This window comes from Saccharospirillum salsuginis (assembly GCF_014651855.1).
Lineage (GTDB): Bacteria > Pseudomonadota > Gammaproteobacteria > Pseudomonadales > Natronospirillaceae > Saccharospirillum > Saccharospirillum salsuginis.
Genome location: NZ_BMXR01000006.1, coordinates 115,344 through 173,014 on the forward strand (window position 1 = coordinate 115,344; position 57,671 = coordinate 173,014).

The following is a 57,671-nucleotide window of genomic DNA, read 5'->3' on the forward strand; positions in this document are numbered from 1 at the left end:
TCGACCCGCACCTGGTCCAGCCCGATGTCGAGTTCCTCGGCGATCAAGGCGGCCTGAACCGAATAGGCACCTTGCCCGAGGTCAGTGCGCGGGGTGATCAAGGTGACCCCCTCCGCGTCGATTTTGACGTAGGGGGTGAGGGCGGCTTCGCCCTCGGCCAGGTCGTCCAGCAACGGGTTCTCGTGCGGACGGCGGTACATGTAATAGCCGAAGGCCACGCCCCCGGCGATGGTGGCGGAGCCGATCAGAAAGGTGCGGCGGGTGATTTTACCGAGGCGACTCATGACGCATCCCCCCGCAGCTTGGCCGAGGCGGTTTTCACCGCCTGGCGTATGCGCGGGTAGGTACCGCAGCGGCACAGATTGGCGGACAGCGCCTGGTCGATCGCCTCGTCACTCGGGTTCGGGTTGGTCATTAAAAACGACGCCGCGCTCATGATCTGGCCCGACTGGCAATACCCGCATTGCGCGACCTGGTGTTCGATCCAGGCCTCCTGAACCGCGTGCAGCGACTCCGGCGTGCCGAGCCCCTCGATGGTGGTCACCGGCCCAGTCACGTCGCCCACCGGCAGGGAACAGGAGCGCACGGCCAAGCCGTTCACATGCACCGTACAGGCCCCACACATGGAAATGCCGCAACCATAGCGCGGCCCGGTAATGCCCAATTCATCCCGCAACACCCATAACAAGGGCATTTCGGGTTCGACGTCCACGGTGTGGACCTGTCCGTTTACCGTGATGTTCATGGCTTCCCCCCACTGTCGCATCGTCACCGAGACTGTACCGATCCGGGCGGTGCAAATAAATGACCGATGGTCATTTGTTATCTGGATGACGTCACCGACTCAAGAAATCTGTTCCGGAACCGACACAAACAGTCTCATTGGTCGAATATTGTCCAGGTCATTGACTATAGTCAGTGAGACAAGAAGTGACTTTCGAAAACAACTCAACGGCTCTGAGACCCTGTTTCTGGAGAGCCGGACAGACATGAGACCCCGGAGATCCAGACATGACACGACTACTGACGATCAAGGGTCTCATCTATTCCCTCTTTGGTTTGCTGATTTTCTGGCTGGTGCTGATTGGTGGCTACGCCCTGTTCAGTGTCAATCAACTCAGCGGCAGTTTGATCCGCCTGATGTCGGAAACCGACACCGTCTCCAGTAACCTGCAGCAATCCCTGTCCGCGTTGGACGATCTGGAATCCCAACTGGCGGTGTTGTCCGAAGCGCAAGGGTCGATGAATCGTCTGCGGCAACTGGAACAACAATTGGCGCAGACGGGGGAAGCGGCGGTCGAAATCGACAACGGCTTGCAGGCGGTGCAGCAGGTGGTCAGCGCCCAGAATGACAGCCTGCAGAACATCAGCGACCGCTCGAATCGCATTGCCGAAGATCTGGCGCTGGTGTCCGGCCCGTTGCTGACCATGATCACGACGTCACAGTCCATCAACGGGGACGCCCAGCGCGTCCTGCTCGGCTTGTACCAGGCCGCCGCCGAACCCGGCACGGCCGAACTCGACATTCGCGACGACGTCACCGGTATCGCGCGCGGGCTTTCCACCATGACCCGGGCCATGTTCAATGTAGACCAAAGCGACGATACCCGTCAGGAACTGGTTGAGCTCCGGCGCGAATTGCGCGCCTTTCGCAGCGATATTCGGACTTACAATGGCAGCGACAGCGAACAGGAACGCAACGCCATGCTGCCGGAACTCATCACAGCTGCGACGACCGTGGTCGAGCGCACCGGCCGCATTCAGGAAGGCAGCCTGGCCCTGGCCAACGCCACGGCGGCGCAGGTGAACGAACTGGCCGAAGCGACCCAGGTGGCGTTGGCCGAACAGCAGGAAGCCAACCAAGCGACCCAGACGACCCTGGCCGATACGCTGACGATCGTCGGAAACAACACCCAGGCCACGCGCGCTCTGACCGATGATTTGTCCAACGCCGCTCAGGAACTGGGGTCATCGCTGCAGGTCATTCCCAGTGTCCGGTCCGAATTCGAACGCTTTATCCAATCCATGCAAGACATCGTCTCGACCGATCAGGCCGAGCGCCTGGACGACGTGCAGGCCCAGGCCACCACGCGTCAGGAGCAGGCCGAGTGGTTACCGGTGATCCTGCTGTCGGTGTGCGCGGTGGCCGTGCTGTTCAGTCTGGTGGCTCTGTTCGGATTGCAGCGCCTGATCGTCCAGCCCATGTCGCGCTTTGTCGCGGGCGTGAACCGGGTGACGCGCAACGATCTGCGAGAGGAAATCGACACCCGGGGCGCGGTGGGTGAATTGAAAACCGTGATCGGCCAGGTCAACAGCCTGATTCAATCCCTGCGCCAGAACGTCACCGACATGATCGACGCCGGAAACGCGATTGCCGCGAGTGTCGAAACCATGCACCGCACCTCGATGACCACCCAGTCGGCCGTGGAAGCCCAGCAACAAGGCGAGGCCGAAATAGAAACCGCAACGCAACAGCTGGGCGACATGGTGCACTCGGTCGCCGACATCGGCGAGCAGGTCCAGCGGGATGCGAAACAGGTGGACGATTCGATTCAAGCCAGCCAGAAAGGCGTTGAACAAGCCAAGAGCGAAATGGATGCCCTGTCCAACCGCATCTCAGCGGTCAACGACGCCATGGGTCGATTGAAAGCCGACAGCGACAACATCGGTAAGACCCTGACCGTCATCCGCGAGATCTCGGAGCAAACCAACCTGCTGGCGTTGAACGCGGCCATCGAGGCAGCGCGCGCCGGCGAGTCGGGTCGGGGGTTCGCGGTGGTCGCCGATGAAGTGCGGCAACTGGCCCAGCGTACCGGCGATGCCACGGTCGAGATCGAGACCCTGACCCAGTCCCTGAAAGCCGGGGCCGACCACGGCAACGATGCCATCACCGTCAGCCTGGAACAGCTTGAGCGCAATGTGCACGCCACGGACGAGGTGGCGCAGGCCCTGAGCGCCGTCATACAGCAGGTCGGTGGCATCAATTCCCAAAACCTGGAAATCGGTCAGCTCACGCAACGCCAGCGCGAGCAGTTGGCCATCATCAACCAGGGCATCGAGAATGTCCGTCACCAGACCGACGACGCCCAGAAAACGGCGGAAGCCAACATCGAAGCCACCGATGGTCTGCAGCAGACATCCGACCAGTTGAAAACACTGGTTCAGCGATTCCAGCTGTAATTGCAACACCTCTTCCCGACCCACCCCTCCATTCCGATGCGTGTTCGGTCGTTTCGACTGCGTTCCTACTGTCAGAAGTGTCGCAACCGGGCAACTTTAGCGCGGGCGTCCCTTTAGAGTATCCCCTGAGCACAGTGTATTTCGGGTTCGGCCGTTCCAACACATCACAACAAAGGAACCAGCAATGACCAGTCAAGCATCCAACCGTGGGGTGGTCTACCAGGGCCCCGGCCAGGTTTCCGTCGAATCCATCGCCTTTCCTGAACTCGCGCTCGGCAACCGCCGGTGCGATCACGGTGTTATTCTGAAAGTCCTCACCACCAACATCTGCGGTTCCGACCAGCATATGGTCCGTGGGCGCACCACCGCCCCCCAGGGTCTGGTGCTCGGCCATGAGATCACCGGGCAGATCATCGAAGTCGGCCGCGACGTCGAATTCCTCAAAGCCGGCGATATCGTCTCCGTGCCGTTCAACATCGCCTGCGGCCGCTGCCGCAACTGCAAGGAAGGCCGCACCGGCATCTGCCTGAACGTGAACCCCGCCCGTCCCGGCGCCGCCTACGGCTACGTCGACATGGGTGGCTGGGTTGGCGGCCAGACCGAATACGTCATGGTGCCCTACGCCGACTTTAACCTGCTCAAGTTCCCGGATCCGGAGCAGGCCATGGAGAAAATTCAAGACCTGACACTGCTCTCCGACATCTTCCCCACCGGCTTCCACGGCTGTGTCACCGCTGGCGTCGGCCCCGGTTCCACCGTCTACATCGCCGGTGCCGGACCGGTCGGTCTGGCGGCGGCACAGTCCGCCCGCCTGCTCGGTGCCGCCTGCGTCATCGTCGGCGACATGATCGACGAACGCCTCGACCAGGCGCGCAGCTTTGGCTGTGAAACCGTCGACCTGAAACAGGACGCCGAACTGCCCGACATGCTGGAGCAGATTCTTGGCGAACCGGAAGTCGATTGCTTCGTCGACTGCGTCGGTTTCGAAGCGCACGCCTGCGGTCACCATCACCACCACGAACAACCGGCGACGGTACTGAACTCGGCCATGCAGGTAACGCGTGCCGGTGGTGAAATCGGCATTCCCGGCCTGTACGTGACCGAAGACCCGGGTGCCGCCGAAGAAGCCGCCCAGCAAGGATCATTGAGCATGCGGTTCGGTTTGGGTTGGGCGAAATCCCACTCTTTCCACACCGGTCAGTGCCCGGTGATGAAATACCACCGGCAGCTTATGCAGGCCATCCTGTTCGACCGGGTAAACATTGCCCAGGCGGTCAACGTGCAGATGATCAGCCTCGACCAGGCGCCGAAAGGCTACGCCGATTTCGACGGCGGCGCGGCGAAGAAATTCGTCATCGACCCGCACGGATCCGTCGCGGCCTGAACTTCCCCTTCTCAACGCTGTTGAGTCACACACCCGGCCCGCTCCCGAAACGGAGCGGGCCGGGTTCGTTTGGGCGCATATTTAACGGAAAAAAGGCCCGAAAAATAGCTGAAAAATTTCGTACCGATGTTGCTTAAGAGCGACCCGTTTTGACCCCTTTCCGACGCTAGTCCAAACGGACTAAAGAGCGCTCAAATCAAGCCCGAATAGGCGGGTTTCGGATCATCTTTTAGACCTTTTTATCAAGCCATGTCTCATATGATTCTCCTGCTCACACGACATGAGCGAGGCGCACGTTCACCCCTATGGACAAGGTCCATCGGCAGGAGGAAAAACAATGGGTACGCAAACACAACAACAAGAATTCGGCTTCGGAACTCAGATTCGTAAATCACCGTATTTCGATGCCACCGTACGCTGGGGCGCCCGGGGTTTCTCAGTGTACAACCACATGTATATTCCCCGTGACTTCGGCGACCCCGAGCGCAACTTCTGGAACCTGGTGAATCACGCCATCCTGTGTGATGTGGCGGTCGAGCGTCAGGTCGAGATTACCGGTCCGGACGCCGCACGGTTTGTCCAGATGCTGACCCCGCGCAATCTCTCCACCTGTGCCGTGGGCCAGTGCAAGTATGTGTTTCTCACCAACGCCGACGGCGGCATCCTGAACGACCCGATTCTGCTTCGCCTGGAGGAGAACCGCTTCTGGCTCTCGTTGGCGGACAGCGACATTCTGTTGTGGGCGCAGGGCGTGGCCGTTCACTCGGGGCTGGACGTGTCGATTCACGAACCGGATGTGTCACCGCTTCAACTGCAAGGGCCCCAGTCCGGACACATCATGCAGGCCCTGTTCGGCGACAGCATTACCGACCTGCGGTACTTCTGGCTGCGCGAATATGACCTGGACGGCATTCCCCTGATCGTCTCCCGGACCGGTTGGTCCAGCGAACTGGGCTATGAACTGTATTTACTGGACGGCCGTCACGGTGATCGGCTGTGGGAAAAGATCATGGCCGCCGGTGAGCCCTACGGCCTCCAGCCCGGACACACATCGACCATTCGTCGCATTGAAGGCGGCATGCTGTCGTACCACGCCGATATGGATATCCACACCAATCCCTACGAGGTGGGTATGGATCGGTTGGTCGACCTGGACATGGACGCGGACTTCATCGGCAAGGCGGCGCTCAAACGCATCCGCGAACAGGGCGTGTCGCGCAAGCAAGTCGGCCTCGAGATCGAAGGCCCCGCGCTGACCGGACCGAATGCCCGGTTCTGGGCTTTGACCACAGGCGGCGACACCGTCGGTCGGGTGACCTCGGCCGTGTATTCCCCGCGCCTCGGCAAGAACATCTCCCTGGCCATGGTCGGAGTTGAGTACGCCGCATTGGGCACCTGGTTGGAGGTCGAAACCCCGCACGGCACCGTCACAGCAACCGTCGTCGACAAACCCTTTTTCGATCCCAGAAAGGAAATCGCCGCCACCGGCTCGCGTCAGCACGCGACCCCGACCGTGAACGACCCGGCATTGCACGACACCTCGCTCGCCGCCGCGTTGAGCCAGGCCCTGTAGCCCGAGATCCCGAGGTCAACCACAGCGTTTACGCACGAACAGTAGAAGGGGGTTTTTATGGGGTTGTTGTCGTTTCGTAACCGATCCAGCGTGTCCAGCAGCGAAAAGCGGACCGACCGGTTATTGGCATCGTTTCTGCGCGACTTTTCGATCGAGGTGATTCCGCGTACGGCCGACAAGGTCGATTCGTTTCGGGATCTGCTGCCGACGGGGACCCGGGTCTACATCGCCCACCTCGACGGCACACCGATTGACGACATGGTGAGCACTGCACGGCGATTGTCCGACGAGGGCTTTGCGGTGATGCCGCATTTCCCCGCACGCCTCATCAAAAACCGAGGCGAGTTGGCCGAGTGGATCGCCCGTTACCAGGGCGACGCGGGCGTGTCTCAGGGCTTGCTGATTGGCGGTGGCGCATCCGCCCCGGTCGGCGAATTTGGCGACACCCTGCAGATGTTGGAGACCGGTCTGTTCGACGGGTTCGAGCATCTGCACATCGCCGGGCACCCCGAAGGCAACCGCGACATCGACCCCGATGGCTCCGACGAGATGCTGATGCAGGCCCTGAGATGGAAGCAGGCCTTTCTCGACCGCACCGACGCCCGGGTGGCGATCACGACCCAGTTTTGTTTCGAAGCGGAGCCGGTCATTGCCTGGGCCGATCGGCTGGCGGAAGAGGGCATCGGCCTGCCGATTCACATCGGCCTGGCCGGGCCGGCTCAACTCCACACACTGATAAAATACGCCCTGGCGTGTGGCGTCGGCCCCAGCCTGCGCGTCCTGCAACGGCGGGCCAGGGACGTCACCAAACTGCTGGTGCCCTATGAACCCACCGAGCTGTTGATGGAACTGGCGGCCCACAAACAACGCCACCCGGATTTCGGCATCGAACGGGTGCATTTCTTCCCGCTGGGCGGCATCCACGCCAACGCCGAATGGGTGGCCGAACACAGCGGGGGCGCAGACCGCCCCGCCACGCTGAAGCACGACCGGACTGAGGTGACCTCATGACTGCGCAGCTCATCGACGGCAAGGCGTTCGCCGCCACACTTCGCGAGAAAGTAGCCGACCACGTCGCCCACCTGAAACGGACGCATGGCGTGACCCCAGGTCTCGCCGTGGTGCTGGTGGGTGACGACCCGGCGTCCCAGGTCTATGTGCGTTCAAAGCAAACGCAAACCCTGGTGGCGGGCATGCACTCCTACGAATACACCCTGCCCTCGGAGACCTCCGAAACCGATCTGTTGGGCCTGATCCGCGAACTCAATGCCGACCCGGACGTTCACGGCATCCTGGTTCAACTGCCGTTATCGGATCACATCGATGAAGCGTCGGTGATCGAGTCGATCGACCCGGCCAAGGACGTGGATGGTTTTCACCCGGTCAATGTCGGTCGGCTCGCGACCGGGCAGACCACCCTGGTGCCGTGTACGCCCATGGGCTGCCTCATGATGCTGCGCGAGTACGGCGGTCGGTTGACCGGTCAGCACGCGGTTGTGATCGGTCGCTCCAACATCGTCGGCAAACCCATGGCCCAGTTGCTGTTGCGAGAGAACTGCACCGTCACCGTCGCTCATTCGAAAACCGTCGACCTGGCCTCGTTGGTGAACCGTGCGGACATCGTCGTCGCGACGGTGGGGCGGCCTCACTTTGTGCAGGGCGAATGGCTGAAAACGGGGGCGACCGTGATCGACGTCGGGATCAACCGCATCGATCAGGGCGATGACACAACGCGACTGGTCGGCGATGTCGATTTCGACACCGCCAAAGACATCGCGTGCGCCATCACGCCGGTGCCGGGTGGCGTAGGGCCGATGACGATCGCCTGTTTGCTCGCGAACACAGTGACCGCCTGCTGTCGGCAACTAACTCTACCCGAACCGGTTGGCCTGACGGTGTAGTTAGTTACTCAAGTTTCGGAGTTCACTAATGGCTAGCGCAGGCTGCCGGGTCGACCCATTCGGGGATGTGTGAGGCATGGATGCCGAGGTCAAGCCCCCATGGATGGGTTTACGGCGACCCCGAATGGGTCGACCCGGCAGCCTGTGCGGGTTTTGGCACCAAAGCGAACTCCGAAACTTGAGTTAATTAAACCCTCCACCTTCCAAGGTGGGTGCCTCGAGAACCATCCGTTTCGGTGACCGAAACGATCACAGGGGTAATACCATGACCACAAGTACAACAACCTACACGTTGACCGGCAGCTGCCCGACCCGCTTGGGCGTGCTCGACCTGATCATCGGCACCCTGTACCGGAACCAATGCTATGCCTACGAAATGCACTCGTTCGATGACACCGACATCGGCCGGTTCTTCTTTCGGGTGGAGTTCTACCACGTCGGCGACGGCGAGTTTTCCGAGGAGGAACTGCGGCTTCAGTTTGCCGATCGGGCCGAGCCGTTCGAGATGAATTGGGAACTGTCCGACACGTCGACGCCGGAAAAAGTCGTGATCCTGGTCTCCAAATTCGACCACTGCCTACAGGACCTATTGCACCGCTACAGCACCGGCGCACTGAACATCGAAATACCGGCCATCATCTCCAACCATCCGGATCTGCAACGGATGGCGGACTGGTACGAGATTCCCTATTACCGCCTGCCCGTGACGGAAGACACCAAGCCACAGCAGGAAGCTCGCATGCTGGAGATCATCCGCGAGGTCGAAGCCGACCTGGTCGTGCTGGCGCGGTACATGCAAATCCTGTCCGAGGACCTGTGCAAGCAACTGCACGGCAAAGCCATCAACATTCATCACTCGCTGTTGCCGGGGTTCAAAGGGGCCAAGCCCTATCACCAGGCGTATGAAAAAGGCGTCAAACTGGTGGGCGCCACCGCGCACTACGTGAGTGAAGATCTGGACGAAGGTCCAATCATCTTCCAGAACGTGGAGCACGTGGACCACACCTACACCCCCGAGCGTCTGGTGGCCAAGGGGCGGGACACCGAGCGCCTCGTGCTGGCCCGAGCGATCAAGTTACACACCGAGAAACGTTGCTTCCTGAACGGGAACAAAACCGTTGTCTTTCCGGGACATTAACTGCAACCGTCTAACATGGCTCACGCCCGAGTGTGAGCCACAGGAGAACACGCTATGTCTGAGCATCAATCCGCCATTCGCTGGCAGCGCAATACACACGAAACCGAGACGAACACCTACTCGCGTAACCACCAGGTGATGTTGAACGGGGGGCAGCAGGTCGACGTGTCCGCGTCGGTCGATTTCAAAGGCGACCCCGGCTGTGCCGACCCGGAGCAAATGCTGGTCAGCGCGGTATCGAGCTGCCACATGCTGTTCTTTCTGGCGATTGCGGAATTTCAGGGGTACGAAGTCGACACCTACGAAGACAACCCCGTCGGCTACCTGGAGCGCGGTGAGAAAAAAAGCATGGAAGTGACGCGCATTGTGCTGTCACCCCAGGTCCGTTTCGCCGGTGAATCCGTGCCGGACGAGAGTGCGCTCGCCCGACTGCACGCCAGCGCGCATAAAAACTGTTTTATACGGAATTCGATCACCGCCGAGGTGACGATAGACCAACCCTAATCAGCCGATTCAGGCGGGAGAGCGTTATGACCACGATGACATCCAGCAACACAGCAGTGAACGACACCATCCTTCAACGGGAAGACAAAGACGGCGCCGTGTATCTGACCTTAAATCGACCGGATAAATTCAACACCCTGTCCGAAGCCATGATGACGGCGTTGCAATGTGAGCTGGACGACATCGCCGCCGACCCCACGGTGCGCTGTGTGGTGATCGCGGCCAACGGACGCGGATTTTGTGCCGGTCATGACCTGAAAGAAATGCGGGCCACGCCGGACCAGTCCTACTACCAATCCCTGTTTCGTCAGTGCAGCCGCATGATGCGCAGCATTGTCGATCTGCCGGTACCGGTGATCGCCAAAGTGCAGGGCATGGCCACGGCGGCGGGCTGTCAGTTGGTGGCCAGTTGCGACCTGGCCATCGCGGGCCGTTCGGCCAGTTTTGCGGTCTCGGGGATTAACCTGGGCCTGTTCTGTTCCACCCCCGCCGTCGCCCTGTCGCGCAGCATCGCCCCCAAGCGGGCCTTCGACATGCTGGTGACCGGTGAATTCGTCGATGCGGACACCGCCGCACAGTGGGGCCTGTTGAGCGGCGTCGTTGACGATGCCGACCTCGACGCGGCCGTGGAGGCGAAAGTGGCCACGATTTTGAGCAAGAGCCCGGCGGCGGTGCGCTATGGCAAGGCCATGTTTCACCCGCAACGGCAAATGGCGTTGGAAGAGGCGTATGACTACGCCGGCGACGTGATGGCGGACAACATGATGAACCCGGATGCGGGCGAGGGCATCGACGCCTTCCTGGGCAAGCGTAAGCCGGTCTGGGCACAGCCGGGTCACTGATCCGGTTCAACCGTACCGAACGAGCCAACAAGGCAACACAGGCCAGGGACGGACCGACATGCTCGTCTCTTGACCATCATCGGGGGTAAGCCATGACTGAACTCTGCCACCTCAATGAGGCGCTCGACAAAAACGCGGCGAACTATGTGTCGCTGTCGCCGTTGAGCTTCATCAAACGGGCCGCCGCCGTCTATCCCGACAAGGCCGCGCTGATCTACAACGACACGCGGTACAGCTGGCGCCAGACCTACGCCCGCTGTTGCCGTCTGGCTTCGATGCTGCGTCAGTTCGGCATCGGCCGGGGGGATACCGTAGCCGTGTTGCTGCCGAACGTGCCGGCCATGTACGAAGCCCATTTCGGCGTGCCCATGGCGGGGGCGGTGTTGAACGCGATCAACATTCGTCTCGACCCGGAGGCGGTGGCGTTCATTCTCGATCACAGCCGCGCCCGTGTGCTGTTGGCCGACCCCGAATACGCCGACGTTATCGAGAGTGCCCTGGCGCGGCTGGACGGGCCAGCCCCCATCGTGATCAATGTCTCCGACCCGAGCCAGGGTGACGAACGCTGGCTGGGCGAACTGGAATACGAGGCCCTGCTGGCCGAACAGCCGGACCAGGAAGACTGGACACTCCCGGCCGACGAGTGGGACGCCATCGCACTGGGCTACACCTCGGGTACGACGGGCAACCCCAAGGGCGTGGTCTCCCACCATCGCGGGGCCTATCTGAACGCGGTCAGTAACGTTCTTTCCTGGTCGTTGCTCCGGGACGTCGTCTACCTGTGGACCTTACCGATGTTTCACTGCAACGGCTGGTGCTTCCCGTGGACACTGGCGGCGATTGGCGGCACCAGCGTCTGTCTGCGACGGGTCGACCCGGAACGCATTCTGGAGCTGATCCGACAGCACACCGTCAGCCACTATTGCGGCGCACCCATCGTTCACCGGATGATCGCGGACGCGGCCCAGGCCTCGGCCGAGCCCTTCGACCACCCCGTTTCGGGGCTGATCGCCGGGGCGGCCCCGCCGGCGAGCGTACTGGAACAGATGGAGACCCTCGGCATCGACCTCACCCATGTTTACGGCCTCACCGAAACCTATGGCCCCGCCACGGTGTGTGCGAAACAGACCGACTGGGACGAGTACCCCTCGTCGGAACGGGTTCGGCTCAATGGCCGCCAGGGGGTGGCCTACCCCCTGGAAGAAGGCGTCGCCGTGATGGACGCGATCACCATGACGCCCGTCCCGGCCGATGGCGAGACGGTCGGCGAGATCATGTTCCGGGGGAACATCGTCATGAAAGGCTACCTGCGCAACGAGACCGCCACGCGTGAGGCCTTCGCTGGAGGCTGGTTTCATTCCGGTGACCTGGCCGTGGTGGAGCCGGATGGCTACATTAAGATTCGTGATCGGCTCAAAGATGTGATCATCTCGGGCGGGGAAAACATCTCCTCACTGGAGGTCGAAGAGGTCATCCAGCGTCACAGCGATGTCGAACTCGCCGCCGTCGTGGCCATGGCGGATGACACCTGGGGCGAGGTACCGGCCGCCTTTGTGCAGTTGCGCCCGGGCAGCCAATTGAGCGAAACCGGCCTGATCGCCTTCTGCCGCGACAACATCAGCCGCTTCAAGGCGCCGAAAAAGGTGATCTTCGGGCCCTTGCCGACCACCTCGACCGGCAAGATCCAGAAGTATGTACTGCGCCAATACCTTCAGACCCGGGCCTCGGCCTGACGCGGAGGGCATGGCGCGAAACCACCCACCGAAACCGGCCGATCGGGGGGACGGCACCGGAACGGGGGTAGCGTGAGGCGAGTTTGGGCTCAGATATGACGCCCCGGAGCATGTTTGCGGATAGGCACTGCAGAGGGGAGGCACTACACTGAGCGAAGGACGGCGGAGCATTCCGCTCAGGACAACGCGCCCAGGGGACCTGAGCGCGTGACCGGAATGCGGCCTTCCGGCCCGTTGATAACGACAGGCGACTGTCTATGCAGACCGGACTCACGATAAGATGAAAAAGATCGCATTGGATGGCATTGATGTCCGTATCCTGAGCGCCGTGCAGCGACACGGGCAAGTCAGCAAAGCCCGGCTGTCCGAGTTGGTCAACCTCTCGCCGACCCCCTGCTGGCAACGGCTGACCCGACTGAAAAACGCCGGTTACATCACCGGCTATCGCGGTGAAATCGCCGTCGATAAAATGCTCGACCTGTCCAAAGTAATCGTCGTGGTGGCCCTGAAAGCGCACAGCCGGGCCACCTTTGAGCGGTTTGAACAATGCATCCAGGGCATCGACGAGATCGTGGAATGCAGCGCCACCGGCGGCGGCGCCGACTACGTGATGAAGGTGGTGACCAACAGCCTGCACGACTTTCAGGATTTCATCGACGACATGCTCGATAAAGACCTGGGCATCGAGCGCTACTACATCTACGTGGTGACGCGTGAAATTAAATCCGCCCCGGTGAACCTGCCGAAATTGCTCGATCGCAAACGGCAATCGGGGTACTAGCCCGACCGGCCATTCATTCCATCTGTCCCCCAACACCTGCTCCTGCGGTCGATCTCGTGGATTAGGCCAGAAAACCATTCCGCATGGCGATACTTCCGCGCCACCTACCTAAGCACCACCTCTTGTTCTAAAGAGGTACTTCATTTGATAAGAGTCAATATCTTTGGTCAGCTACATGGACCTCAGGGATAACGAACTTTAGCATCAGCCTCCTAAGAAGGTGGCAGCTCCACTAGTCATTACTCGCAGACTTCTTGCGCACCTTTTAAGGATACATGGAACAATCTTAAAGGAAAAAGCATATGAGCTTCAGTTTGGATCAAGAACTACAGCAAACCGAGCAGGGATCAAGAGAAATCTTTTCTATGGAGACCCCTACTTTTCCAGATAATGCTATGGGGGTTTTTACATGCATTGAAGACCGCTGGGAATCTGGTTCCCAGGGTTTGATGCGACTGATGGAGTTCTCGGTAGAGTTGTTAAAACGTGCAGTTTTGCATGGACAAATCGGAGACCTTGGATCATCAGCTAAATATATCAATCGGTCCTCGGATTTTGTGATTACCGGTTCAAAGCTAATGATCACATTTGGGGACATAAATTCCTCAGATTATGATAAGTTCCGAGAAACTCGAGATATAAGAGGTAATCCAACTGACAGAAGACTCGTGGAACTTCACGTAAAACAAAAACAACTTACTGAAGATCTATTGGCTATTCTTTCGAAAGTTCTAGAGGATGGCGATATCGATTCAGAAGATGAGAAAGAGATAGCTGACCATGTGACCGAAAATACCCACGCACTAAACTTTACCAAGGCTTTGATAGGTGCCAACGATGCTCATAAAGCTGTATTTGGGGCGCACAAGTCAGTCTGTAGTCGTGCTGTAAAGAAAGGTAAACCTTCCATTCGAGGAAATCATATCGAAGATTTTAGAAATGTCGACTTTTCTCCCCTATTGCCTAAGCTGAAGCATCTTTTGAAGGATCGCATCTAATGAAGAATAAAGAAGGAATGTTGATCCTCGTAGACCCATTCACGGGAGGAGATGAGTTTATAACGTCTGCGCTATCCTTGGGACTTTCTGTTGTAGCTATATCCTGCTTATATGATTTGGATAACTTGAAAGAAAAGTTCAAAGGCAGTGCCGTTGAATTCGTGGTGGTGAAGAATAAGAATGTGTCCGATTGGATGCAGGACCTGCCGCCGAAAGGTCGTGTCTTGGGAATCCTACCTGGTGGCGATTTAAGCATGGTGCGGGCTGCTGAGCTATCAAACCTATATGGCCTTCCCTTCTTTGTTACACCGGAGGTTGGCCAACAATGTGTGTACAAGGACTTGATGAGGTACGCGGTAGAGTCCGCGGGGGTTGAACAGCCAGCCTTTGCTGTTTTTGATCTTAACGGCGTTGAGAGTTTGAGTGGTAAGCTCGATGATGTGGCGATCAAATTTCCCTGCATTGTGAAACCGACAGATCTGGGCGGAAGCCTGAATGTGAAACGTGTAGGCGATATGGAAGATTTAAAGGAGGCGCTGAATACGATCAAAAAATTCAATTTGTTTGATCATATTAAGTCTAACTCTTACAACAGCTTTGACCGTAGATCAACAGCTATGATTGAAGAGGAGGCGATTGGACCAGAGTTTAGTGTTGACGGTATTCTGGATGAAGGAAAGTTCCTGTTTTCGGTTGTAACTGAAAAAGCCACCACTGGTGCCCCTCATTTCATAGAAACAGGCCATATAGTTCCTACGATTAACTTCGTAGAGCACGAAACTGAACTTGTAAGCTATGCCAAAACCATAAGCAAGGCCTTGGGTATTGAAAAAGGACCTATTCATTGTGAAGTTAAGCTCACAGATAAAGGCCCCCGCTTAATTGAGTGTGCGGCTCGACTCGGTGGTGACAAGATACCCTACTTGATAAAGAAATCCACAGGAGTAGACCTTTATCAGTCTACGATTGAATTGGCGATTGGGATAAAACCCAAGATAGATCGAAAGTATAGCAAATATTCTGGTATTCACTTTATCATGGGCCAGTCCTACACCGAGAAATTGGCCAAACAATACCATGACTTAATGCGAGAATTCCCGCAAATTCAAGATCTCTATTTTAAGGAGGAAGGTAATGGCTCACTTACACCGAGGTCTAATGTATTCGACCGAATAGGGCATGTTCTTTTCATGTCCGAGTCTGAGAATGAGTTGATCGCAGTGTTAAAAGGCTGTGAGCGACAGAAACGCTTGGTGCCTAATGAATCATAATAGAAACGTATTTTCTATATATACATCTGAGCTTGCATCTTCATTTGGCTCCGGTATGGCTTTTATTGGTGTTAACTGGTATTTGTTTGAAAAAACGAGTTCCAGCGCCGTGGTCGGTTACTACATGATGACATTCGTTTTTAGTGCGCTAATTGCATTACCTTTTAGTGGGACCATGGCAGACCGTCACAATAAGAAAATCATTCTATTGTGGTGCCACTTTATAAGAGCTTTTAGCTTTCTTTTATTTTTTGCAGTCAATGTATTTTATGACAACTCGCTATATGCCGTTTTTGTGATTGCGATTGCCAGTGGTGCGGGTTGGGCTTTTTACATGCCTGCTTCAAGGGCATTAATTAAGGAGTGCCTGTCACCGGAAAAATATACCCAGTCCAATTCCATATTGGAGATAGCACTTCAGTGTGGCAATTTTTTTAGCGCCGCCGTTTGTGGCTATCTGTTGGCGCATTATGGTTTTCAGCTAATATCGATTTTAAATATATTGGTGTTCGTGCTGAGTTTTATAGCCATTCTTCCTGTTGAACCCCAGACATCATCGATATCTGAAAAAACAGAAAATACTTGGGCTCAAATCAGGGAAGGATTGGCTTTCCAGTTTTCTAACAGAAGATTGTTCCTTCTAGGTTTGGCTTTGTTTATTCCGTTTTCTGTCACTATCGCATCCAATGCTGTCCTTCCTGAGTATATTAGCGACCACCTATCGCTTGGATCGATCGAATTTGGTTTTGCGGAGATGCTATATGGAATAGGGGCGCTGCTTTCTGGATTCATTATCGCCGCCTTTGCTAAGCTAGCCTTGAAAGAAAGCGTGTTAACAAACGGCTTTTTCATGTGCAGTGTCTCGGTGTTGTCTGTGTTGGCATTAACGAGAAGTGTAGGTTTACTTTGGCTTTGTTATGCGTTGTTTGGTATTTCAAGTTCGGCCATCAGAATTGTTATATCAAGCCAATCAATGAAAGTCATTCCATCGGTCGTGTATGGACGAGTTTTTTCGACTTGGATGATGGCCTCGATGGTGATACAGATCGCTTTGATCTGGTTGGTTACCAATCTAGTGGAAATGTATGGTAGCCCCACCGGGTATTTGCTTCTAAGCTTCACAACATTCGTTGCTTTTGTTGTATATGGCGTTTATCTCATTACCCAGGAAAAGCTATCGGATTCCGCAAAACCATCTTATTGAGAGAAAGGCGTTAAAAAAATGAAAGAAGAAGACCTTGGAATACTGATGGCGGAAATTATCGACGTCAAAAAAGTTGAAAAAACCGATCGGTTGTTTCATGTAACCTTGAAAAGCAGCGACAGGGATTACCACATAGCCACAAGCTTGGCGAGTTTTTACAAAGTGGAGGAACTCATCGGAAAGCAGGTTCCTATAAAAGTGAATGTGGAAATTAAAACGATGTTCGGAATCACCAGTAATGCCCGGTTTATAGCAATACTGAATAATAAGGAACCCGTACTGCTTGTGCCCGAAGCGCGGGTGAAGAATGGTGCGCCTGTAATTTAATAGGTCGCTGATTGACAGACCCTGGGGGGGGGGATGTCTAATTGAAAAAGTGCCTGGGTATGATGGCGATTTGATGGCTCCGGGCTTGAAAGGAGCCACTCAAAACACTGATTTATCAATCTAATCGCAGCTACCCACACAACTCTTTCGTTTTGCCACGCTGAGTTTTCTTATTCATACGCTTGGATTGCTTCTTGGGTGATTGCTTTGTCGGCCACCATGCTTTTTCGCGGTTATCGCACCAAGAATAAACTGCCGAGTTCGCTCAAACGCATCCGCGTGGTTCTTTTCTTGGGTACGAAACTGATGCGCCTTGGTGACGATGACGGCGTCTTTATTTTGAACCGATTTGTCAGCGCTAGCAGTCGTTCTTTGTAGAACTCAGGCAAGGAAGAAGCGTGAGTATCGAATCGCAGATGTACGGCGTCGACATCCCGTTAACGTTTTGACCAATGGCTAACCATCAGCCGCCAACAACTTCTCCAACGTAACAATCTCCCCGCACTGATCCGGCGCATACCCCGGCAACTCGTTGATGGCGTCGATAAAATCCGGCGCTGCCATCAGGTCCAGCAACTGAGTCATGGTCGCCTGTCGCAGCCGTTCCTCATGCCCGATCAGTAAATAGTGCTCACTCGCCAGTTCAATAAAATCCAGATCGAACTGGCGCGCCGCCGCTTCCACACCAAAACCAACATCCGCCATACCGGACGCCACATAAGCCGCAACGGCCGTGTGGGTGTATTCCTCCTGGTCGGCGTTGTGCAGGTCGGCCGATGTCATGTCCGCTTCGTTCAACAGCATGGAAAACAGCCGGTGGGTGCCGGAATCCCGGTCCCGGTTGATGAACAGCAGCTTTTGATTCGAGAAGGGCCGAGCCAGGTCCTTCAACCCCTCAATGCCTTTCGGATTACCCCGAGGGACGATCAGCCCCTGCTTGCGGGTCACGAAGCGGATCACCTTCAGGTCCGCCGCCTGCAGGTCATCGTGGTAGTAATTCAGCGTCTGTTCGGCGAGGGCCGAGTCGGTGGGCAGGTGGAAGCTCGCCAGGTCGCACTCGCCCCGGTTCAACGCCGCCAGCGCTTCACGCGTGTTGCAGTATTGCAGCTTGAGTTCCAGCCGGTCCGGATAGCGCGGCAGCAGGGCGACGGCGTACCCGTGGCTGGCGTGCAGCCGCAGCACCGGGTGGGCGCCCTCGAACAACTGCTGCAGCTGGATGTTCAGTTCCGACGCCATACTGTCTATTTGCGGCCCCAGTCGCGCCTTAATGCGTTGTTCGGACCACAATAACACCTCACCCAGCGGGGTCAGTTCCGTGCCCTGGCCCTTGCGTTTGCGCACCAGCGGCAGGTCGAAAAAGTCCGCTCCACGGTTGATCAGGTTCCAGGCGTGGCGGTAGGACACACCGGCCTCGCGGGCGGCCACGGTCAGCCGGCCGGTGTCGCGAATGCTCTTGAGCAGGCGGAACAGGACCGGGTCGAACAGCTCGTCGGTCTCGGTCCGGAACACCCAGCTGGGGGTGATGCTGAGCTTCTTCTTATGCATCGTGCTTCATATTGGTAGGGGCCCATAAGCGTGCTATTTTCAGCATCAGACGATAAAAATCATCCGTGCCGGATAAGAACAATTATGCATATATCAGCGCAAGATTCATCCGCCGGGGCGGACCTCCCCCGGGACTGGATTCAAGTAGAGGTGGCGGCGCATAAGGCCAAGCCGGGCCCGCTGCTGCCGATTCTGCACAGCATTCGCAACCGGCTCGGGTACATTCCCGAGGCGGCGGTGCCGCTCATCGCCGAAGGGTTGCAGATCACCCGCGCCGAAGTGCACGGCGTTATCAGCTTCTACCACGACTTCAACACCCACCCCGTCGGCCGCAACCGCTTGCAGGTGTGCCGGGCTGAAGCCTGCCAGGCGCGCGGTTGCCGGTCGCTGGAAGCCCACGCGCAGGAAACACTGGGCATCGGCTACCACCAGACCACACCGGACGGCGAGTTCACGCTGGAGCCGGTCTACTGCTTGGGCAACTGCGCCACCGGCCCCTCGGTGCGCCTGAATGACGACATTCACGGCCGAGTGACGCCCAAACGACTGGACGCCCTGCTCGACCAGGCCACCACCCAACCGCTGACCCTGCAACCCCTGGCGGAGGAGCCCGAATCGTGACCCGCATCTACGTGCCCCGCGACACCACCGCCCTGTCCCTCGGCGCCAACGAGGTCGCCGAGGCCCTGAAACAGGCTTGCGCTGACCGCGACATCGACCTCGTCCGCAACGGCTCGCGCGGCCTGTTCTGGCTCGAACCGCTCATCGAAGTCGAGACCGACCGCGGCCGCGTTGCCTACGGCCCGGTCACGTCCGAGGACATCCCGGCCCTGCTCGATGAAGGCCTGCTCGACGGCCAGCCGGGCCACCCGCTGTACCAGGGCCCAACCGAAGAGATCCCCTACCTGAAAAGCCAGCAGCGCCTCACCTTCGAGCGCGCCGGCATCATCGACCCGGTCTCGCTGGACGACTACATCCACCACGGCGGCTACGTCGGCCTGCGCAAGGCGCTGGCCAAGACCGCGCAGGAGATCGTCGACGAAGTGAAAACCTCCGGCCTGCGCGGCCGGGGCGGGGCGGCCTTCCCGGCCGGCATCAAATGGCAGACCGTGCTCGACGCGGACGCCCGCACCGGCAGCAGCCCCTACTCCAAACGCAAATTCATCGTCTGCAACGCCGACGAGGGCGACTCCGGCACCTTCGCCGACCGCCTGGTGATGGAAGCCGACCCCTTCATGCTGATCGAGGGCATGACCATCGCCGGCCTCGCCGTCGGTGCGGACACCGGCTACATCTACCTGCGCTCCGAATACCCGGTCGCCCACCAGATCCTGAACGAAGCCATCGCCACCGCCGAAGCCGAGGGCTACCTGGGCGACAACGTGCTGAACTCCGGCAAGGCGTTCCATCTTGAAGTGCGCCTCGGCGCCGGCGCCTACATCTGCGGCGAAGAGACCTCCCTGCTCGACAGCCTGGAAGGCAAGCGCGGCCAGGTGCGCGTGAAACCCCCGCTGCCCGCCTTAAAAGGCGCCTTCGGCCAACCGACCGTGGTCAACAACGTGCTCACGCTCGCCGCCGTGCCCTTCATCCTGGCCGAAGGCGGCGAAGCCTATGCGGACTACGGCATGGGCCGTTCGCGCGGCACCCTGGCGTTCCAATTGACCGGGAACATCGAACGCGGCGGCGTGGTGGAACTGGCCTTCGGCCACACCCTGCGCGAACTGCTCGAAGACTACGGCGGCGGCACCGCCTCCGGCCGGCCGATACGCGCCGTCCAGGTCGGCGGCCCGCTCGGCGCCTACATGCCGGAAAGCCAGTGGGACACCCCGCTCGACTATGAAGCCTTCAGTGAAGTGGGCGCCGTGGTCGGCCATGGCGGTATCGTCGTGTTCGACGACACCGTCGACATGCTCGACCAGGCCCGTTTCGCCATGGAATTCTGCGCCGTCGAGTCCTGCGGCAAATGCACCCCCTGCCGCATCGGCTCCACGCGCGGCGTCGAAGTGATCGACCGCATCCGCAACAACGAACACCGCGACAACAACCTGATTCTGCTCGAAGACCTCTGCGACACCCTGGAAGACGGCTCCCTCTGCGCCATGGGCGGAATGACGCCGAACCCGGTACGCAGCGCCCTGCAGTACTTCCCGGACGACTTTCATCGAGATTCCACCACCGCGTCCCAAGCGACGTCGGAGGAGGCCTGACCATGCTGCACATCTACGACCCGAAAACCCAGACCGACCGTGACCTGGGCACACCGCCCCCGGTCGAGACCGGCCATAGCGTCGCGCTGACCATCGACGGCCAGGCCGTCACCGTGCCCGAAGGCACCTCGGTGCTGCGCGCCGCCGCCATCGCCGGCATCCAGATTCCCAAGCTGTGCGCGACCGATAACCTCGACGCCTTCGGCTCCTGCCGGTTGTGCGCGGTCGAGATCGAAGGCCGGCGCGGCCTGCCCGCAAGTTGCACCACACCGGTGGCCGAAGGCATGAGCGTTATCACCCAGAACGAGCGCGTCGCCAAGCTGCGCCGCAACGTGATGGAGCTGTACATCTCCGACCACCCGCTGGATTGCCTGACCTGCTCCGCCAATGGCGACTGTGAACTGCAGGACATGGCCGGCGCCGTCGGCCTGCGCGATGTGCGCTACGGCTACGAGGGCGAGAACCACCTCGATGCCGAAAAAGATACCAGCAACCCCTATTTCACCTTCGACGCCAGCAAGTGCATCGTCTGCTCGCGCTGCGTGCGCGCCTGCGAGGAAGTGCAGGGCACCTTCGCGCTGACCATCGACGGCCGCGGGTTCGACTCCACCGTCGCCGCCGGCCAGGATGAAGACTTTATGGACTCCGAATGCGTTTCCTGCGGCGCCTGCGTCCAGGCCTGCCCGACCGCGACCCTGATGGAAAACTCCGTCATCGAGCAGGGCCAGCCGGAACACTCGGTGGTGACCACCTGCGCCTACTGCGGCGTCGGCTGCTCGTTCAAGGCTGAGATGAAAGGCAACACCGTGGTGCGCATGGTCCCGTTCAAGGACGGCCAGGCCAACCACGGCCACTCCTGCGTGAAGGGCCGTTTCGCCTTCGGTTACGCCACCCACCCGGACCGCCTGACCGCACCGATGATCCGCAACCACATCGACGAACCCTGGCGTGAAGTGAGCTGGGAAGAGGCGATCCAGTTTGCGGCTGATCGCATCAAAGCCATTCAGGCCAAATACGGCCAGGACAGCGTCGGCGGCATCACCAGCTCGCGCTGCACCAACGAAGAAGCCTACCTGGTGCAAAAGCTGGTGCGCACCGCCTTCGGCAACAACAACACCGACACCTGCGCCCGCGTCTGCCATTCCCCGACCGGCTATGGCCTGAAACAGACCCTGGGCGAAAGCGCCGGCACCCAGACGTTCGACTCCGTGATGAAGGCGGACTGCATCGTCGTAATCGGCGCCAACCCGACCGACGCCCACCCCGTGTTCGGCTCGCAACTGCGCCGCCGCCTGCGCGAAGGCGCCAAGCTCATCGTCGCCGACCCGCGCTCCATCGACCTGCTCAAAACCCCGCACGGCGGTGAAGGTATACACCTGCCGCTGCGCCCGGGCACCAACGTCGCCCTGGTGAACGCCATGGCCCACGTCGTGGTGACCGAAGGCCTGGAAGACCGCGTTTTCATCGCCGAGCGCTGCGACGCCGGCGAATACGCCGCCTGGAACGCCTTCATCCGCGAGGAACGCCACTCCCCGGAAGCGACCGAAGAGATCACCGGAGTACCGGCCGAACAGGTGCGAGAAGCCGCGCGCCTGTACGCCAATGCCGGCAACGGCGCCATCTACTACGGCCTGGGCGTGACCGAACACAGCCAGGGCTCGACCATGGTGATGGGCATCGCCAACCTCGCGCTCGCCACCGGCAACATCGGCCGCGAAGGCGTGGGCGTGAACCCGCTGCGTGGGCAGAACAACGTCCAGGGCAGCTGCGACATGGGCAGCTTCCCGCACGAACTGCCGGGCTACCAGCACGTCTCCCAGGACGGCCCGCGCAAAGCCTTCGAAGACGCCTGGGGCGTTAAAATCGACAACGAACCCGGCCTGCGCATCCCCAACATGTTCGACGCCGCCATCGACGGCAGCTTCAAGGGCCTGTACGTGCAGGGCGAAGACATCGCCCAGTCCGACCCCAACACCCAGCACGTGGAACAGGCGCTCAGCTCGCTCGAATGCCTGATCGTGCAGGACCTCTTCCTGAACGAGACCGCCAAATACGCCCACGTCCTGCTGCCCGGCTCCTCCTTCCTGGAGAAAGACGGCACCTTCACCAACGCCGAACGCCGCATCAACCGCGTGCGCAAAGTGATGCCCGCGCTCGCCGGCAAGGAAGACTGGCAGGTCACCCAGGACCTTGCCAACGCCCTCGGCTACCGGATGGACTACAGCCACCCGGAAGAGATCATGAACGAGATCGCCGCCCTCACGCCCAGCTTCCACAGCGTGACCTACCAGAAGCTGGACGAACTTGGCAGCATCCAATGGCCGTGCAACGACGAGCACCCGAACGGCACCCCGATCATGCACGAAGTAGACTTCCCGATCGGCAAAGGCAAATTCGTACTCACCGACTACGTGCCGACCACCGAACGCACCAACCGCCGCTTCCCGCTGCTGCTGACCACCGGCCGCATCCTCAGCCAATACAACGTCGGCGCCCAGACGAGACGCACCGACAACCAAACCTGGCACGACCAAGACTGGCTCGAGATCCACCCGCACGACGCCGAAGAACGCGGCATAAACGACGGCGACTGGATCGGCCTAACCAGCCGAGCCGGCAACACCGTGCTGCAAGCCAAAATCAGCACCCGCATGCAACCGGGCGTGGTCTACACCACCTTCCACCACCCGGTCAGCGGCGCCAACGTCATCACCACCGACAACTCCGATTGGGCCACCAACTGCCCCGAATACAAAGTAACGGCCGTGCAATGCGAAAAAGTCGCCAAACCCAGCGCCTGGCAACAACGCCACCTGGAACAGCACGAAAAACAATGGGGCTTCCTCAAAACCAACCCCATAGACGAAGAACCGGTGCTGAAATAAGAGCGGAAAAACCATGGCGATAAAAGCACTGAACGAAACAGGCCGAACCGGCTACAGAATCCAAAAGGTAACCGTCCGCCGCCGCACTAAAGCAACCTCCGTAAAGCCCCCTCTCCCTCTGGGAGAGGGCTGGGGAGAGGGCGACCAACAAACCCCATCCCAAACCAACTGGCAAGAAACAACCAACGACGACACCCTAGCCGAAGAACTCCCAATAGCCCTAACCTACAACAACCAAACCCACGCCATAATGATGGTCACCCCAACCGACCTCGAAGACTTCGCCCTCGGCTTCACCCTAACCGAAGGCATCATCCAACACCCAAAAGAACTCTACGACCTGAACATCACCGACCACGGCGACCAAGGCATAGAGCTCAATCTACACATCCACGGCGCCCGACAAGCCGCCCTCAAACAACAACACCGCAACATGGCCGGCCCAACCGGCTGCGGCCTCTGCGGCAAAGCCTCACTGGACCAGGTGATGCGCCCCCTACCCAAGGTAACGCCCAGACCGCAACCCAGTGCCGACGCCATACAAACCGCACTGAACCAGCTCAAGCAGTACCAACCGTTGCAACAGATGACCGGCGCCATCCATGCCGCTGCCTGGTGCGACGAACAGGGCAAAATTCAGCTCGTGCGGGAGGACGTGGGGCGGCATAATGCGTTGGATAAACTGATTGGCGGCTTGCACAGCCAGGGCGTGAACACCGACGCCGGGTTCCTGTTGCTTTCAAGTCGGGCCAGTTTTGAATTGATCGCCAAGGCCGCGCAGTGTGACTTGGGTGCACTGGTGACTGTGAGTGGGGCTTCGAGTATGGCGGTGCAGCAGGCTAAGCACTATGGGGTTCGGTTGACCGGTTTTGCCCGGAATGGGCGGCAGGTGGCGTACTGCTGAGTGGGACTGGAGCTGTCTAACTTATATGAGTTGAGATATGAGTAATCAAACTGAAACTTTGGTAAAGATGATAAATCAGATTGCGGAAAATACTCCCAGCAATGGAGATAGCGATGCAGCCGCCGATGCTGTTGTTGCCCATGTAAAAAAATTCTGGGCTAGACCTATGAAAATAATAATTAAGGAGTACTTGAGCTCTAGTAACGGTAACGAGCTAGTCAAGATAGCCGAAAAGGCAATTCTCCGGCTATAGCATCTACAAGTTAACTATTAAACATGCATTATAGATATAAGTATGGGGGATCTTCCTTGATATAGTAGTGCACATTCAATTTATGGAGAGTTTTTTATAAATGATTCTTAAAATATTCTCGGCCATAAGTGGTGAAACGCTGTTGCCTATCATTCTAAAGCTATGCCATATAGTGTTATGAAAAACAAACCAATCTGGGAAGCCTTGCAACCGCGCAGCCTCGCGAACTGTAATTACGCGTGGTTCTGATGGGTGTATAGGGCGCATTGATTGAAAGGAACCCTTCTCCTTCCCTGTTCCAGCTCTTAGTGCAGGACATTGTCCGTTCCATTCCAATCTTGGGAAACGACTTACTGTATCGGATTTGCCTGGTGCTACGTATTTAAAACGCTGAACTACTTCTTTAGTGTGTTTTGTTGCTGAATTACCAGATATATAGCCATTACTAATTTGAGATAAAGCAAAATCCCAGCCCAAGGAGGTGTTTGGTAATAAGTTAATTTTTTTGACGTATTTAGATAATGCAGTGTAATTTCTGTGATATTTGCTCCACCGGAAGTTGTTGATAGTTTCATTGGAAAACGTTGGCGAAGGAAGATCTGAAATGGCATCGGAAACCGAACAATATTTAAGTGTCGATGTATTGATTATTTCATTTTCATTGATCAAATCCATTTCATTGGGGTCAATTCCTATTACAATTACTCGTTTTCGATTTGTGGCTGCACCGTAATCACGAGCATTTACAACAAGTGGTCCAACAATAATATATTTTTTACTTACCGACTCTATGGAGTCAAAAAGAATTTTACGGTTTCTTTCGTCAAGTATGCCTTCCACGTTTTCCATTACGAAAAACTTTGGCTTTAGAATATTGATGTTTTTAAAAAACATGCCAACAACTGCATTTCGCGGATCACCTATCTCTCTCTTTCCTATTCTACTGAAGCCTTGACACGGAGGGCCACCAATTACACCTGTCGGCCTCTCGCCATTTGTAATACTATTCCATCGTGCCTTGGTGAATGAACCTATGTCAGCATTCAATGTATTAGCGCTGGGAAAGTTTAAGTTAAAACTAGAATGTAATGTTTTATCCACGTCAACACTAATCTTAACCTGAAAGCCTGCTTTCTCTGCTCCCAGGCTAAAACCTCCGCATCCGGAGCAGAGGTCAATGATTTGGTGTTTCATTCGAAATATCTCAGCTATTTTTTTCGATTATACATGGTTCTTCGATGCCTGTCGATCGTTGAGTGGGCCATTATACCAATACTCTACTGAATTGTGGGTAGTACCTATAAAATTTCTTATAGTTATTGATCAATTCTGATGATTTCTCAGCATCACTGTCAAATTGAAATCCTAACTCATCTTCAATAGTTTCAATTTCGGTTGGCAGTTTCTTGTCCAGCCAAAGTCTTTCTCTAATAGAAAGGGAAGGCACGTCGATGTCAATTGGGGCTGACCAATCTTTATTTGAAAGCTCCCAACATTCGATATCAGTCTGATTATAAAATTCAGTGCATTCTTCATTTTCCACTTTCACCATTGTAATAGTCAGCATTCGTTGGCCGTCTTTATATGTGAAAGCTCCGATTGGTAATATTGCACTCCCAGTATATTCTGCTGCCTTATGGCAAACTCTTTCTACACTTTTAATTAGAGCTTCTGGAAATCCTCTTGCGGTCATATAATCAATGTCGATATTGTTGGGTAGATAATCAGAAAGTTGACTTCTTAATCGGTGTAATCGAGAATTTTTTAGCTTTTCGCCTCGCTCTTTTTGAGGTTTTCCTAGTGTGCTTAAGTCTGCGTTTAAAGTGACTTTTATTATATCATTGTTTTGTAATTTTTGAACTAAGGAATAGAGTTCTGATAGTTGTTGGTATCGTTCCCTTGGTGATGCATAATCTAGCCAGAATATCGCATTGTCGTTGGAAGAATATTCACTAATAAACTGTTCGGTAGTGGTCAATTGGCACTCGATACATGAGAGTGGTGTATTGAATTTTTGCCTTTCTAAAACATGTTGGTCTAGTTCTATGCTAATCATTTTTGGCAGTCCAAAATGACCATGTAACAATTTGAAGTCTTCGAGAAATGGGCCTCCTAAACCTATATATGTATAATGCTTGATATTTAGAGATTTGTTGAGCTTGCTGAGTATCTCTATGAATATTTGGCGATCAATCGCTTTTCCTTGCCTTAAGTGGTATGGAAGATAGCCGCCACTCATTCTAGATCCTCCTTAGAATCTTCTAGTATTAAATCGAAACATTTCTCACCAACGGTGCTTGGCTCAATATCGTCATTGTCAAATAGGTATTGTGATACTTTTTTTATGTCGCTTTGCTTTTTTGAAAACCTGATCCACTTGCTCACCACAGTTTCTGACTTTGGTTTAGGGAGTTTGGGGATGAATTTCTTTTCATTGGGGTTCTTTTTAGGGTTGACCCATAATTCACTTTTAATGTTGTTGGTGACAGATCTAATGCTGGCAGCGTTTGCTGAATCGAATATTTCTTTTTCTTTTTCTTTGTAACCTTTCCATATGTTCGTATGCTGGGTGAAGATTTTCAGTCCTTCACACATGAAATCTTTCACATATAAGTAAAGTTCATCACCTGCTTCAAGACCTCTCTTTGTAGTGTTGATAGGAAGTTTTTCTGCATCATTACATGAAAACTCTACAACACCTGAAATATCTCTAAACTGAGGGTGGTATGAGGGTACTGTACCTGTTCCCCAGCCCGTTAATCTGGTTCTGTCCTTGTACAATACGACTCGGTCGTTAGCAATAATAGTCCATCCCGCCTGCTCTTTCTTTCTTGGTGCTTCAGTATATTCGGCGACTTCCGACTCGCCAGGTGGTTGAGCTAAAAAGCCTACTACGATACGAATTTGAACTCCATTTTTCGTGCCTTCATAAATAAATGGCAATATCCCTTGGTTGTTTTCATAGTCATCAAAAGATGATGCTAAAACATCTAACGGTTGTGGAGTGACTATTTGCTCATCAATTATTACATTGAATCCGTTTTGGATTATATACGTGTAATGTGTAGATACCAATTCAGAAAGTTGTTCATTGAACTCACCGGCGTGCTTAAATTTCTCTCTAATATGATCATGCAGATTGCTTATGGATATTTTGGTTCCAACATTCTCTTGGTTTGCTTCCGGTTCTAATAACCTAAGCTCCCAGTCTTCATCGTTTTTCAACCATTCAGGCTTTATGTTTACTTTATAGCACTCTTCATCGTCGTGCTTTGATTCGATTGTACTAGAAAGGCCCATCTTGAAGATGGCTCTTTTCATTCCTATGCCATAAATACCTACAGTTGGTATTTCTCCATCAGTACGGTCATCTGGTCTTCCAAAACGGAATGCATAATTTTTTGCTATGTCTCTTGGAATTCCTCCGCAATTGTCTTCTATTGTGAATTTGTCTTCTGAAACTGTAATTTTTGCCCAGTATCCCTCATACGGCCTTTCTGTAGTTTCTTTGTCAGTATTATGGATGGTTCTTTGAATTCCATCTACACAGTTGTCTAACAAGTCTAGGATCGCATCATTAAGTTCAATGTCACGTGTTAACATATCAACAAAGAACCTTTTTGTAGGGGATGCTTGTATTACGTCTATATTCCCATCTTGCTCGGACATTATATGGCTCCTTGGTATCGGTTATTTTGGTGTATTCGCAGGTGCACTATCAGATTGTCGATAATTCTAGTTAGAAAGGCTTTCCAAATGCGAGTAGGGCGTCGCTTTCCGTAAGGGTATAGGTGTTCGTACAGTCTTGATTGTACGCTCTGCTCTGAGGATAGCAGGTATGGACTCAAGAGTAGACTCTCCCTTACGATGACTGATTTGCTACAATAAAATTAGACCGTATCATTTGTTTTTAGTTAAAGCGACATTGTGGCTACTCCTTTCGCCTAGCGCCCTAACCAGGCCATTAAGGCAAAACTGTCATCTAATAGCAACATGAAGGTGTCGTTCGTGACCGCCTTGGCCAGAAGTCAACTCACTCCCTGAAAGCCGCATTATATTGCGGTTTATTGTCCATTGACATGCCCTGCTTGTAGCTTATTATGCAGTAATGGTCGCAAAATCGGCCATCGGGACTACCACCCCCGAAAACCACTACACAGCGCCAAGAAGGTCGCCAAGGCGGCCTTTTTTGCGGCTGGTTGTCTGCTATGGGCGACCGGGCGGGGCCCCTTCGGGGGGCCGGTGTCTGTGTAGGCCGGTGGTGGTACCTCTGCTCGGTTCGCCCTCCCTCTGAATACCACCCAGAGTAATGGGCGAAGGGAACTCACTACACAGAAGGAATCCACAATGGATCATACCCATCAGTTCTTGTCGTTCACTTTCGAACAGCATTCCATCCACGTCATTCGTCGCACCAGCCAGATCTGGTTCGTAGCGACTGACATCATCAACGCCCTCAACCTGCCGGATTCACCGGCCATGACGGCGGGTCTTGCCGATCACGAGGTGGTCCGTACCCTGTTGCCCGAGGCGTGTGGCCTGCAAGGCGCCGTTCTGGTTACGGAAGCCGGTCTCTACCGGCTGATGAATCTGGCCGACAAGCCCGTCCTGAAACGCTTTACCCGCTGGCTGCTGCGAGAAGTGATGCCCACCGTCCACGACCCGGCCTTCGTGCCCCGCCCGTCTGTAGAGCGAACAGCGTCACTCAGGCCCACCGCGGAACGCACACCCCAAACCCTTTACGACCTTGACTACGTCAAAGACCTCCGGCAGGACCCTACCCAAATCGCCAACGCCGGTTGGTGGCAGTTTAAGCGTCTTGGCGGCGACACTGGCGTCGGGTCGTACGATCAGGGCGAACACTTCTTCCGCCAGACCCACCAACTCGTTAAAACCAACCCGGGCGACGCCGAGGATGCGCTCACCCACAGTTTGGTGCATTGCATGAGCGGGTTTGTGAAAGGGCATGGGTTGCGCGGGTGTGAACTGGCGTTTTGCCGGTTGGTCAGCCGCGCGGCCGTCGCCTGGATGCGGGCTAGTGAACTGAAAGACTGGCCACCGGTGTTCAGCACCGACTGACGCATCCATTGGATCGGGCTGCTGTGTGTCCCGGTCCCCGGTTCAGTCACCCAAATGAATTCCGTCACTCACCTCTCCTCGAAATCTGACGCCAATCCTTTCCGACCCAAGCTACCTGGGAATCCTTTATCAGAGCCTTGCCGGGTTCTACTATTTCGGTTAAACATTTCAGTTTCCGTGCGTACTAACAACGCCGGTTGATAGTGGCGCGGTCGGCACCGGTGCGATTTAAAATGTGAGGCTATTGGCAAAACCGGGAAGTCATGACATAGGGTAATGCGTAACGAATGACGATGTGATGGGGTTCCAAAAAATGGCGTGGGGTTCAGATATTTTTCCGCTTCCATTCACAACCCATCACATCGACACTATGGAAAAAGAAATCGTCAAGGACTCCATAAATGCTTTCTACAGCGGCGCGGGAATCGAACGGACATTCCGGGGGCCTGTTAACGAGCGGGTTGCCGAGGTATTCGGTAAAATGCTGGATGAAACACATCGTTGTACGAGTTCGTTGAACTGGGTGCCTCGTCCGACGGGCGGTAAGGCGACCATTCGGTGGATCGCTCTAAATTTCAGTCGCAGCCTTCGAGACCGAATGAGGGATGACCAGTCATTAACATGCGCCAAAGTCGTCATCTGGCGGCTCGCGTCCGATCTTGAATTGGCTTCACAGGGACTATGAACATGAAATTAAAGGTGTTCTTTTGTTGGCTGTTGTTGGTGGGGAGTGGGTGCGCCTACTCGAGTAGCGCGGCTTCCAGCCAGTGCGATGCCCTCGACAGTTGGTACCAGTTTTCACAACAGGCGTTTTGTTTTCCGAAGAGCGCGGTCACGAAGTTGGCTCATCTAAACCAATCCGAGCCAAGCGCCAGTGTGCTCCTGCAACCCGGAGGCGATGGTACACCCTTTGAGTTGGGTATTTTCTGGGAGCCCGAGGATGGCGCGATCGGTCGGTTGAGTCGGCACCTGGGCTTGAGTGTGGAGGAGCTGTTCACGCGATTGGCGGCATCCGACTTTTCGGAAGATGATGCGTCGTTGGTGTCGAAAGTGCTTTGGCTGGATGCCAGTGAAAAAGTCGACGTTCAGCAGAGCGGTGACCTACGCATTGTATCCATTCTACGCTCAGGTGGTGCTCACAGCTCCGTGTATGTACAAGCCCCATCCAGGCCCGGGCTCATCTATCTGGCGGGCGAGTTGGATGAGCGTCAAATAGAGTGGGTCGTCCGGCATATTGATGTCGGGCCGGTGCCCTGAGCCGACGGTATCGACACCCGGTCGCAGCGCAGGCCGGGCAATCAGGTTATGAGGATAGGGGCTGATGACGCCGATCATCGGCTTAACTCGGCGTCTTCCTCGAAATCGAACAGCTCTTTAACCGAGACCTGCAGCGCCGCCGCGATCTTCTCCAGGTTGTCGAACTTGGGGCCGAATTTGCCTCTCTCGATGTTACTGATCGACTCCACCGTCAGATCCACCGCGTCGGCCAGTTGTTCCTGGGTTACGCCTTTGGAGGCCCTGAGTGCCCGGAGGTGTCTACCAAAAGATACTTTCAGTGCAGCCATGAGAATCCGCCCAAAAGCCGCAGCATATTGAAGTTGTACTTCGGTATTAACGAAGTTAAACTTCGGGTCGTCCGCGTTTGGTTGAAGCAGTAGGCACGGAGCACACACCAAGGGAGAGTCATCACATGCACAGCCACAGTTCGGTTCCATTGTCGTTCACCTTCGAACAACACCCCATCCACGTCATCCGTCGCACCGGCCAGGTCTGGTTCGTAGCGGCGGACATCATCAACGCCCTTAACCTGCCGGATTCACCGGCCATGACGGCGGGCCTGGCCGATCACGAAGTGGTCCGCGCCCTGTTGCCCGAGGCGTGTGGCCTGCAAGGCGCTGCTCTGGTCACAGAAGCCGGTCTCTATCGGCTGATGAATCTGGCCGACAAGCCCCTCCTGAAACGCTTCACCCGCTGGCTGCTGCGCGAGGTGATGCCCACCGTCCACGACCCGGCCTTCGTACCCCGCCCGTCTGTAGAGCGAACAGCGTCTCTCAGGCCCACCGCGGAACGCACACCCGAAACCGTTTACGACCTCGATTACGTCAAAGACCTCCGGCAGGACCCGACCCAAATCGCCAACGCCGGTTGGTGGCAGTTTCAGCGTCTTGGCGGCGGCTCTTTTTCAAACGATTGGGGCGTCGGCTCGTACGATCAGGGCGAACACTTCTTCCGCCAGACCCACCAACTCGTCAAAACCAACCCGGGCGACGCCGAGGATGCGCTCACCCACAGTTTGGTGCATTGCATGAGCGGTTTTGTGAAAGGACATGGGTTGCGCGGGTGCGAACTGGCGTTTTGCCGGTTGGTCAGCCGTGCGGCCGTTGCCTGGATGCGGGCCAGTGAATTGAATGACTGGCCACCGGTGTTCAGCACCGACTGAGGCATCCACCGGATCGGGCTGCAGTGTGTCCCGGTCCCCTTGTCAGTCACCATTATGGACTTTGCTTATTAACCCGCGATCCCCCATCCCGATCGTCCCTCCTTCTGCGAAACCGTTACCAGACCGGCCAAACGATCATCACCCGCCGGGCGGATTTCCAGGCCATTTTGCTCTACCATAGGCTGGCATTTCCCATTAACACCAAGCCAGAGACAGGACAGCGTGAATGCAGACCGACCTGAGCCACCTGCCGGAGAGCAAGCGCCGCGAGCTGGATGAGATCGTCCGGCTCATCCGCGCCCAAACCACCGTGGAAATGATTATCCTCTACGGCAGCTATGCCCGGGGTGACTGGAAGGAAGCCAAAGACGTCGAACCACAAGGCTGGTCCGGCCATCCGTCGGATTACGATCTGTTGATTGTCGTGGCGGATCAAAAGCAGGCGGAAGATGTCATGCTCTGGCGCAAGGTCACGGACAGCCTGAATAACGCCGAACTCTCGGCCCCGGCGCGCGCCATCGTTCATGACATCAATGAAATGAACATGGCCCTGGTGGAACACCGGTACTTTTTTGTCGATCTCTACGAGGAAGGGCGGGTGTTGTTCGATTCCGGCCGGTTTCAGTTGGATGAGCCGGATGAACTCGGAGTGGAGGCGCGAAAGTCACTGGCCGAAGAGTATTTCAAGGAATGGATGCACCGAGCGCAACGGTTTTACCGCTATTACCAAGTCGGTGTGGAAGAGGACGACTGGAAAGGCGCTGCCTTCAGCCTGAACCAGGCAACCGAATCCGCCTATAAATGCATCCTGCTGGTGCATACCCTCTATTCCCCGCATGAGCACCTGCTGGACAAGCTCGGGTTGGAAGCTTCAGAGTTCGGTCCCGTGTTCAGGGAGATTTTCCCGGTCGACACGCCGGAATTGGAGCACAATTTCGACCAACTCGACCGGGCTTACATCGGCAGCCGGTACAAGACCCGGTTCAAGGTGACCCGGGAAGAGTTGGACGATTTGGCACCGAAGGTGGCAAAATTGTTGGAGGTTGCCGAGCGGCTTTGTCAGAAGGAAATTGAAAGGCTTGGTGCTGAATCATCGAGTTGACGTTGCGGTTGACCATGTCCCTGGTCAATAGCGCGGTCATATCCCTTGTCAATAACCGGCCGGGCCGATGGCGAGGACGAGCTCACCCGCAGTTTACTTTATAGGATGGGCTGTTTTTCGAAGGGTGTGGATTGCGCGGGTGTGAACTGGCACTTTTCGATTGACCAACCGGGCGATCAGACGGGGCCTCATTCTTGTTGTGAATTTGGTCACATCGATACCATGGTCTGTGCGGCAGGGTATTGGCTTTTCCGGCAATGCCCGCTAACATGCGCTATCCATCGAACTCATACAAACCATTCCAAGCAGGTAGCAGTCGCAAGGAGTCGATAGATTAAGGAGAAAGACGCATGAGCGACGTTTCTACCGCCCAAATCAACTGCTTGGTCGTGGTTCCCTCGCAGATCACCCCTCACAGCCGCTTTAGAGCCCTCGAGACCATAGCTTCTCTGTTCGGCTTATCCTTACCGAAGACCGAACGCTGACCACTTAACACAGTAAGGTCGGCAGACAAGTCCATCCTATGGAGGTACACCGAAGGACGGTGTATTTAGGGCAACATTTACTGAGAGGAACTCAGAATATGCATACACTTATCATAGATAACTACGATTCGTTTACCTACAACATTTATCAACTCATAGCCACCGTAAACAGCGTGGAGCCTACCGTCGTGAAGAACGATGAAGTTCAATGGGACGATGTGGACTTGGCCTGTTTCGATAACATCGTGGTTTCACCAGGGCCCGGCACTCCTGAATGCGATAGCGATATGGGCATCAGCAGAGAAGCTATTCGTTATTCGCATTTACCCTTGTTGGGAGTGTGCTTGGGTTGCCAGGGTTTAGGGGTTGAGTATGGCGGTCAGGTTGTGAACGCCGACCAAGTAATGCACGGCCGTATCAGCAAGGTACACCATACTGGAGACGGTTTATTTAAAAATATCCCATCGCCGTTCAGTGTTGTGCGCTACCACTCCCTTATGGTGAGGCCCAAGCTGCCATCCTCCCTCTTGTGTACTGCGTGGACCGATGACGGGACTGTGATGGGCTTGATGCATAGGTCCAAACCCTTTTATGGGGTTCAATTCCACCCTGAATCTATAAGTTCCCAATTTGGGCAGAAAATATTCGAGAACTTCCGTCAACTGACATTGGAGCATAGCGTTGCGATATGTTGAACTCCATCCAAGACAACGCGTTACGGGTTAGCTACCAGAAAATCCACGGTAAATGCAACAGTGAATCGGCATTCTGCTTCTTTTACGGGCAATCTGACACAGCATATTGGTTGGACGGGCAACACACCGACAACAACCTGTCCCGGTTCAGCTTTATGGGGGATGCAACTGGGCCTCTAAGCCAGGTTATCCGCTACAAGTCCAAGGACCGGCAATTGACCGTAAATGCGAATGGCCAAGAATTCATATTCACTACCAGCCTGTTTGACTATCTGGAGGAAGTGTTATCAAGTTGGAAACTACTCTATGACGAACTCCCTTTTGACTTTGTCGGCGGCATTATCGGGTACTTTGGCTATGAACTGAGAGGCGAGCTGGGTGTGCCCGTTTCTCATGACTCCGAACTGCCCGACGCGGCGTTTGTATTGGCGGATCGCTTCATCGCGTTCGATCATCTGGAGGACTCCGCATATCTTGTTTGCTTACACTTGGACGAAGAAGACTCCAGGCAGAGCGCTACCCACTGGATGCGCGACATGGCCAGCCGACTTGACCGGCTTTCCAAACCGGCGCCCCCACTGAAAGGCAGGCAAAAAACGGCGGTAAAATTCACGATCAGGGATAATCACCCCCGATACACAGAGCTCATTGGCCAATGCTACCAGCATATAAAAGCCGGTGAGTCGTATGAAATCTGTCTAACCAACCGGATTGAAACAACAAACGATGTGCACCCATTGTCACTGTTCCGAATACTACGGGAAAAGAATCCGGCACCGTACGCCTCCTATCTCAAGTTTTCTGACTTTTCAGTGATTTCATCCTCCCCGGAACGGTTCTTGAAATGCGGGGTAGACCGGGTGGTGGAAAGTAAGCCGATAAAAGGCACACTTCCTCGGGGAAAAACCGAAGAAGAGGATGCGCAGTTAAAACGTGAACTTGAAACGGATGAGAAGTTCCATTCCGAAAATTTGATGATCGTCGATCTTTTACGAAACGATTTGGGCAAGGTGTGTGAAGTGGGGAGCGTGCATGTACCTAAGCTCATGCATGTTGAAAGCTATCGGACGGTCCATCAGTTGGTGACGACGATACGAGGTGTTCTAAGATCGGATCGATCGATCGTCGACTGCATAAAGCAGTCATTCCCTGGCGGTTCCATGACAGGTGCTCCAAAACACCGGACAATGCAAATCATCGATCAACTGGAATCCGGAGCAAGAGGTGTATATTCCGGGTCTATCGGCTTTGTCAGCCTAAATGGAGCGGCAGATCTCAATATTGTGATCCGTACCATAGTGGCAACCAAACAGTCGTTGTCGATCGGAGTGGGTGGCGCGATCATCGACCTGTCGGATGCTCAGGAGGAGTACGAAGAAATGTTGTTAAAAGCTCAATCCCCTATGCGTGCCATTGTTGAGGCCAAAACAGGGAATGACCAACACATCGTTGAACTAGAGGAGTATAGCGGGTCATGAGCGATCAAGCCCAAACCGGTGAATATGTTGTCCAGCCAGCCAGAACAGACGACATCGATAACATCATTCACTCTATCGAACAGTTGCTGGAAGAACTCTCGGGTAAAACCGGGATTCAACTGTATCAAAATTCATATGAATGGTGTCGACGAGTGATAGAAGATCCATCTCTCGGAGCGATTATCGTTTGTAGGCAAAAACGGAGTGCCAAGTCCTTGGTTGGGGTGATCACACTCTCAATTTCCAATGCGATCCGTGTTCCAAAACCTTACGCTGTTATAGAGGAACTGTGGGTTGATCCGGCTTACCGTAGCGTCGGGGTTGGAGCCAGTCTTTTGGACGAAGCGATGAAGTTCGCTGAGAAATCGGTACTTTCCCGTTTGGAAGTAGGGCTTCCTCCGTTTGGTTTTCCTAATTACACGGCCACCGAGCAGTTTTACGGACGTAATGGCTTTTCACCCGTTGGCGCCCGTATGAAGCGAATATTATGAATGTGAACTCCAAGGTGCGGGTGTTCGAATCAGCCAGAACAGGCGCGGTAGCCAGGGAAACCATCGGACCAGACGGTACCGTGCGGCGATCCAACGAAACCCGACGGCGTACTGGAGCCATTGCGCGAGGGTTGACCAGCGTGGGCGGGGTCGAAGTGCAGATTGTACCGACGCACCGCCCCTATGATGTCCAACTGCTCGAGGGCATTCACGATCCGGACTATATCGCATTTTTGATGTCCCGAAGTGAAACACTTAAAGTTGGTGAGGTTGTGTATGAGCATGAGTTCATTGCACGCGAAGTCCAACCCGACACCCCGATAGTGCAAGGTGTGTTCAGTTCGGCCTTGGCGGCCGCTCAATGCGCGGCATTTGCCTCGCGGGTGGCGGTTCAGAGCGAATCTGCAACCTACGCTTTATGTCGACCTCCTGGTCATCATGCTGGCTATCGTTTCATGGGTGGCTATTGCTATTTGAATAACGCCGCAGTGGCCGCGAAAACAATGCGGGACTACGGTATATCCAAAGTAGCAGTGTTGGACATAGATTTCCATTTTGGAAACGGTACCTTGGATATCATTAAACGCCAAAAAGACATGATGTTCGGGTCGATTCACTGTTCAACCAAGAAGGCGTTTCCCAGCCTGGGTTATGAGGCGTCCGCGCAAGCACCTCACATCCTGTGCGGATTCGAATCAGAGCCCTCTGAAAGTGAATATCTCGCGACGATTGACGAAATCCTGTCCTGCTTTATGAAAAATGGATCAGAAGGGCTGGTGGTTTCCACAGGTTATGACATAGTGAAAGATGATCCCCACGGTGGGTGGACTATTCAGCCAGAGTTCTTCAAATTAATCGCCGAACGTTTACCACAGAACGGACCGGTATGTCTTGTTCAGGAGGGAGGTTACGCCTTGGAATCACTCGCTGAGTGCAGTCGAAACCTAATCCTCGGGTTGACCAGAAGTGAGACAGCGGTTTCCGAATAGTAATTTGATAAGGAGAAATATAATGCTTAACTTGGACGATGTTCGTAAATCCATTGATGAGATCGATTCAAACCTGATTCAACTTCTAGCTAAGCGTTACAGCATTTGCCGTGAGGTAGCTCATTACAAAAAGACCAACGGCATACCGATGATGCAGCCAAATCGGGTGGAAGAAGTGAAGGGTCGGTGCGCAAGGATGGCTGAAGAACAGAGCCTGTCTGGCGATTTTGCACGTCAGCTGTATACACTCATTATCAACGAAGCCTGTCGAATAGAGGACGTGATAATCGATGGAGAATAATCCGGCAGGTACGCGAAAACCTTTGAAATTCGCAACTTTGGGTCCGACCGGGTCATGCCATGAGTATGCACTGAGGGCCTACTTTGAATTTCAGGTTCTGGATAATGCTGAGATTGTGTTCACCATGGATTATATGGAAGCGCTGGAGTGGCTGAGGAACGATCAAGTAGATTTTATCATGCAGGGCTGCGTACACCCCAAAACCAAGGATGTCATTGAAAAGTATCACAAAGAAGTTTTTGTGATCGATTCCTTTCTGTATCCCACACAGGAGCTGGCTGTGGTGGTTAGAAAGGATGTAAACGAACCGAAATCCTTTGGGCTTATGCCGGCTACCTCCGGTTATGTCGACTTGGATCTATGGACCGAAGTCTATGAAGAGCTTTCCAAACCCATGGTGAGCCAGAACCTGTTAGCCGGTAAGTACGACGCAGGGCTTTGTTACACCCATATTGCGAGACAACATCCTGATCTGCTGAGGGTTGAACACATTATTGGCGAGATCGTTCAGCCATGGATGCTGTACGGCAAGGTACGGCGCTACCAGGGAACGTTGATCGGGCAAAAGATAACATCTTTCGAAAGTTACTTGGAGCCATCATGAAGCCTTCCTCCAATGCCACTGTACAAGGGCTTGTGGCGCCACGAGAGCCACTGAAGTACCTGGGTGTCGCCGCTGTGGTCATATTCAGTGTGTTGACGGCAGCAAAAGAAGTCATGAGTGCCCATACCGTACAGGAAATAGACCCGTTCCTCCTGGTTTTCCTCACCTTTGGGTTAACGGCCCTTGTCTTTCATTTGGGTATGGCCCTTGGTTGGCTAAAGAAACCGATGTTCAATGCGGGACATAACCGGAAGCTATTGGTTCGAGATCTGATTATCATCAATATTTCAACGGCGGCCAGCTGGTTAATACTTTTTCATGCTTTGAAGTATTCCGAACCCGCCATCGTCAGCTCAATCATGACCGCCAGTGGTCCACTGATCACATTAGTCATAGACTCTCTCTTCAGGGCTCGGTCAAAGTCCGCTGTCAGTGACCTGCTTACCGGCTTTGGAATACTTGCTACCACCTTGGTTCTGGTGTGGCTGGCCAGTACCGGGAAAACAGGCGTTGTTCAGGAAGATCCCCTATTGGTGTGGATCACGCTGGGAGCGGCTCTGTTCAGCGGCATCGCGGTTTCAGGGACAACGGTCTATTCAAAAAGGATGTACGAACGCGGCTGGCAACCTTCGCAGCTTATGGCGCATCGCTTCTATCTGTTGTGTTTTTTGTCCTTGGTGTTCATCATCGGTGATGGCGGCATATTGGAGGATATTAGACGCTATTGGGACCTGATACTGATCATCACCATCTTTGGCATCCTAATTCCTATTTATATTCTGCAGATCGGTATCAAGCTCTGCCGGCCTGTTGTCGTATCCAGCCTGATTGCCGCTGGTCCAGCATACACCTTTTTATTTCAGCTGTTTGACGACCGCATCCAGATGTCCATTCCAACGCTGATTGGGGTGGTTGTCCTAAGTGTGTTTGTTTTCCTAAGCGTCATTTTGGAAAAGCCGGGTCCCTCATGAAATCGTCCGATCCCGTTTGCGTTATCGTAGATGCCTACTCCACAGGAAATCGATTAGCGGAGTACTTTCGACAGAAAGGTTATCGCTGCCTGCATGTGCAAAGTGCGCCAACCATTCTAGAGGTCTACGCGGCAAGTTTCGTTCCTGAACAATTTGATGACCATTTGATTCTTGATAAGGATATAGACGGGTTAGTCAACTACCTGAAGACGCTCCATGTGCAGCACGTGCTCGCAGGATCTGAAGTGGGTGTGGGACTAGCGGACCGGCTGAGCGTTGCATTGGCTTTACCTGGCAACGGGTTGGCGCTTTCTGAAGCCCGGCGAAACAAGTATCTAATGGCTGAAGCATTGCGGAAAGCCGGCGTGGATGCCGTGAAACAGATCGCTACCGACAGCGAAGAGCATGTTTGCCGATGGCTCGATTCGCACCGGAAGTGGCCAGTCGTTGTTAAGCCGATGGATAGTGCCGGGTCGGACGGGGTGCGCTTTTGCCACTCCCAGGAAGCGGTATTGCAGGCATTCCGGAGCTTACTCGGCATTACGAACCGCTTGGGGTCGGTTAATGAAGAACTTCTACTCCAAGAGTGTTTGATCGGCCAGGAATACATTGTAAATTCTGTTAGCCGGCAAGGACGTCATTGTATTTCGGAAATTTGGACAGTCAACAAACAGAAGCAGACCTTTGGATCGATCTACGATTACGAAGAACTGGTCAACCGTTTGGATTCACCCGTACACGAGGCCGTGGCTACCTATGTCACTTCTGTTCTTGATGCTCTCGGAATAGAGATCGGCGCAGCCCATACCGAACTGTGCGTAACCGATAAGGGACCGGTGCTTATCGAAACCGGAGCACGGTTGCATGGTAGCATTTCGCCAGAGGCCATTGCACAAGCCTTGGGTTACCATCCAATTGAGTTGTGCGTGTCTGCCTATACCGAACCACGCGCGTTCGAATACCAACTGCACCGTGTTCCGAATCTGTTCAAGAATATGTTCTGCGTAAACCTGATCAGCAACCAATCAGGTACTGTTACCGGGTATGGACGGTTTGAAGCAGTAAAAGCCCTGCCTTCGTTCGTGGAGGCAATCTGCCTGCCAACAATCGGTGATCGCATCAGCCAAACCGTTGACCTATTCTCAAATCCGGGTGTCATTTACCTCGCCCATGAAGACCGCTCTGTTTTATGGGACGATTATCAGACCATCCGTCAGCTGGAAACGGCGGGTTTTTTCGATGTGGAGCCACGATGACGTTCACCATAGATAGCCCCGCTACATTGATCTGGCGGGATGGAGTGTTCATTCCGGAAGAGCAATCCCGGATATCGATATTGACGCATGGATTGCACTACTCAACCAGCGTATTTGAAGGCATACGAGCTTATCAGGGCGAGGTTTTTGAATTGGAGCGTCATTGCCAACGCTTGATCGATTCTGCGGCATCGCTGGGGTTTAGTATTCAGTATTCAGTTCAGGAATTATGTTTTGCCTGTCGCTCATTGCTTGAGCAGCTGGACCTCAGTAACGCCTATATACGGCCTGTCGCATGGTGTGGCGAAGAATCGTTGGGGATATCGCAAGCGGGTGTTTCGTCGCACGTCGCTATCGCGGCGTGGGAGTTTGAACCCTCATTGCCCACAGACGGCCTAGCTTTGGGTGTTTCGACATGGCGGCGGCCACCCCCAAGCGCTTACCCCACCGACGCCAAGGCGGCGGGAATGTATGCGATAAGCGTGCTAAGCCACCGGGAGGCAATAGCCAAGGGTTTTGACGACGCGCTTTTGCTGGACCACCAAGAGTTCGTTGCAGACGCGTCAGTGGCCAACGTATTCATGGTAAAGAATGGAACTCTTCACACGCCAAAACCGATAGGCTTCTTAAATGGTATTACTCGTAAGGTCACCCTATCCCTGGCTTCTGAATTGGGCTTGGATACTCGGGAAGCTTACATAACTTTGAATGATTTGCTTACTGCCGACGAAGTGTTCCTGACCGGTACAGCCTACGAAATTTGCCCGGTCAAATCGGTGGGTGGAACATCTTTTCCGGCACGAGACATAACTGACAAACTGAGACAAGCCTATCGACAAGCGACGTTGGTTCACTTGAACTGAAGCTTTCAAAGCCATTATTTGAGTGTGGCTCTATTGATCGGGAAGTCGGTCTCTATCCGCTTATGAAGAAAGGTCTCGAAGTAATCAGCATTCGATCTACGTAAGTATTCGGCTAAAGACCGGCTCTTTAAGGAAAAAACGCAACTTGAATCAATTGATCGTAACAGCTCGCCTATATTCACCGGGAGAGACTCCATAGTGTTTTTTGAAAGATCTTACAAAGTGAGATGGATCTGAGAAATGCAGTTCATAAGCGATGTTCCGAATGGATAAAGTACTTGAACAAAGCAACTCCTTGCTTTGTTGCAACTTTTGATCTTTGAGCCATTTTGCGGGCGTTGCTAGAAATATTTCGTAAAACAAACTCTTAAATGATGACTCGGTAAACCCTTGTTTAGAAGCATTCGCAAACATGCACTGCCCGTAATCAATATAGTTCCAGGCAATATGAAGTACTTTTTGCTTCTCAATTGACCGTTTACTCATGAAGATTGCCAGGGAACTGTATGGTTCCACATGAGAAATAGCCTTGTAAGTAACTATATTCATTATGGCAACCAGCTGTAAGTAGTTCTTGGCGTTGTTTTTGGTTAGGTACATGAGATCTGTGACCAGTCTTCGGCTGTTCCTGGAAACAACGTACTCGCCACCATGTCGCGGCAGAAGCCGGGCTCGTGACTGGGTTATTAGCTCAAATATACGCTCCGAAAGGAAGTCTTTATCTATATAAGCGATCACAACACCGGCAGGGCTACTGGTTTGGACATGTACATTGTTCCCTGTGTTGTTGATAAGAACACATTCATCTGAAGAAAACGTCATGAGCTTTCCTTTAGGTTCAATGGTAACAGAAACATGACCATCGATTGGAACAATGAGGAAAGCAATATCATTTAACCTTTCTGTGGTTATAAGATAATCCTGCGTAACATATTTTACCGTGTATGGCAGTCTCATTTTCATCCCTTAATTTCAATCCCATGAGTTGCTAAAAATACTACCACGTAATTTTTTCAAGCCTCCAATACACTTCCGTGAAGTGAATCACAAATAATTAAAAATTCGATCTGAATTGAATATAAAACAATAAAATGTTCTACACGTTAGAAAAAAAATTAGGTTTAGATAAGGAAAACTGAGAGGGATGAAGGTAATGGCAACAACAACACACATTGAGCTTACAGAGGGTCAGAAAGACACCATCTCTAAGAACCTGCGAATAGGTCCGGACAAGGTCCCCGATACTATTTCAATTGTAGCGATCGCGCCCGAGGCTGGTTCCTCGATTGGTATACCTGAAGATCAGCATTCAAAGTTCTCACCTGCGTTGATTGTTACTTAAGGTACTTATCATTCTTTTCACTGATTCTGGTAGAAATAATGGATACAGTTAAGTCGGTAAGCAGAGCAATTGAATATTTGGCCGTTGGAAAGCCAGTCATCATTCGTGACCATGACGATAGAGAAGGTGAAGGTGATCTGGCTTTTAGTGCCAAGCATTCTACTCCAGCATTGGTCAACTTTGCCCTCACCTTTGCAAGAGGTCTTTTGTGTGTATCCCTTCCGGAGGAATACGCAGAAAGAATGAATATTTCACGTCTGTATAGTAACAATAAGGATGTGCACGATACTCCATTTGGGTATCCTGTTTCTTTAGCGAATGGTACCTCGGGTATATCAGCGGAAGATCGTAGCGACACTATTCGGGCCTTGAGTGACATTGAAAGTACGCCTGACTTGTTCTGCATTCCTGGTCACACGCCTACTTTGATTGCTAAGCCTGGTGGCTTGCGCGTAAGGGATGGTCACACGGAAGCCATTTTGGATCTGTTAGGCTTGGCAGGAATAGGTGGGCCTGGAGTGGTCTGTGAGATATTGAATTCAGCGGGTGCCATCGCAGGAAAAATGGAGCTGGAAACAATTTCAAGAAATCTTGATATTCCCATTGTCTCAATTTCTGATATCAAAAAGTCACTCCTGACTAAACCTGAGAACATGAAACACGGATCGTTGACTGATGTTGCGCCATCATAAAAGAAGTGTTATTCGAGTACATGGAAAAACTAATTCCCGGTTGTGTCTCGATACAAGTGAATCCCTTATTGACGTAAGTGGTGGCTCTCTTACTCAGTCTTTTTCAGATATCGAAGGTATCTGTAATTTGACGATAGCCGACTTGAACCACATTGTACCTTCTGCTGGATTCGAATCGGACCAAAAAACCACATTGCAGAAAAGACTTATTAGCGCTTGTGGTGAACAGTATGCCGATCTCCTCTGGGCGAGTAGCGGTTCCGATGCAATTGAATCTGCCGTATGGGCAGCGAATGCATATTGTAAGTCCAAGCACGACGAAGAGCTTAAATCTTATATTGTGAGAAAGGGTAGTTACCACGGCAATACACAACTGTGTCGTTCTCTGTCAATGCGTAGCACTGGCCGTTCTGAAAGTGAGTCGGTGCTCGTTATTGATGAATGCAGATCAGATGCATATAAGCCCCATTCTGACAATGATGATACGGCAACGTTTTTGAATCAGCTTAAAGAAGCGGTAGATAATAATCGTGTCTGCTTTCCTGCAGCATTGATACTTGAAGGAAAGCCAACAACGGGCTGGAAATTTAATAGCAGTGGTTCCGAATTTCAAGAGATTATCACATACTGCAGGATAAACGGCATTGTCGTTATTTTGGATGATGTTGCATCAGGAGCATACCGACATGGCGAGTTATTATCATGCGGGGTAGAACAGAGCAGGATATTACCCGACATTGCAGTCATAGCGAAAGGCTTAACATCGGGCGTATACCCACTGAGTTGCGTACTCTTGTCAGATGAGGTTACGAATGCAATACAGGGTGGTAGTGAATCACCACTCACTTTTACACATGGACTGACCGAGGTTGCGGCAGTTATTGCGAATAACTGCCTGGACAGGTATCAAACCTTCTTCAATTCTGCTGGATCCATAGAACGTAGACATAAAATTAGCCACTGTGCTCAACAGGTGAGTGAGTCTCTGGTTGAAAAAGGTATTGGTATTAGCACTACGCCAACAACCTTGCGGTTGGACATGAATCCCGAGTGCGCTAAGGACTTTTTCGAACAGATGAAAGACCATGACATGTGGGCTTACATTGGTACTTCATTAATGAAGGTAAAAGGCACCGAATTCACTCATAGAAAGTATGCACACATATGTCCCGCATTCGACATGGATAACGGGGATCAAGACCAAGTTTACAACAACTTAATAAACGTTCTATCGAACCTATAGAGGATATGTTATGGCACCGTCTAAGTACTTGATTTTTCACTTAGTTAAGCACAATGAAAGTTTTTATGCGCAGTCCCCGGAAGAGGAAGCAAAAAGTCAAGAAGCTATTAATAACTTCTTCAAAGACTGGTATCCAAAAGTAAAGCAAACCATTGGTTCCCACACTATGAACATGGCAGGAGAATGGGACTGGATGGGAGTATTCACGGTAGATGAACTCTCCGATTGGGAAGCGTTTCGTGAAGACTACAAAAGAAGATTTCCTGGTCGGGTTACTAAGAGCTTATCTCTTCCAGGGGTAAGCCACAAAGAGTTTGAACGGGCTACAAAAGACATTCCTCACTACATTAAATTAAGAGAGCTCGGACAATACCCGGGCGAAGCAGAAAACATAGAGTAATACCTATGATCATTGGAGTATCGAGTTGTGTAGAAATATTGGATGCCCCCCATCATTCAGTATTCGACAAATACCTTGACTACATTGTTAAAGGAATGGGGTATAGTCCACTGATGATCCCTTGCATGGGAAAGAGGTATACCGATACTCATACACGATATCAAGCTTTGCGGGAGATGATAAAAAGATTGGATGGAGTTCTCTTAACGGGCAGTCCATCCAATGTTGAACCGGGAAACTATGGTGAGAGGAATGAAGTACTCGATCAGGATGGTAATGTCGATGTAAGTCGGATAGATCTTGATCGAGACAGCACGACTCTTCCTATCGTTCGCATATGCATGGACGAAGGCATCCCTCTATTTGGGATCTGTCGTGGAATGCAGGAAATCAATGTCGCCCTAGGGGGAACCCTATACCAGCACCTTCCTATTGAAAAACAAGTTGAGACACACAGGGTCCATAAAACGGACGTGTTTGAAGAAAAGTATGTTGGTGTACACAAAATTACTATCGAAAAAGGTGGGGTGCTCGAAAAGGAATTAAAGCGATTTAGCACTGCTGAAAACGAGTTGGTTGTCAACTCATTGCACCGGCAGGCCGTTAAGGAACTCGGAACTGGACTACGCATTGAAGCAGTCAGTGAAGATGGTGTTATCGAAGCTTTGTCCTTGGACCCCAGACTTGGTGACGTAATCGCGGTTCAGTGGCACCCGGAATGGTACTACGAAGAGAACATCGCCAATAACATGGTACGACGTGTGTTTAAAGAAATGTGTGAAAAACGGTATTCCAAAAGGTCTTCAAGGGTAAAAATGAATGTATTCTAGCATTCTTAAACGGGGCTCGTTTAATAAGGTCTTTTGCGCGGAAGCAACTGGAGTTTACATTAAAGATTCCAATGGTCGAGAATATATAGACAGCTGCTCGGGTGCAGTGGCTTCCTTGGGCTATAGTAATCAGTCTATTACGGACGCTATGGTTGAGCAAGTACAGCGAGTACCCTTTGCACATACAGGGACATTTACATCAGAAGCAGCGGAAAGCCTGGCTGACCTACTGATCAAGCAATCCAATGGTGTATTTTCCAAAGTCGTATTTTCTCCTTCTGGCACCGAAGCTGTAGAAGTTGCCCTTAAATTAGCATCGCAGTTTTGGCGAATTAATGGTTATGAAAAAAAGAATATAGTGCTATGCCGGGAACTTAGCTATCACGGCGGCTCCTCAAAAACACTGGAGGTAGGTGGTCAGCTTAACAGGAAGAAGTACTTTAGTAAGGGCAGTAATCAATCTGAGAACATTAGAGTATGCAATGTATATAGGAATCTGGACTCATTTGAGACTGTGGATGACTATATCAATTACTGTGTGGACAGTTTGGAACGTGAAATTGTTAATGCAGGCGCTGAAAACGTGTCCTGTTTTCTGATCGAAACTGTAGGCGGTTCTACGTCTGGCTCGGTAACAGCACCAAAAGGATACTTTGATCAGATAGAACAATTGTGTAAAAAGTACAATATACTCCTGATTCTTGATGAAGTGATGTGTGGCCTAGGTAGAACAGGGTATTATTATGCGTATGAAGCTGAATGTATTAGCCCGGATATTATAGCCGTAGGAAAAACAATAGCGGCTGGTTATCAACCTCTCGCAGCCACACTATGTAATAACAGAGTGGCGGATACTATCGAGTCGCTTCGATCTGGATTCGTTCACGCAGGAACATATGTTGGACACAATGTAGCATGCGCAGCAGGATTTGCTGCTCAAAAATACGTCCTGGAAAACAGCCTGGTAGATGCAGTTAACGAAAAAGGATACTACTTATCATCAGTTTTAAAAAGAGAGCTGGGTAATCTGAGTATCGTAGGTGATGTCAGGGGGCGTGGATTTCTGAAATCCATTGAATTGGTAAAAAGCAAAGCTCAGAATACTCCATTTTCAGCTGATGAAAATGTTTCAGAGATGGTTAAAAACATTGGGATGAACAACCAAATCCTACTTTACACATGTGAAGGCTTCAGCCACAAGGGTACAAGTGACCATATATTAATAGCACCACCCTATATTTGTTCAACGGATGAGCTTGATTGCATAACCGAGCGCGTAGTGAATACGATAACAACAGTAGAAAGCCTTCTGCATAATACAAAAAAACGCCGACTTTCGTGCCAACCCATCAATTGATGCCTAAATAATATGAATACGATTAAGATACTCAACGACCAGGTCGACGTCCCAGTAGAGTTTATACTGGATAATGCCTATGCAGGTGAAGACGACTTAGTCCTTGCTACGAGTAGTTTGATAGAAGGGATCGGTAACAAATACTCTGATCTGGACATATACGTTTTCAAAACCCAATTACCAACTGCTGGGCAAATAAAACATAGTAAGCATCACCGTGTACTAACGACCAATAGAACTATTGTCTCCGGCAGTAATATCAATGATGTCGAGGATGAAGAAATTCTTCTCGTACATACTGTTATTCCAGGAACGGATATAAAGGTAGATGTCGAGTTTAAAACGTTCCAGTCAATCGAAAAAATTGCTGACAAAGTAGACTCTCTTTTCGAGTATTCTGTGAATAACCTGGAGATGCTGTCAAAGCAACTATTGCCCAGAGAAAACAGTATTATTCATAGAATATTTAACGCACTACCCGTTAAAAATGAATCTAAACTTAGTGAAATACAATCTTTGTTTTCAAAAGAAAAATATTGCTACTTGGCGTATCGATGGCTTGCTTCAGACTTTTCGGTGTTGCTGGACATTTTTGGTGCACTGTCAAAAAGGGAATTGGATCGTGCAGTCGAAATGAGTCAATGTAACCTGAAGTCCCAACTGCAAGCCTTTTTACATATTAAGGGTTGTACCAATGTGGACCCTAAATGGATGTATACGTACTTACATGAAAGTGACTGCGAAGAAATTCGTCATTTAAGAGCGTCTTTTTTTGACCTTGTCTATTTCTTCGGATATGACATGACGCAGAACCTGGACAAGGAAAAATATGTGCTTGATTGTCTCGATTTCTGCGATCGGATATTCGATTATACGGTTGAAGTACTGAATGAGTATTCGCTAACGCCTGACAATGATAACTCACTAACACTCTTGGCAGAGCGTTACAACGTAAACGACATTGATGACTCCTCCTATGAGTATATGGAATACACATATCGAAGCAAAGTATACACGAAGGGAACGGAGCCTACTCGATCGTGGATATCATGAATAAGGAAATATACAAAGATACTGGTAGCGGACTTTTTCCGGACGACCAGATCGTTATCGATTCTACCGGATACGCCGTAGCAGATTACAGTGACGAATCTGGTTTATTTGGTCTCCGAGAAAGCTATGTGTACAGCCAACATAACAATTGTCTGAGCCCGGACAATGTTTTGGTTACTAGTGGTGTCAAGGAAAGTTTGCTTCTGATCGCCTTGTACAGTCAGGGCAAGAGGAACTTAATAGGCATTCCCGAGATTGCCTGGCCTGGCTACGCTAAAGTATTTGGGGGACTGGGTTATGAGCTTACATTTTATAAACACGACTGTATAACATCTATTACTGAGGCCACGAAGTCTTGCTCAATGGTCGTCTTAAATAATCCTCATAACCCAACCGGTGTTACTCTGAACAAACATGACATTGAGACAATCTCTGAGAAAGCAAGATCCAACAATTGTTTGCTGGTAATCGACGAATGTCTTCTACACTATAGTCTTGGTAGTAGTGAGCGAACGTTCCTGGACAATGATAACACCCATACTTTAGTAGTCGATTCAATCTCTAAATGGGGTGGTATGCCTGGACTCAGGGTGGGATTTATTAACGCACACACAACACTGATTCGTGACCTTGTTAACGTAAAGTCCGACTTCATCAATCCGGTGTCTTCCATCGCTCAAATTGTTGCTTCCAGAAACATGTCTAAAATGTCAAATTGGGCTCTTAAAGAGAAAGAAACCTCGCAAAGTATCATTAACTTGATGGGGCGCTTAGTAGAGAAAGAGGATTATGAGGTCATCGGAACTCTAACGCAATATATGTGGATTAAGTCAAATAAAGCCAAAGCTGATGATTTCTTAACATTCAATGGGCATACATTCGAGATCATTAACGGCCAACATTTTGGAGCCAACAAGCGTTATGCTAGGTTTAACTATAGACAGTGCGCTCGTGTGTTAAATGGTCATTGAAACTTCACCAGTCTTGTGGACCGATTGATGTTCGTAGGTACCCCAAAATTAGGTGACATTAAGATGTCAGAGCAAAGTTTCATGGGTTGAAGCTTTGCTCTTAATATATGTAGATATTATTCACATAATATACTGATAAAGGATATAAAATGCATATCGATGATACAATTAGATATTATGATGAAAACGCAACAAGGTTTACAGAAAGAAGTCTCGAAGAGAACGTAGATGATGCGTTAAGCCGTTTTACAAGTCATCTTGTTGACGGAACGAGAGTTCTTGAGGCGGGATGCGGGGCTGGAAGAGACATCGAATACTTCATGTCTAAAGGGTTCGAGGTTGAAGCGTTCGATGCCTCCATTGAAATGTGTAATATCGCCAGAGAGCGGACTGGCATTGACGTTAAGCACCAGCGGTTTGATGAATACAATCCTAATGGCAAAACCTTCAATGGTATTTGGGCTAGTGCTTCACTGCTCCATGTTCCATTTGAAAACCTGATCTCCATTTATAATAAACTCATTTCAACTTTGGATGAGGGAGGGGTGTTCTACGCATCCTATAAGTATGGATCAGAGGATAAGATCAGCGAGAAAAGTGGACGGTTTTTCATTCATATGAATGAAGAAAGGTTCAAGCGACTTATGGATTCGATCCCTAACGTGAAGATTGCTCACTTATGGGCTTCTCACGACAATCGTGCTCACAGACAACATGATAAATGGATGAAGACAATCATAAAGAAGGAGGCTGTATGAACAATGGTAAGCTAGACACCATTCTTGCTCCAGTACTCAAGCTGGATTGGGCGGATACGAGTTCAGTGGAAACAGTTACAAAAACGGCTCTAATGAGGTTGAGTGAAGATAAATCCTTATTGAAGTCACTTATTACGAACTTGTATGAAGATGAGGCGAAGTTTAGTCGTTGTGAAAAAGACTACAATATTGAAAAGTATGTCTTGTTTAGCGATAACGAAACTGGTGTTAGATTAAGAATGCATGTGATGTATCCCCACTCAAGTGACATTCCTCACAGTCACCGAATGAATTTTACGAGCCTTATTCTACATGGTGGATACAAGCATACCCTTTATAGCCCAATGGATGACGGTTCAACGTTGCACGACGCTGAATTGATAAAACCAATATATATAAAAGATGAGGTAAGGAACGTGCCGTACTATATCGACCATACCGTCATTCACAATTTGAGAGCGGTGGGTGAAGATAAATGTGTCTCTCTAATGCTGCGATCACCCGCACAAAAGCAACGCGCTATTCATTACGATTTCGGCTCCAATGAAACATGGTGGCGATATGGGTCTAAAGAAAGAACTCCTGAAAGCCTGAAAAACACTCGCGAAGTTACTCGGGCGGACATCGATAACCTACTGACTCTTCTTGAAACGTATAAAGTACTATAGAGAGCGACATACAGTATGAGTTCTTCAAAGTTATTCGTGCTATGTGGCGTTGACGGATGCGGTAAGTCAACACTGGTCGAGCGTGTCTCAAATGAAATCACTGATCTTGGTTACGAGACAGATACTTTAAAGAAGAGTATTAAGACAAATACAAATATTGTTTGTGACTACTGGGACGGTGTCAAAGACTGGAGTGGTGGGGAATTTGCTCAACTCGTTTCTATCGCAACGGGTATGGACTTTATAAACCACTATGACCAAAACATACGCCCGCTGCTCAACCAGGGTAAAGTGATCATTTGTGACCGATATAGTTACTGCTACATGTCTTATATGGCTGCAGTAAACACGCCTAAAGACTATCACTCTATGTTCGCTAACGTACATGTACCTAATAAGGTCTATTATATAAAAGTCCCTCCGGAAGTAGCAATCGAGAGACACTACAAGAGAGGAGGTCCATCAGAGGACGAAACTCCCGATGTCATAAGACATTTTTCAGACAGCTATGATCAACTTTTTAAAGATATGCCTATTGTAGAGACTATTGATAATACTTCTACTTTGGAAAGTGCCACTTCGAAAATCGTTAGAAGTGTATTAAAAGAGTTATGAATGCAAGAAAGATAGTTGCTCTATTTGTTTTAAGAGGGCGGCCTGGGTTAGGGCATGTGATTCCTGGCTTGGCATTGGCTAAAGCTGCCTATGATCAGGGAATAGAAGTGCATATAGCAACCTATTCTAACGGATTTCACTTTCTTTCCAGTCAGGGTTCAATAGACATTGAATACAAGTTATACAACCTGGATGTCCAAAAGAAGTATTTAGACTGGCCTGGATTATGCCCATATGATCACGGAGTCAGAATAATACTGCCTCTAATTGAAGAGATAAATGCTGATCTCTGTTTTTTTGGTGGAGAGTACTTAATGGGTCCTCTCACCTCAGGGACACAGTGCAAATCTGTCGCGCTCTTCAATCCAGAGATAATGATAAACACAGAGAAGAATAAAACACCCTCTACTTACTTGCTTAATTTACTGGAAAGCAATGATTTTTTATTACCTTTAGATGCGCTTCCACAAGGACGACCATTAATAAATAGTACAAACATCGCAAGTAAGGTTATGGGGTGCGGATATTATACCTTGCCAACCTGCAATACTGATAATTTAAATGAAACGGTTGTAGTCGCTAATGGTGGTGGGATTGAGTTTCCGGAAAATACGGCCTCGTACAGTTCTAAAGTAGCGGATCCGTATAATTGGGTAAGTGAAACTTACACCTACACTCGAGATTCGATAAAACATGCACTTGAATGCTTCAATGGTAACAGCACGGTGAAAGTGTTTTCATGTTTGGGTTCGGACTTGAATAATACATTACAACAACTTGCAGAGCCGGAACGTCTTGAAGTAAAGCCTGTTTCACTTGAATACTACCGCTATCTGCACACGGCGAGCCTTGTTATTTCTCGAGCTGGAGTCGGTTTTATTTCAGATGTTAAAAATATCCGTGGTGGCAAAGTGGTTTGGGCGCTTTCAGGACACGACGAGCAATCTTTAATAGCTTCAAATTTTGAAGAATCCTGTGCTGATGCCTATTTCTCCAAGTCGACCTCTGATCTAAAGCGTTGTATAGAAAGTGCTTCCAGGCCCAGGGCAATTGATTCCGATACCAATCCCAACACTGGTTACCAAAACGCGATGAAATCGTTATCTTGTATATTGAATAGGGTATGAACATGAACCTGGTAATCATTTATGGTATATCTTCTCTATTAGGCTTTAGCATTGCTAAAAAGCTATGTGAAAACCAACAGTTTCACATTATAGGAATGTATAGAAATAGTAATGATTATATTGAAGATCTGAATAAAGAACAGCAAGTCATTAAATTGATGTCAGTGGATTTGTTATCGCATGACATTAAGCCAAGTCAGATCCTAGATGATATTGTACATGAGTACGACAATATAACCGTTCTGTACAGCTGTGGAGTCTGGAATCATTCGCCGGTAATAAAGATCACTAAAAATGAGATTGAGCACGTAACACGAATAGGCTTTAGAGCGCCGGTAGAAGTTATGTCCAGATATATTCAATACTTGGACGATAACGGTAAGAAGTGGCAGTTTATCGCAACGACTGGTCTTGCGGGAGAAAAAGGCGCCGTTAAATATAATGGCTTGTATAACGCGACAACTACCGCCTTATGCAATTTCGCGCGTTCAGTTGCATCGGAAGTATCGGGTTCTGGAAATATAGTCTGTTTGTACAGTATAGGACTTTTCGACAAAGGACAAGAGTATATAAACAACCTATGTCGGCAATTGACTATTCAACGACCGCTGAGCTTGGAAAAGATCATAGAACCTATCTGTCAACAAATAACCTATCCAAATATAGCCTTCAATGGCGCAGTTGTAGAGCTGTCTGATGGCTTATTCAATTATCAAGAAGCTGCTAATATAATGGTGTCCAAATAATGGCTAAAAAAGATATCCCTGTTGTCTCTTTATGTGGTATTGATGGAGTTGGTAAAACCTCTATTTTCAAACATTTGGAAAGAGACCCTGAATTAAAAGAGATTGTGTACTTCGTAGGGCGCGGTCCGTCTATGGCTGAGTCCACTATTGAACATGCGTACCCAAGACAAGGAAATATTGAAGAATGGTTCGTTGGTGACTTTAACCATGCGATGGCAATCGGGTGCGCAGTAGATTATGTAAACTACTATAAGAATACTATTCAACCCATCCTTGATTCTGAACAGAATCAGTATCAGCTTATTCTTACTGATAGACATACGCCTTGTTTTAAAGCTTTTGCTCTGATTAATAAAGAACCGAGCAAAATTGCACTGGATATCTTAGATTCTGTTCCCTCACCTGACAAAGTTCTGTTTGTAACTTTGGCAGAACATCTCATTCGGCAGCGTATGGAAAATAGCGCTGACGAAATCCACGAGTTTGAATCTGCAAGTTGTCAAAAAAAGCTTTTGTCGGCCTATGAAAAGCTCTTTGTCGAAGCAAAGCTTGATGTGGAAAAAGTTAGTAACGATGGGCCTTTTGAAGAAGCATTAGGAAAAGTCAAAGCTGTTCTCCAAAGCTATATATAGGTTATAGGTATGAAGTCTATTGCGATATGCGGTGTTGATGGTAGTGGGAAGTCAACAATAGTTAATATGCTTGAACAATCGGGTTTGTTGAATAATGCATTTTACTTTAGACGGACAAAGTATCTCGATGGGAACCTTGAGTTATTGAAAAGGTACCTCCCTAGAAAGTATCGGGATGCCAGAGACTGGAAAGACAGTTCATTTGGTAAATCCGTCGGTTTAGGAATACTGATGGACTTTCTTCGTTGCTATGACGAGCAGCTGAGCACGATTGAAAAGTATGATTGTGTAGTCTTTGACAGATACATTTTTTGTTATCTAGCCTATATTAATTTGTTCCAGGATATAAAAGACTTTAAAAAATTAACCGCTAATTGTATTCGTCCGAATTTAATTTTGTATATTGATGCCGGCATATCAAACCTTGAGCAACGCTACTCAGAACGTTGCTCAAATGAAGAGGATGAGGACTTAGAACTTATGGAAATGTTTGATATGTCATATCGGCGTACATTCGACGTTTTAGGGCAAGAATACAGTATTATAGATAATTCTGGTTCATTTTCGTCCACAAAAGAGCAAGTTTTTGGTGCTGTTCAATCAATTGTCGAGAAAGTCTAAATATTATGAATGAACCAATCGGCGGAATTAGTCAAGTTGAACTACTGGGACTCATCGAAAGTCAGATAACAGAATCTACTCCAGTCTGGATCGCTGGCTCACTGGTAGAAAATATAGGAAATGAAAGTTCAGATATTGATATATACGCTGTTGTGGATGATCTTGATACAGTTGAAGAGTACGTTACTGACGGAGGAAGCTATAAAATACAAATGCACTATTATAAAAATCGAAGAGTCGATGTTGAATTTTGGTCTCAGGACTCTGTTAGTAGCTTGGCATCAAAACTATCAGAATTGAAGATCGAACGGGCAGAAAGTAGTTTTCTCGATGCTTTGAGCGAAAACGAGATTGATTTCTTGCACAGGGTGTTCAATTGCATTGTGGCCCAAGGAGTAAGCACATTTAATGATCTTGTTGGCCAATTCGATAGTTCCAAACTGAATCAGTACCTGTTTGAAAACAAACGAATATATATCGATGATTCATTTGACGATACGGTGGGAATGTTAAATAGCAATAATATTACTGGTGCTATAAGTCGTTCTATAGAGACTCTGGAGTTTTCGCTTGATTTATTGCTTTATTCTAAAGGGTGGACGAACCCAAAGAGCAAGCATAGATTTAAAATTATTGAGTCTGTATATGAATCTGATTTAGACGTGAGAGAGGCTTACCTCGACTTTTGGTCAGTATTGCATAACCTACCAGTTACGAAAGGTGAAAAAAAGAACCATGTAAGCACGGTGTTATCTATATCTGAGGATATAGTGGAAAAAGCATATAGAACAGGTGGGCTTGAATGAATTCGGTAACCTTAGGCGAGGTATTTGTAAAGCACTATGCCGTTAGAAGAAGGAATATAGACGGTGATGTGTTTTTAGTTAAACTAACTAATCTATGCAAGCTGGATCAATTCTCTGACGAAGTTTGGAAATTGTCGCGCAACAACTCAAGCGTCTTTGAGATTACTACAAGATTAAGTGAAAAGTTTCCCTCAATACCTAACCATAATATCATTGAGAAAACGTTGCTTTGTATTTCTCAATATATAAAGTTGGGTTATTTGGTTCCAGAAAGTGAAGCATTAAAAGTAAGAGTGCAAGAATACAGAGATGCTACTGTTGTCGAGTATCTTGCCGCGATTATGCAAGAGCTTTATGCTGAGTGTGAAGTTTGGCATATTAAGCTCGATGTAGAGTTTAAAGAAAAGCTCATTACTCGCTTCTACCGCATAATGTATGAAATGTATGTGGCCGAAAAAAAGAGCAATAGTCTTGAAACAGAGGTTGTATTCAAGACCTATTTGGCTGGAAAAGCTATATTTGATATGTCTGGTACCGTCAATTACATTAAGCAGTCATATGATATAAAAAGCTGGCGTCATGATGTTCATTCTAACTCGATTGTAATTAAGTATCGGGACACAGTCTATTCAGGAGATGTTGATAGCCGGCTATAAGGAAAGTTATAATGGATAAGTACATTGTGTTATCTGATTTGCATGTCACAGGGAAAGGGCTTTATGTTCAAGGTGGGAATTCCGACTTGAATTATATTAATGCTTTAAGTCATATTGCCAGCAATCATCGTGATGCTAGAGCTATTTTTTGCATGGGTGACATTTCTAATAATGGGTCGGCCAGCTCTTATGAGTTTTTTTCAAAATGCAACGAAGGCATATCTATACCCTGTTATACTATATTGGGTAACCACGATGAAATATCTAACGCAAAAAAGCATATTAATCTTGATATTCATCAAGAGCGGTTTGTGCAGTTCTACAAGGTTTATAATGACAAAGCTTTTATATTTCTGGATACTACAGAAGAAGAGCTGGAAAGTGGCTGTTTGTGTGAATTCCGGCTTGAGTGGCTTGATAAGGCATTGTCCTTGATGCTGGACAGCAATATTGATGTATATATATTCATGCACCACAATCCATTTGATATTAATGTCAGATGCTACGAGAAAATAGGGTTGAGAAATAGCGAACAATTCTATGGTACCATACTGAGATATAAAGCCATAGTTAAACACATTTTTTTCGGGCATTGCCATCAGAATATACATGGTATATTCAAGGGTGTGACTTATACAGCTGTAAAAGGCACCAACCATCAGATCTATCCAGACCTCTCTAATGACAGCAGTTTTAAGGTTTGCGATTTTGAACCTTCGTATTACGTGTTGCTGTTTGATCGAGAAAACTTTTATTCATATGATATTGAGTTTAATAAAAAAATAGTCAGTGAAATACAGTGAGTCTTTTTGAAGTATCGACGAAGGTCTGGACTTTGCGACACGCTGTCTCAAAACATATAACAACGAGAGACCGAATATGGCGTTGGGTTGCATCCCCCTAAGCAGTGAGTGGCCCAAACGGCCTAGACTGTACCGGCGCTGTCCCATAAGAATGGAGGGAACGCCACCAGACTGGGCGGTTGTTTTTTTGAATCTCTCAATGTGTTCAGGATTACATCCGTCGAACTTGGGAAACTTGCTCCTTGAACGGCACATACCGCCGCCGGAAAAACCGGTCTTCAATGCACTCCGGTTGACGGATCCGGTCCATTCTGAAATGCCGAAAGTCGTTCCTGTCCGGGTCCCACGCCACCAGATACCAGACCGGGGGTAAAATCAGCATGGCTTGCGGTTCGACCTCGCGGCGAGTGACAGACCCTTTTGCATCGCGGTATTGAAACCGCAAATACTGGTGTTGTAGGAACGCCGTCTCAAAGGCGGGCAGCAGTTCGGGGTCCATGGTGCCGAGGTCGGACAGGTCCACCTGTGGGGCCATTTTGCCGATATACAGACAATCCAGAAAACGTCGAAGATCGCGTACCTTGTCGGACGGCAGGGCTTTCTCCAATTTGGCTAGGCCGGCATCGGCCAGGCTGGAAAAGGGAAGGTTGCCGGCGGCGCGCATGGTTTCAACGCTGATGAGCAGCGCAAACACCTCGATTACGGAGAACCGTACGGTGGTCTGAATCGAGCCCGGGTCCAGCCTCAGGCCGCCTCCGCGGCCAGGATCCGTGTGAATAATAAACCCTTCATCGCGCAAGGCGCTGATGTCACGCAGAACGGTCCGTCGGGAAGCGCCCACTTCCGCCGCGACTTCAGCGACGGTCATGGTTCCGTTTCGACGGAGGCTGCGCACAATGGCGTCTTGTCGTAGGCGAACACTCATTCCGCAAGGTTACCCATCAATGGTGCCATATTTTGGCACCAT

General features: G+C 51.1%; 58 protein-coding genes (1 of these 58 only partly in view). 49 read left to right on the forward strand and 9 right to left on the reverse strand.

Annotation, left to right across the window (positions count from 1 at the left end; all coding sequences use genetic code 11):
- Positions 1-284: the beginning of a xanthine dehydrogenase family protein molybdopterin-binding subunit gene (locus tag IE111_RS12865; RefSeq protein ID WP_189609294.1), read on the reverse strand. It extends 1,963 nt beyond the left edge of the window; only the first 284 of its 2,247 coding nucleotides appear in the window; its start codon is at positions 282-284; the stop codon falls past the left edge of the window.
- The gene (locus IE111_RS12870; protein WP_189609297.1) at positions 281-745 is read right to left on the reverse strand and encodes a (2Fe-2S)-binding protein; all 465 of its coding nucleotides are present in this window, start codon (positions 743-745) and stop codon (positions 281-283) included. Before IE111_RS12870 ends, IE111_RS12865 begins: the two co-directional genes overlap by 4 nt.
- A gap of 266 nt (positions 746-1,011) precedes the next feature.
- Here IE111_RS12870 and IE111_RS12875 point away from each other — a divergent pair, with 266 nt between their 5' ends.
- From IE111_RS12875 to IE111_RS12940, 14 genes are all read left to right on the forward strand, one after another.
- On the forward strand, positions 1,012-3,180 hold the full coding sequence (locus tag IE111_RS12875) for a methyl-accepting chemotaxis protein (protein ID WP_189609300.1): 2,169 nt from the start codon (positions 1,012-1,014) through the stop codon (positions 3,178-3,180).
- Between the two features lie 184 nt (positions 3,181-3,364).
- Positions 3,365-4,564 carry a formaldehyde dehydrogenase, glutathione-independent gene (gene fdhA / locus IE111_RS12880; RefSeq protein WP_189609302.1) on the forward strand — a complete coding sequence of 400 codons (1,200 nt, stop codon included), beginning with the start codon at positions 3,365-3,367 and terminating at the stop codon, positions 4,562-4,564.
- A 337-nt stretch (positions 4,565-4,901) separates the two neighbouring features.
- Complete coding sequence (locus tag IE111_RS12885; RefSeq protein ID WP_189609305.1) at positions 4,902-6,137, forward strand: glycine cleavage T C-terminal barrel domain-containing protein; 1,236 nt, start codon at positions 4,902-4,904, stop codon at positions 6,135-6,137.
- Between the two features lie 57 nt (positions 6,138-6,194).
- Complete coding sequence (locus IE111_RS12890) at positions 6,195-7,148, forward strand: methylenetetrahydrofolate reductase (RefSeq protein ID WP_189609307.1); 954 nt, start codon at positions 6,195-6,197, stop codon at positions 7,146-7,148.
- Positions 7,145-8,038 (forward strand): bifunctional methylenetetrahydrofolate dehydrogenase/methenyltetrahydrofolate cyclohydrolase FolD, encoded by an 894-nt coding sequence (gene folD, locus IE111_RS12895; protein WP_189609309.1) that lies wholly within the window; start codon positions 7,145-7,147, stop codon positions 8,036-8,038. The genes IE111_RS12890 and folD overlap by 4 nt, the downstream gene beginning before the upstream one ends.
- 265 nt (positions 8,039-8,303) lie before the next feature.
- Complete coding sequence (gene purU / locus IE111_RS12900) at positions 8,304-9,176, forward strand: formyltetrahydrofolate deformylase (RefSeq protein WP_189609310.1); 873 nt, start codon at positions 8,304-8,306, stop codon at positions 9,174-9,176.
- Between the two features lie 54 nt (positions 9,177-9,230).
- Positions 9,231-9,680 (forward strand): OsmC family protein, encoded by a 450-nt coding sequence (locus IE111_RS12905; protein WP_189609312.1) that lies wholly within the window; start codon positions 9,231-9,233, stop codon positions 9,678-9,680.
- 26 nt (positions 9,681-9,706) lie between these two features.
- Positions 9,707-10,522: an enoyl-CoA hydratase gene (locus IE111_RS12910; protein ID WP_229805349.1), complete on the forward strand. Its 816-nt coding sequence runs from the start codon at positions 9,707-9,709 to the stop codon at positions 10,520-10,522.
- A gap of 92 nt (positions 10,523-10,614) precedes the next feature.
- Positions 10,615-12,255, forward strand: a complete 1,641-nt coding sequence (locus IE111_RS12915) for an acyl-CoA synthetase (protein WP_189609315.1) — start codon at positions 10,615-10,617, stop codon at positions 12,253-12,255.
- A 280-nt stretch (positions 12,256-12,535) separates the two neighbouring features.
- Positions 12,536-13,036 carry an Lrp/AsnC family transcriptional regulator gene (locus IE111_RS12920; protein WP_189609318.1) on the forward strand — a complete coding sequence of 167 codons (501 nt, stop codon included), beginning with the start codon at positions 12,536-12,538 and terminating at the stop codon, positions 13,034-13,036.
- A 302-nt stretch (positions 13,037-13,338) separates the two neighbouring features.
- A complete protein-coding gene (locus IE111_RS12925) occupies positions 13,339-14,034 on the forward strand; it encodes a hypothetical protein (RefSeq protein WP_189609320.1) in 696 nt (231 codons plus the stop codon).
- Positions 14,034-15,305, forward strand: coding sequence for an ATP-grasp domain-containing protein (locus IE111_RS12930; RefSeq protein WP_189609322.1), 1,272 nt, complete (start codon positions 14,034-14,036; stop codon positions 15,303-15,305). The genes IE111_RS12925 and IE111_RS12930 overlap by 1 nt, the downstream gene beginning before the upstream one ends.
- The gene (locus IE111_RS12935; protein WP_189609324.1) at positions 15,295-16,509 is read left to right on the forward strand and encodes an MFS transporter; all 1,215 of its coding nucleotides are present in this window, start codon (positions 15,295-15,297) and stop codon (positions 16,507-16,509) included. The genes IE111_RS12930 and IE111_RS12935 overlap by 11 nt, the downstream gene beginning before the upstream one ends.
- Before the next feature lie 18 nt (positions 16,510-16,527).
- Entirely contained in the window at positions 16,528-16,836 is a 309-nt protein-coding gene (locus IE111_RS12940; RefSeq protein WP_189609327.1) for a hypothetical protein, read from the forward strand.
- A 456-nt stretch (positions 16,837-17,292) separates the two neighbouring features.
- Here the strand turns inward: IE111_RS12940 and IE111_RS12945 are convergent, their stop codons facing one another.
- Positions 17,293-18,381 (reverse strand): substrate-binding domain-containing protein, encoded by a 1,089-nt coding sequence (locus tag IE111_RS12945; RefSeq protein ID WP_189609329.1) that lies wholly within the window; start codon positions 18,379-18,381, stop codon positions 17,293-17,295.
- 84 nt (positions 18,382-18,465) lie between these two features.
- Between IE111_RS12945 and IE111_RS12950 the strand changes: the two genes are divergently transcribed.
- The 5 genes from IE111_RS12950 to IE111_RS12970 all read left to right on the forward strand — a co-directional run bounded on the left by IE111_RS12950 (position 18,466) and on the right by IE111_RS12970 (position 24,630).
- Positions 18,466-19,002, forward strand: a complete 537-nt coding sequence (locus IE111_RS12950) for a formate dehydrogenase subunit gamma (protein ID WP_189609331.1) — start codon at positions 18,466-18,468, stop codon at positions 19,000-19,002.
- Complete coding sequence (locus IE111_RS12955) at positions 18,996-20,588, forward strand: formate dehydrogenase beta subunit (protein ID WP_189609791.1); 1,593 nt, start codon at positions 18,996-18,998, stop codon at positions 20,586-20,588. The genes IE111_RS12950 and IE111_RS12955 overlap by 7 nt, the downstream gene beginning before the upstream one ends.
- A gap of 2 nt (positions 20,589-20,590) precedes the next feature.
- The gene (gene fdhF / locus IE111_RS12960) at positions 20,591-23,473 is read left to right on the forward strand and encodes a formate dehydrogenase subunit alpha (protein ID WP_189609333.1); all 2,883 of its coding nucleotides are present in this window, start codon (positions 20,591-20,593) and stop codon (positions 23,471-23,473) included.
- Between the two features lie 118 nt (positions 23,474-23,591).
- Positions 23,592-24,377 (forward strand): formate dehydrogenase accessory sulfurtransferase FdhD, encoded by a 786-nt coding sequence (gene fdhD / locus IE111_RS12965; RefSeq protein WP_373300907.1) that lies wholly within the window; start codon positions 23,592-23,594, stop codon positions 24,375-24,377.
- Positions 24,378-24,414: 37 nt separating this feature from the next.
- Positions 24,415-24,630: a formate dehydrogenase subunit delta gene (locus tag IE111_RS12970; RefSeq protein WP_189609337.1), complete on the forward strand. Its 216-nt coding sequence runs from the start codon at positions 24,415-24,417 to the stop codon at positions 24,628-24,630.
- 75 nt (positions 24,631-24,705) lie between these two features.
- Here the strand turns inward: IE111_RS12970 and IE111_RS12975 are convergent, their stop codons facing one another.
- From IE111_RS12975 to IE111_RS12985, 3 genes are all read right to left on the reverse strand, one after another.
- Positions 24,706-25,824 carry a DNA cytosine methyltransferase gene (locus IE111_RS12975; RefSeq protein WP_189609339.1) on the reverse strand — a complete coding sequence of 373 codons (1,119 nt, stop codon included), beginning with the start codon at positions 25,822-25,824 and terminating at the stop codon, positions 24,706-24,708.
- A gap of 70 nt (positions 25,825-25,894) precedes the next feature.
- Positions 25,895-26,869 (reverse strand): O-methyltransferase, encoded by a 975-nt coding sequence (locus IE111_RS12980; RefSeq protein WP_189609341.1) that lies wholly within the window; start codon positions 26,867-26,869, stop codon positions 25,895-25,897.
- A complete protein-coding gene (locus tag IE111_RS12985; protein WP_189609343.1) occupies positions 26,866-28,299 on the reverse strand; it encodes an ATP-binding protein in 1,434 nt (477 codons plus the stop codon). The genes IE111_RS12980 and IE111_RS12985 overlap by 4 nt, the downstream gene beginning before the upstream one ends.
- 678 nt (positions 28,300-28,977) lie before the next feature.
- Here IE111_RS12985 and IE111_RS12990 point away from each other — a divergent pair.
- Both IE111_RS12990 and IE111_RS12995 read left to right on the forward strand, forming a co-directional pair.
- Positions 28,978-29,709, forward strand: coding sequence for a BRO-N domain-containing protein (locus IE111_RS12990; protein ID WP_189609345.1), 732 nt, complete (start codon positions 28,978-28,980; stop codon positions 29,707-29,709).
- 687 nt (positions 29,710-30,396) lie between these two features.
- On the forward strand, positions 30,397-30,966 hold the full coding sequence (locus IE111_RS12995) for a hypothetical protein (protein WP_189609347.1): 570 nt from the start codon (positions 30,397-30,399) through the stop codon (positions 30,964-30,966).
- 74 nt (positions 30,967-31,040) lie between these two features.
- On the opposite strand, the gene IE111_RS13000 is transcribed toward IE111_RS12995, so the two are convergent.
- A complete protein-coding gene (locus IE111_RS13000) occupies positions 31,041-31,274 on the reverse strand; it encodes a helix-turn-helix domain-containing protein (protein ID WP_189609349.1) in 234 nt (77 codons plus the stop codon).
- A 125-nt stretch (positions 31,275-31,399) separates the two neighbouring features.
- On the opposite strand from IE111_RS13000, the gene IE111_RS13005 reads away from it, so the two are divergent.
- From IE111_RS13005 to IE111_RS13055, 11 genes are all read left to right on the forward strand, one after another.
- Positions 31,400-32,149, forward strand: a complete 750-nt coding sequence (locus tag IE111_RS13005; RefSeq protein WP_189609351.1) for a BRO-N domain-containing protein — start codon at positions 31,400-31,402, stop codon at positions 32,147-32,149.
- 226 nt (positions 32,150-32,375) lie between these two features.
- Positions 32,376-33,251 (forward strand): HEPN domain-containing protein, encoded by an 876-nt coding sequence (locus IE111_RS13010; protein WP_189609353.1) that lies wholly within the window; start codon positions 32,376-32,378, stop codon positions 33,249-33,251.
- Positions 33,252-33,834: 583 nt separating this feature from the next.
- On the forward strand, positions 33,835-34,431 hold the full coding sequence (locus IE111_RS13015; RefSeq protein WP_189609356.1) for an anthranilate synthase component II: 597 nt from the start codon (positions 33,835-33,837) through the stop codon (positions 34,429-34,431).
- Complete coding sequence (gene pabB / locus IE111_RS13020; RefSeq protein ID WP_189609358.1) at positions 34,425-35,909, forward strand: aminodeoxychorismate synthase component I; 1,485 nt, start codon at positions 34,425-34,427, stop codon at positions 35,907-35,909. The genes IE111_RS13015 and pabB overlap by 7 nt, the downstream gene beginning before the upstream one ends.
- On the forward strand, positions 35,906-36,400 hold the full coding sequence (locus tag IE111_RS13025) for a GNAT family N-acetyltransferase (RefSeq protein WP_189609360.1): 495 nt from the start codon (positions 35,906-35,908) through the stop codon (positions 36,398-36,400). Before pabB ends, IE111_RS13025 begins: the two co-directional genes overlap by 4 nt.
- Entirely contained in the window at positions 36,397-37,389 is a 993-nt protein-coding gene (locus tag IE111_RS13030; RefSeq protein WP_189609363.1) for an arginase family protein, read from the forward strand. The genes IE111_RS13025 and IE111_RS13030 overlap by 4 nt, the downstream gene beginning before the upstream one ends.
- 22 nt (positions 37,390-37,411) lie before the next feature.
- Positions 37,412-37,690, forward strand: a complete 279-nt coding sequence (locus IE111_RS13035) for a chorismate mutase (RefSeq protein WP_189609365.1) — start codon at positions 37,412-37,414, stop codon at positions 37,688-37,690.
- Complete coding sequence (locus IE111_RS13040; protein ID WP_189609367.1) at positions 37,680-38,294, forward strand: transporter substrate-binding domain-containing protein; 615 nt, start codon at positions 37,680-37,682, stop codon at positions 38,292-38,294. The genes IE111_RS13035 and IE111_RS13040 overlap by 11 nt, the downstream gene beginning before the upstream one ends.
- Positions 38,291-39,265: an EamA family transporter gene (locus IE111_RS13045; protein WP_189609370.1), complete on the forward strand. Its 975-nt coding sequence runs from the start codon at positions 38,291-38,293 to the stop codon at positions 39,263-39,265. Before IE111_RS13040 ends, IE111_RS13045 begins: the two co-directional genes overlap by 4 nt.
- Positions 39,262-40,521: an ATP-grasp domain-containing protein gene (locus IE111_RS13050; RefSeq protein ID WP_189609372.1), complete on the forward strand. Its 1,260-nt coding sequence runs from the start codon at positions 39,262-39,264 to the stop codon at positions 40,519-40,521. Before IE111_RS13045 ends, IE111_RS13050 begins: the two co-directional genes overlap by 4 nt.
- Positions 40,518-41,384 carry a branched-chain amino acid transaminase gene (locus tag IE111_RS13055; RefSeq protein ID WP_189609374.1) on the forward strand — a complete coding sequence of 289 codons (867 nt, stop codon included), beginning with the start codon at positions 40,518-40,520 and terminating at the stop codon, positions 41,382-41,384. The genes IE111_RS13050 and IE111_RS13055 overlap by 4 nt, the downstream gene beginning before the upstream one ends.
- A 150-nt stretch (positions 41,385-41,534) precedes the next feature.
- Here the strand turns inward: IE111_RS13055 and IE111_RS13060 are convergent, their stop codons facing one another.
- Positions 41,535-42,347 (reverse strand): helix-turn-helix domain-containing protein, encoded by an 813-nt coding sequence (locus tag IE111_RS13060; protein ID WP_189609376.1) that lies wholly within the window; start codon positions 42,345-42,347, stop codon positions 41,535-41,537.
- Between the two features lie 417 nt (positions 42,348-42,764).
- Here IE111_RS13060 and IE111_RS13065 point away from each other — a divergent pair, with 417 nt between their 5' ends.
- The 17 genes from IE111_RS13065 to IE111_RS13145 all read left to right on the forward strand — a co-directional run bounded on the left by IE111_RS13065 (position 42,765) and on the right by IE111_RS13145 (position 56,704).
- On the forward strand, positions 42,765-43,418 hold the full coding sequence (locus tag IE111_RS13065) for a 3,4-dihydroxy-2-butanone-4-phosphate synthase (protein ID WP_189609378.1): 654 nt from the start codon (positions 42,765-42,767) through the stop codon (positions 43,416-43,418).
- On the forward strand, positions 43,402-44,661 hold the full coding sequence (locus tag IE111_RS13070) for an aminotransferase class III-fold pyridoxal phosphate-dependent enzyme (RefSeq protein ID WP_189609380.1): 1,260 nt from the start codon (positions 43,402-43,404) through the stop codon (positions 44,659-44,661). Before IE111_RS13065 ends, IE111_RS13070 begins: the two co-directional genes overlap by 17 nt.
- A gap of 10 nt (positions 44,662-44,671) precedes the next feature.
- Positions 44,672-45,061 (forward strand): hypothetical protein, encoded by a 390-nt coding sequence (locus IE111_RS13075; protein ID WP_189609383.1) that lies wholly within the window; start codon positions 44,672-44,674, stop codon positions 45,059-45,061.
- Positions 45,062-45,066: 5 nt separating this feature from the next.
- Positions 45,067-45,891 carry a gamma-glutamyl-gamma-aminobutyrate hydrolase family protein gene (locus tag IE111_RS13080; protein ID WP_189609385.1) on the forward strand — a complete coding sequence of 275 codons (825 nt, stop codon included), beginning with the start codon at positions 45,067-45,069 and terminating at the stop codon, positions 45,889-45,891.
- A complete protein-coding gene (locus IE111_RS13085; RefSeq protein ID WP_189609387.1) occupies positions 45,881-47,248 on the forward strand; it encodes an aminotransferase family protein in 1,368 nt (455 codons plus the stop codon). Before IE111_RS13080 ends, IE111_RS13085 begins: the two co-directional genes overlap by 11 nt.
- Positions 47,249-47,260: 12 nt before the next feature.
- Positions 47,261-48,301 (forward strand): hypothetical protein, encoded by a 1,041-nt coding sequence (locus IE111_RS13090; protein WP_189609389.1) that lies wholly within the window; start codon positions 47,261-47,263, stop codon positions 48,299-48,301.
- Positions 48,298-49,272, forward strand: a complete 975-nt coding sequence (locus tag IE111_RS13095) for a pyridoxal phosphate-dependent aminotransferase (protein WP_229805365.1) — start codon at positions 48,298-48,300, stop codon at positions 49,270-49,272. The genes IE111_RS13090 and IE111_RS13095 overlap by 4 nt, the downstream gene beginning before the upstream one ends.
- A gap of 149 nt (positions 49,273-49,421) precedes the next feature.
- Positions 49,422-50,030 (forward strand): class I SAM-dependent methyltransferase, encoded by a 609-nt coding sequence (locus tag IE111_RS13100; protein WP_189609393.1) that lies wholly within the window; start codon positions 49,422-49,424, stop codon positions 50,028-50,030.
- The gene (locus tag IE111_RS13105) at positions 50,027-50,698 is read left to right on the forward strand and encodes a hypothetical protein (RefSeq protein WP_189609395.1); all 672 of its coding nucleotides are present in this window, start codon (positions 50,027-50,029) and stop codon (positions 50,696-50,698) included. Before IE111_RS13100 ends, IE111_RS13105 begins: the two co-directional genes overlap by 4 nt.
- A 15-nt stretch (positions 50,699-50,713) precedes the next feature.
- Entirely contained in the window at positions 50,714-51,313 is a 600-nt protein-coding gene (locus tag IE111_RS13110) for an AAA family ATPase (protein WP_189609396.1), read from the forward strand.
- Positions 51,310-52,440, forward strand: coding sequence for a glycosyltransferase family protein (locus IE111_RS13115; protein WP_189609398.1), 1,131 nt, complete (start codon positions 51,310-51,312; stop codon positions 52,438-52,440). The genes IE111_RS13110 and IE111_RS13115 overlap by 4 nt, the downstream gene beginning before the upstream one ends.
- Before the next feature lie 2 nt (positions 52,441-52,442).
- Positions 52,443-53,186: an SDR family NAD(P)-dependent oxidoreductase gene (locus tag IE111_RS13120; protein WP_189609400.1), complete on the forward strand. Its 744-nt coding sequence runs from the start codon at positions 52,443-52,445 to the stop codon at positions 53,184-53,186.
- Positions 53,186-53,818, forward strand: a complete 633-nt coding sequence (locus IE111_RS13125) for a hypothetical protein (protein ID WP_189609402.1) — start codon at positions 53,186-53,188, stop codon at positions 53,816-53,818. Before IE111_RS13120 ends, IE111_RS13125 begins: the two co-directional genes overlap by 1 nt.
- A gap of 9 nt (positions 53,819-53,827) precedes the next feature.
- Positions 53,828-54,439, forward strand: a complete 612-nt coding sequence (locus IE111_RS13130) for a deoxynucleoside kinase (RefSeq protein ID WP_189609404.1) — start codon at positions 53,828-53,830, stop codon at positions 54,437-54,439.
- Positions 54,440-54,444: 5 nt separating this feature from the next.
- Entirely contained in the window at positions 54,445-55,245 is an 801-nt protein-coding gene (locus IE111_RS13135; RefSeq protein WP_189609406.1) for a hypothetical protein, read from the forward strand.
- Complete coding sequence (locus IE111_RS13140; RefSeq protein WP_189609408.1) at positions 55,242-55,901, forward strand: hypothetical protein; 660 nt, start codon at positions 55,242-55,244, stop codon at positions 55,899-55,901. The genes IE111_RS13135 and IE111_RS13140 overlap by 4 nt, the downstream gene beginning before the upstream one ends.
- An 11-nt stretch (positions 55,902-55,912) precedes the next feature.
- A complete protein-coding gene (locus IE111_RS13145) occupies positions 55,913-56,704 on the forward strand; it encodes a metallophosphoesterase (protein ID WP_189609410.1) in 792 nt (263 codons plus the stop codon).
- A gap of 211 nt (positions 56,705-56,915) precedes the next feature.
- On the opposite strand, the gene IE111_RS13150 is transcribed toward IE111_RS13145, so the two are convergent.
- On the reverse strand, positions 56,916-57,629 hold the full coding sequence (locus IE111_RS13150) for a helix-turn-helix transcriptional regulator (protein WP_189609412.1): 714 nt from the start codon (positions 57,627-57,629) through the stop codon (positions 56,916-56,918).
- Between the last annotated feature and the right edge of the window lie 42 nt (positions 57,630-57,671).

Excerpts from the sequence above, each read along its gene's own strand:
- IE111_RS12870 (WP_189609297.1), bottom strand. The coding sequence starts at position 745 with ATGAACATCACGGTAAACGGACAGGTCCACACCGTGGACGTCGAACCC.
- IE111_RS12875 (WP_189609300.1), top strand. The coding sequence starts at position 1,012 with ATGACACGACTACTGACGATCAAGGGTCTCATCTATTCCCTCTTTGGT.
- fdhA (WP_189609302.1), top strand. The coding sequence starts at position 3,365 with ATGACCAGTCAAGCATCCAACCGTGGGGTGGTCTACCAGGGCCCCGGC.
- IE111_RS12885 (WP_189609305.1), top strand. The coding sequence starts at position 4,902 with ATGGGTACGCAAACACAACAACAAGAATTCGGCTTCGGAACTCAGATT.
- IE111_RS12890 (WP_189609307.1), top strand. The coding sequence starts at position 6,195 with ATGGGGTTGTTGTCGTTTCGTAACCGATCCAGCGTGTCCAGCAGCGAA.
- folD (WP_189609309.1), top strand. The coding sequence starts at position 7,145 with ATGACTGCGCAGCTCATCGACGGCAAGGCGTTCGCCGCCACACTTCGC.
- purU (WP_189609310.1), top strand. The coding sequence starts at position 8,304 with ATGACCACAAGTACAACAACCTACACGTTGACCGGCAGCTGCCCGACC.
- IE111_RS12905 (WP_189609312.1), top strand. The coding sequence starts at position 9,231 with ATGTCTGAGCATCAATCCGCCATTCGCTGGCAGCGCAATACACACGAA.
- IE111_RS12910 (WP_229805349.1), top strand. The coding sequence starts at position 9,707 with ATGACCACGATGACATCCAGCAACACAGCAGTGAACGACACCATCCTT.
- IE111_RS12915 (WP_189609315.1), top strand. The coding sequence starts at position 10,615 with ATGACTGAACTCTGCCACCTCAATGAGGCGCTCGACAAAAACGCGGCG.
- IE111_RS12920 (WP_189609318.1), top strand. The coding sequence starts at position 12,536 with ATGAAAAAGATCGCATTGGATGGCATTGATGTCCGTATCCTGAGCGCC.
- IE111_RS12925 (WP_189609320.1), top strand. The coding sequence starts at position 13,339 with ATGAGCTTCAGTTTGGATCAAGAACTACAGCAAACCGAGCAGGGATCA.
- IE111_RS12930 (WP_189609322.1), top strand. The coding sequence starts at position 14,034 with ATGAAGAATAAAGAAGGAATGTTGATCCTCGTAGACCCATTCACGGGA.
- IE111_RS12935 (WP_189609324.1), top strand. The coding sequence starts at position 15,295 with ATGAATCATAATAGAAACGTATTTTCTATATATACATCTGAGCTTGCA.
- IE111_RS12940 (WP_189609327.1), top strand. The coding sequence starts at position 16,528 with ATGAAAGAAGAAGACCTTGGAATACTGATGGCGGAAATTATCGACGTC.
- IE111_RS12945 (WP_189609329.1), bottom strand. The coding sequence starts at position 18,381 with ATGCATAAGAAGAAGCTCAGCATCACCCCCAGCTGGGTGTTCCGGACC.
- IE111_RS12950 (WP_189609331.1), top strand. The coding sequence starts at position 18,466 with ATGCATATATCAGCGCAAGATTCATCCGCCGGGGCGGACCTCCCCCGG.
- fdhF (WP_189609333.1), top strand. The coding sequence starts at position 20,591 with ATGCTGCACATCTACGACCCGAAAACCCAGACCGACCGTGACCTGGGC.
- IE111_RS12970 (WP_189609337.1), top strand. The coding sequence starts at position 24,415 with ATGAGTAATCAAACTGAAACTTTGGTAAAGATGATAAATCAGATTGCG.
- IE111_RS12975 (WP_189609339.1), bottom strand. The coding sequence starts at position 25,824 with ATGAAACACCAAATCATTGACCTCTGCTCCGGATGCGGAGGTTTTAGC.
- IE111_RS12980 (WP_189609341.1), bottom strand. The coding sequence starts at position 26,869 with ATGAGTGGCGGCTATCTTCCATACCACTTAAGGCAAGGAAAAGCGATT.
- IE111_RS12985 (WP_189609343.1), bottom strand. The coding sequence starts at position 28,299 with ATGTCCGAGCAAGATGGGAATATAGACGTAATACAAGCATCCCCTACA.
- IE111_RS12990 (WP_189609345.1), top strand. The coding sequence starts at position 28,978 with ATGGATCATACCCATCAGTTCTTGTCGTTCACTTTCGAACAGCATTCC.
- IE111_RS12995 (WP_189609347.1), top strand. The coding sequence starts at position 30,397 with ATGAAATTAAAGGTGTTCTTTTGTTGGCTGTTGTTGGTGGGGAGTGGG.
- IE111_RS13000 (WP_189609349.1), bottom strand. The coding sequence starts at position 31,274 with ATGGCTGCACTGAAAGTATCTTTTGGTAGACACCTCCGGGCACTCAGG.
- IE111_RS13005 (WP_189609351.1), top strand. The coding sequence starts at position 31,400 with ATGCACAGCCACAGTTCGGTTCCATTGTCGTTCACCTTCGAACAACAC.
- IE111_RS13010 (WP_189609353.1), top strand. The coding sequence starts at position 32,376 with ATGCAGACCGACCTGAGCCACCTGCCGGAGAGCAAGCGCCGCGAGCTG.
- IE111_RS13015 (WP_189609356.1), top strand. The coding sequence starts at position 33,835 with ATGCATACACTTATCATAGATAACTACGATTCGTTTACCTACAACATT.
- pabB (WP_189609358.1), top strand. The coding sequence starts at position 34,425 with ATGTTGAACTCCATCCAAGACAACGCGTTACGGGTTAGCTACCAGAAA.
- IE111_RS13025 (WP_189609360.1), top strand. The coding sequence starts at position 35,906 with ATGAGCGATCAAGCCCAAACCGGTGAATATGTTGTCCAGCCAGCCAGA.
- IE111_RS13030 (WP_189609363.1), top strand. The coding sequence starts at position 36,397 with ATGAATGTGAACTCCAAGGTGCGGGTGTTCGAATCAGCCAGAACAGGC.
- IE111_RS13035 (WP_189609365.1), top strand. The coding sequence starts at position 37,412 with ATGCTTAACTTGGACGATGTTCGTAAATCCATTGATGAGATCGATTCA.
- IE111_RS13040 (WP_189609367.1), top strand. The coding sequence starts at position 37,680 with ATGGAGAATAATCCGGCAGGTACGCGAAAACCTTTGAAATTCGCAACT.
- IE111_RS13045 (WP_189609370.1), top strand. The coding sequence starts at position 38,291 with ATGAAGCCTTCCTCCAATGCCACTGTACAAGGGCTTGTGGCGCCACGA.
- IE111_RS13050 (WP_189609372.1), top strand. The coding sequence starts at position 39,262 with ATGAAATCGTCCGATCCCGTTTGCGTTATCGTAGATGCCTACTCCACA.
- IE111_RS13055 (WP_189609374.1), top strand. The coding sequence starts at position 40,518 with ATGACGTTCACCATAGATAGCCCCGCTACATTGATCTGGCGGGATGGA.
- IE111_RS13060 (WP_189609376.1), bottom strand. The coding sequence starts at position 42,347 with ATGAAAATGAGACTGCCATACACGGTAAAATATGTTACGCAGGATTAT.
- IE111_RS13065 (WP_189609378.1), top strand. The coding sequence starts at position 42,765 with ATGGATACAGTTAAGTCGGTAAGCAGAGCAATTGAATATTTGGCCGTT.
- IE111_RS13070 (WP_189609380.1), top strand. The coding sequence starts at position 43,402 with ATGTTGCGCCATCATAAAAGAAGTGTTATTCGAGTACATGGAAAAACT.
- IE111_RS13075 (WP_189609383.1), top strand. The coding sequence starts at position 44,672 with ATGGCACCGTCTAAGTACTTGATTTTTCACTTAGTTAAGCACAATGAA.
- IE111_RS13080 (WP_189609385.1), top strand. The coding sequence starts at position 45,067 with ATGATCATTGGAGTATCGAGTTGTGTAGAAATATTGGATGCCCCCCAT.
- IE111_RS13085 (WP_189609387.1), top strand. The coding sequence starts at position 45,881 with ATGTATTCTAGCATTCTTAAACGGGGCTCGTTTAATAAGGTCTTTTGC.
- IE111_RS13090 (WP_189609389.1), top strand. The coding sequence starts at position 47,261 with ATGAATACGATTAAGATACTCAACGACCAGGTCGACGTCCCAGTAGAG.
- IE111_RS13095 (WP_229805365.1), top strand. The coding sequence starts at position 48,298 with ATGAATAAGGAAATATACAAAGATACTGGTAGCGGACTTTTTCCGGAC.
- IE111_RS13100 (WP_189609393.1), top strand. The coding sequence starts at position 49,422 with ATGCATATCGATGATACAATTAGATATTATGATGAAAACGCAACAAGG.
- IE111_RS13105 (WP_189609395.1), top strand. The coding sequence starts at position 50,027 with ATGAACAATGGTAAGCTAGACACCATTCTTGCTCCAGTACTCAAGCTG.
- IE111_RS13110 (WP_189609396.1), top strand. The coding sequence starts at position 50,714 with ATGAGTTCTTCAAAGTTATTCGTGCTATGTGGCGTTGACGGATGCGGT.
- IE111_RS13115 (WP_189609398.1), top strand. The coding sequence starts at position 51,310 with ATGAATGCAAGAAAGATAGTTGCTCTATTTGTTTTAAGAGGGCGGCCT.
- IE111_RS13120 (WP_189609400.1), top strand. The coding sequence starts at position 52,443 with ATGAACCTGGTAATCATTTATGGTATATCTTCTCTATTAGGCTTTAGC.
- IE111_RS13125 (WP_189609402.1), top strand. The coding sequence starts at position 53,186 with ATGGCTAAAAAAGATATCCCTGTTGTCTCTTTATGTGGTATTGATGGA.
- IE111_RS13130 (WP_189609404.1), top strand. The coding sequence starts at position 53,828 with ATGAAGTCTATTGCGATATGCGGTGTTGATGGTAGTGGGAAGTCAACA.
- IE111_RS13135 (WP_189609406.1), top strand. The coding sequence starts at position 54,445 with ATGAATGAACCAATCGGCGGAATTAGTCAAGTTGAACTACTGGGACTC.
- IE111_RS13140 (WP_189609408.1), top strand. The coding sequence starts at position 55,242 with ATGAATTCGGTAACCTTAGGCGAGGTATTTGTAAAGCACTATGCCGTT.
- IE111_RS13145 (WP_189609410.1), top strand. The coding sequence starts at position 55,913 with ATGGATAAGTACATTGTGTTATCTGATTTGCATGTCACAGGGAAAGGG.
- IE111_RS13150 (WP_189609412.1), bottom strand. The coding sequence starts at position 57,629 with ATGAGTGTTCGCCTACGACAAGACGCCATTGTGCGCAGCCTCCGTCGA.